The organism is Massilia sp. S19_KUP03_FR1 (assembly GCF_036688685.1).
Taxonomy (GTDB): Bacteria; Pseudomonadota; Gammaproteobacteria; order Burkholderiales; family Burkholderiaceae_D; genus JALYUM01.
Genome location: NZ_JAQQPS010000009.1, coordinates 112,513 through 169,350, shown reverse-complemented (window position 1 = coordinate 169,350; position 56,838 = coordinate 112,513). Strand labels below are relative to the sequence as shown.

The window sequence follows — 56,838 nt, the reverse complement described above, 5'->3', positions numbered from 1 at the left end:
GACCGCCGCCGCCATCTCGGGCGTGATGCCGGGCGCGGCGGCCTGCAGCGCGGCTTCGTCGGCCTCGTCCGACAGCAGCCAGTTGCGCAAATCGCCCACCGTTAAATGGCGCAGCGGCGCAAACGCGGCGGCGTCATGCGAGTCCATGATCAGGCGCGTGACTTCATCGTCTTCATACGGCACCAGCGCCTCGTTGAGGAAGACGGTCAGCGGCAGGCTGGCGAGCAGCATCTGGGCCGCCACGCGTTCCTCCGCGCTGCCGGCCGCCACGCCGGCCAGGTAATCGCCCGCCCGGGCCGGCGTGGCGCGCGCCATCACGTCCTTCAGGTCGCGGAAGGTGTAGGTGCGGGCGCCGACGATATGGGTGTAGTGGGGCATGGCTCAGATTACCATCGTTGCTTTGGCCCTGCTGGCGTGCTTGCCTGTTCCCCACCCCAAGCGATCAGGCGAGCGAGGTCGTCCGGGCGCTGGGGATGCCTAGCGGCCAGCGCCGCAACCAGCAAAGGACGGGCCGGCGCCAGCAAGCGCCGCGCGGTTGCCGCTTGCGTAGCCGGCGGCAGTTGAAAGACCAGAAAATGCAAGGCATGGACTGCGGCATCCCATTCCGCGGGCCGGGCATACCCGAGCCCTTGCTTCAGGGACGCGCCGAGGGCGTCGAGCGCCGCCGGGTCGGCGCTAAATTGCCCGGTCTGCAGCACGTGTGCCAGCCCCACCAGATTGCACGTTGGCGAGTGGTCATAAAAAAAACCCAGCTGGAATGCCCATTCGTCGGGCGTGACGGCGCGCAACGGCCCCCCGGGCATGGAAAACGCGCCAGCGATCTGCATGCCGCAGACGGCACGCAAGGCCGGCTCGAACGGGCGCTCTGCCAGCGTCGCTACCAGCGCTTCGAGCGGACTGCACACCCCGTCAACGTGCCGGCTCAAGTCGATGACCTGTTGCCGCACCGGGTGCACCTGGCTGTCCACTTCTGGAAACCGGACGACGCCGCGCAGCCGGATTAAGGGCACGCGCGCATTGCACGGCGCAACCACCGCATCGTTGTGGCGGTCGTACCAGGCGCCGGTGGGTTCGCCGGCCATCAGGGCGGAATACACCTGCGGCCCGGCTGTCCAAACGGGAAGCGCCGCGCCCATCGCCTCAATCGGCACGCGGTCGGCCCGGGCAGCGTAATCGAGGCCAGCAGCGTAAGGCACGAGCGCCGCTGGCACCGAGTACGTGAACTCCTGCACCGCCGCAGTCACCGTTTGCCTGCAGGCAGCACCGCCCGGGATCACGATCATGCGCCGCTTTGCGCGGGGCACCAGCACCAGTGCGTATTGCCCGGTGGTGGTGACGACGCGGTCGTCGATCGCGACCTGCATCGCATCGGGAAATTGCCAATTACCGTGGGCCGGCAGGTAGCGGAAGGTGTAGCGTACGCCGGGCTGAAAGCCCTGCACCGGCTCCAGGCGAACCTCGTGCGCAGGCAAGGCGCGCACGCGCACAGCCAGCGGGTGCGCGGCGCGATCCGAGGTCAACGCGAAATCGCCAGCCCGTACTGTCTTGCCGGGCGGCGCGGCAAACATCACGCCGCGCGCGTTTTTCGGCAGCGATCGGACGGCATCCCGGAAGAAACCGGCCGCATCGCGCTGCGGCGGGGGCGAACATGCCGCAGCCGGCGCAGCCGCCCCGCCGGTCAGCGCCAGGCACATGGTCGCGCGACGCCAGTTCAATGGTCCAGCTCCGGATAGTGCCGGAAAATCCCTTCTTCGCTGAACGGCAGCCTGCGCTCCGACGCCAAATACGCGGCAATCTTCGGCCGCTGCGCCACGCGGTCGTACAGGGCCGTCAACGGCGCATGCTGCTTCTCGCTGCGCGCCATCGCCTTCGGAAACGCGTAGCGCAAGCCCGCGATGACCTGGAACAGTGACAAATCGGCATACGATAGGTGCGCGCCGTTCAGATAATCCTTGTCACCCAGGGCCCTGGCAAAGTAATCCATGAATTTCGGAATGCGCGTCTTGACGAATTCGGCGGCGCGCTTTTTGGCTTCCGGCTTCTGGTCTTCATAATAACTGTCGCCGGACACCGGATGGTGGGTGTCATGTGCTTCTGCCACCAGGTCGGCGATGGTCAGCTGCAGCTGGTGGGTCCAGAGGCGCGCCGCTTCTCCGCGCGGCGCCAGGTGCAGGTGTTCGCCCAGGTACAGCAGGATGTTGGCCACCTGGCCGATCGTCAGCGCGCCAGCTTTCAGGAACGGCGGCGCGAACGAAGGGTGATCGGCCGTGTCCAGTTCCGCCATCAAGGCCTTCATGCCATCTTCGCCGCGCGCGACATCGACATACCCTGCACCCGCCTCTTCCAGCGCCAGCCGCACGAATTCGCCGCGGCCCTGGATCGTCGGCCAGTAATACAGTTGATAGACCATCGTTGCTCTCCGGTGATTGTGTCCCGCATTATCGCGAAAAGCGGCCGTAGGCGGCGCGCACACATGTTAATCTTGCAACCCGGAATGCAATCAAAGTAGGCCATGTTCAAGAAACTGCTGATCGGCTTGCTCGCCATCGTCGCCATCATCCTCTCCATCGCGGCGCGCCAGGGTACCAGCTTTACCGTGGAGCGATCGATCGACATCCGCGCCCCGCACGCAAAGATTGTCCCGCTGCTGGCCGACCTGAAGACGGACGTCGTGAAACCGGTCGCTGCGACCAGCCAGACCCGCTTCACCCTCACGCCCACGGCAGGCGGCACCCGCGTCACATGGCGCCTGCACGGACCGCTGACGTTCCGGGCCCGCCTGATCAGCGCCTTCATCGGCATCGATATGCTGCTGGGAAGTGAACTCGAAAAAGGACTGGCGCGACTCAAGACTGCCGCCGAGAAATAATCTGTTGCGCCGGGTCACCGCGCATTTTCAGGGCTGGGTCAAGATGGCCTGATTCGCCTTTTACGAGAGCGCATCATGATCGTCACCCACCTGCTGTGCCACTGGCGCACCTACCGCCGCCGCGACGCCTTCGCTGCCTCCCTGTTGCGCGCCGCGCGCATCCTGCGCGTGCTGTTCTACCGGCGCGACCACGCGGCACTGTGCCGGCTGGCCGTGGTGCGCGAGCATATCGCCCAGGTGGTGCCGCACGACGTGTTCCATCACCTGACCCAGCGCGGCTACCTGATGCGCGGGCTGTCGGCGCGCCGGCGCGTGCAGGCCGCGCTGTTTCACTACAGCTACGACGACGCCACCTTCGACCAGGCCTGGCAGCGCGCGGTGTATCGCCAGGGCGGCCTGCGCCTGTGGCAGCACGATGCGCATGGCTGCAGGTTTTTCATCCGCCTCGAGATGGCGGTGCGGCTCGATGCCGAGGGCGACCTGACGATTGCGCTGGTGGCAAATAACAAGGTATTGCACCGCCTGTCGTTCAGCTGGGTCGACGGCGCGCTGTTCAACGCGGCGCACCCGGTGCTTCCCTTCATCGCCCGCAACCAGGGTCGCTGGACCGATTCCAGCGACGCCTTCGCCGCGTTCGAAGCCGCCTTCCCGCACAATTCGGCCAGCTATTTCTGCTTTGCCGCGCTGCAGGGCGTGGCGCGCGCGCTCGGCATGACACAGGTACTGGCCGTCAACAGCGCCGCGCATATCGCCTGGCGCGTCGGCGCGGCGCCGCATTTCGTCAACGCCTACGACAAATTCTGGGCCGTGCTGGGGGGCGTGCCGCACGACGACTGCTGCCACGCAATCGCACTGCCGTTCCACACCAAGCCACTGGCGCAGATGCCGTCGCGCCACCGCAAGCGCGCCGCCCGGCGCCGCGCCAACTGGCAAGCCATCGACGCGAGTGCCCACACGGTCATGCTCGGCCACCTGCAGGCGGCGCCGCTGGCGCGCATCATGGAGACCGTCGACGCCTGATACACCGTGTGATAGACTCGCGGCTCGCTAGGGGTCCTGGAATGGTTTGTTCCGGGTGAGAGATACCCTCCGTACCTGATCTGGATAATGCCAGCGAAGGAAAGCGCAACGCAGTTCCGCCAGGGTGTTCATCCTGGTTCTTTGCCCCTTTCCCCGCGTTGGCTCCGGCTTTTATTTAAAGCAGCGTGCCGCAATGCGCGGCGCGCGAAAACGAGCAAACCATGAAACACACACTGCAATACACCGCCCTCGCCTGCGCCCTCGCGCAAGCGTTTTCCGCCCACGCGCAAAGCGCCGATACACCAATCGCCCAAGTGCTGGTCAGCGCCAGCAAAACCAGTCCTGAACGCGCCAGCGTGGCCGGCTTCGGCGACGCAGCGCTGTTCGACACACCCGCTTCCGTCGTCGCCTTCAGCCGCGCCCGGATGCAGGACCTGTCGATCCGCAGCAGCAGCGACGCGATGGCCTTCGATTCGTCCGTCAGCGACGCCTACAACGCGGTCGGTTACGCTGAACAGTTCTCGATCCGCGGCTTCAAGCTGGACAACAATTCGAGTTACCGTAAGGATGGCCTGATCATCCCGGCCGATACCCAGATCCCGCTGGAAAACAAGGAACGCATCGAAATCCTGAAAGGTTTATCGGGACTGCAGGCCGGCATTTCGTCGCCGGGTGGCGTGGTCAATTACGTCACCAAGCGCCCTACCGCCACGCCGCTGCTGTCGGCCAGCGCGGGCGTGAGCGAACGCGGCACCTTGTACGGTGCGGTCGATGCCGGCGGCCGCTTTACCGATACCCGCTTCGGCTACCGCATCAACGCGGCCGGCGAAAAACTGCGCTCGTACGTGCGTGGCGCCGATGGCGAACGCAGCTTTGTCTCGGGCGCCTTCGACTGGCAAATTTCGCCCGACGCGCTGCTGCAGCTGGACCTCGACTACCAGCACAAGTCGCAGCTGACGGCGCCCGGCTACCAGCTGCTGGCCAATGCAGTGCTGCCGCCGAACGTGTCGGCCAAAACCTTCCTGGGCGAGCAGCCGTGGGCGCGCCCGGTCGACACCGTCAGCAGCAACCTCGGCCTGCGCTTCGAATACAAACTGGCACCCGAATGGAACGCCAGCGTGGCGCTCAACAAGCACTGGTTCCGGCGCGACGATTTCACCGCCTTTCCTTACGGCTGCAGCAACGAGGGCGACGGCTACTATCCAGGTTTCTGCGCCAACGGCGACTACGACGTCTACGATTACCAGAGCACCGGCGAGCGCAAGACCCCGCTGGGCGCACAGGCGCAAATCCAGGGCAAGTTCAATACCGGCGCGCTGCGCCACCAGGCCACCTTCGGCCTGTCGTACTCGACCCGGCGCGACAGTGCCGGCAAGTATGTCTACGACTACGCCGGCTACAGCAATATCTACCAGAACCTGATTGTGGCGCCGGCGCCGGGCCAGCCGGTGACCGGGCCGGTCACGCTGCGCCACCTGGACCGCGAACGGGGCGCCTATGTGCAGGACATCGTGGCGCTGTCGAACCGCGTGGTGCTGCATACAGGCGTGCGCTACGAATCGGTGCGCAGCGACCGGTCCGACCATTTCCTGTTGCCGAATGTGGCGCTGGTGTGGCGCGCGCTTGACACGGTGAACCTGTACGCGTCCGTCGCGCACGGCATGGAGTACGGCGGCGCGGGCGGCATCGACACCCTCAACTACGCCATGCCGCTGGCGCCGAAACGCTCGAAGCAGGTCGAGATCGGCGCCAAGGCCAGCGTCAACACCACGCTGGAACTGGCCGCGGCGCTGTTTGAAATCAAGCGCGGGCACGAGTACACCGATCTGAACCGGAATCTGTTCGTGCGCGAAGGCGAAGAGCGCAACCGCGGCATCGAACTGTCGGCGCAGGGCAAGGCTACGCCGCAGCTGTCGTACATGCTGTCGGCCACCGCCCTGAACACGCTGGTGACCGGCACCACGGACGCCAGCATCAACGGCAAGCGCGTCGCCGACGTCCCGGCCTTGAAAACCAGCGCCTTCGTCGAATACGCGCTGTCCGCGCTGCCCGGCCTGAAAGTCAACGGCCAATGGCAGTACGCCGGCAAGAAGGCCTTCCAGGAAGACAACCGCACCTTCGTACCGGGCTACCACGTGTTCAACCTGGGGGCGCAATACGGTCTGAAGCTGGCCGGCGTGGCCACCACCGTGCGCGCGCGCGTGGAGAACGTGGCAGATCGGTTCTACTGGCGCGACGTGTCGCCGGACCTGGGTGGCTATCTGCTGCCGGGTGCGCCGCGCACGTTCGCGCTGTCGGCGCAGTTCGATTTCTAGAGATCGTCGATCAGGCTGGCGACCTGGCCCATCCGCTGGGCCGGGTCGCCCGCCACCACCGTGTGCGCGATCCCGCGCGCACGCAGATTCGCCAGCACCAGCGCGTGCACCGACTGGCGCACCGCTTCCGATTCGCGCTGCAGGCCGTCCGGTACCCACGGCCCGTCCGGCGCCGTGACCAGCGTCAGCGCGTAATCGTGCACGGCGTCGAGTTCGGCCAGTGGCGCCCCCACCCGTCCCCAATACACCTTGCTGTACAAGGCCGTCATCAAGGGCGTGGTGTCACAGAACAGGTAGCGCCTGGCGCGCAGCGCAGCGGCGTTCTCGCGCTCGATCTGGGTGCGCGCGATGCCGTACTGGTCGTCCTCGCGCGGCACGCGCTTGCAGGTGTCGACGAATTCGCGCAGGTACTCGGGCACCCACAGCGTGCCGTAATGTTCCGCCAAAGCGGCGGCCAGGGTCGACTTGCCGGACGACTCCGCGCCGAGGATGGCGATGCGGGCGACGCTCATGCCTGTGCCGCCTTGCGCCAGGCCACCAGGCCCGCCGCCGCCATCACGCAGAACAGCGCGTACAGTATCGCGGTCAGCGTCAAACCCTTGAACAGATACAGGCCGACGTACAGCACGTCGACCATGATCCAGACGTGCCAGTTCTGCACCTTTTTACGCGACAGCAGGACCTGCCCCACCAGGCTGCCGGCAGTCAGGAAGCCATCGATGTGGGGCACGTCGGTGTTGGTGAATTTGGCCAGAAAGGTCGACAGCAGTGCGAAGCCGAACAGCCACGCGGCGATGCAGATGGCCCAGCCGCGCCCGTCCAGCTGGGTCACTGCCAGCGCCTGCTTGCCGGTGCCGCCGTGCAGCCACTGGTACCAGCCCCAGAACGAGACCACGATGAACACCAGCTGCAAACCCATGTCGCCGTACAGGCGCGCGCCGTAGAACACCACGCCATACGCTGCCGACGAGATGATCGCGAACAGCCAGGCCCAGTGGTTCTGGCGAATGTTCAGCGCAACCGTGATCACGGCGAGCACAAAGGAGAGCAGTTCGAGCGGGGTGGTCGTGAGGCCGGCGATCGTGAGGATATCGTTCATGGTCGGAAGCCGGCCCCCGCAGCGGGCGGTGGGCAAACGTGGCGGAAAAGTGTCATGGGCGGCGATTATGCGGGGGGCCGCACGATTATGCAAACCGGCCGGCCACGCCGGGGACGCCATGGCATCCGGATCGAGTGATGCAAAATAGCAACACGTCTATTTTCAAATAGTTAATTGTTGGCATTTGGCTACTATACTCATCGCATGCCCTGCACCGCTGCCACATTGGGCCAGTCAATCAAAGGAGTGTGTTCATGGGTTTACGTTTTGTCCTCTTGTACCTGGTGCTTGCAGCGAGCCGGCCAGTGTTTGCCGCACCGGCTGTTCCACTGGCCGCCTTCGTGCATGAAGACCAGTTTTCCCACCCGCGCCTGTCCCCGGATGGCAAGCACCTGGCCGTCACCGCCAGGGTCTCGCTCAACGACCGCTTCGTGCCGGTGGTGGTGATGTACTCGCTGCCCGACATGAAGCAGATCGGCGCGCTGCGCTTGCCGGTGTTCGAAGTGCCGGTCGATTACCAGTGGATCAGCGCAACCCGGCTGGTGCTGTCCAAGGGCAAGGAACTCGGTTCGCGCGAAAAACCGCGCCAAACCGGCGAAATTCTCGCTTTCGACATGGATGGACGGCGCCAGGAATATTTGTTCGGCTACCAGATGCGCGACTTCGCCAGCCGCGGCGAACGCTATGGCGATGATCGGGCCTTCGGCTACGTCGAGGATGTCTCGAACAAGCGTGACGGCCACCTGTTCGTCACCGGCCGTGCATGGGAAGACAATTTCACCCATCTGTACGACATCGACGGCAAAACCTCGGCGCGCACGCTGTTGGCAAAAATTCCCGTGGGCGACCTGACCTACATCCTGCAGCGCGACGGCAAGCCGCGCTTTGCGCTGGGCGACGACGAAAAAACCGCGTATGCCGTCGTGTTTCGGCGCGACGATGCCAGCGGCGCGTGGAACAAGTTCGACACCAACACCGGCGTGCGCTACCAACCGTTCCAGTTCAGCCCGGACGACCGCGCCTTCCTCGTGCGTCACTCGGTGCATGGCGAACCGGATCAGTTGATCAGCGAAGAGCTGGCCAGCGGCAAGCGCAGCGTGTTGTTCGCCGATCCGGTGGGCGACTATGTTGCCATGCTCGACACGAACGCGATGCCGTTCGCCGCGTACTCCCAAGTGGGCGTGCCCAAGGTCCGCTACCTGGACCCGAACAGCCCCAGCGCCGTGCTGCACCAGCAACTGAGCGCCCAATTCCCCGGGCAGCACGTGGCCTTTCTCAATTTCAGTGACGACGGCAAGCTGTTGCTGTTCAGCGTGAAGAGCGACCGCGATCCAGGCTCCTACTACCTGTTCAACCGCACCTCGATGAAGGCCGACCTGCTCTTTTCCGGCATGGAAGCGATCGATCCGGCCAGCATGGCCGAGCGCAGTCCGATCAGCCTGACAACCCGCGACGGCCTCGCCCTGCACGGCTTTTTAACCATGCCCGCCCACGCCGCCGGCGAGAAGCCGCCGCTGGTGGTACTGCCGCACGGCGGCCCGCACGGCGTCGACGACGCCTGGTTCTTCGACGACGACGCGCAATTCCTGGCCAGTCGCGGCTATGCCGTCCTGCAAATCAATTTTCGTGGCTCGGACGGCCGCGGTGTGACCTTCCAGCAGGCCGGCTACCGCGAATGGGGCGGGAAAATCATCGATGACCTGATTGATGCCACGAAATGGACCATCGCCCAAGGGGAAGTTGACGGCAACCGGGTCTGTGCCTACGGCGCCAGCTTCGGCGCCTACGCATCGATGATGCTCGCCGCGCGCGACGCTGCGCTCTACAAGTGCGCGATCGGTTACGTCGGCGTGTATGACCTCAAGCTGCTGGCCAAGCCGGAGGGCAATCGCCGGGACGTCCTGATGGCGAATATCATGCGCAAATATGTCGGCGACGACCCCGCAATCCTGCACCGCAATTCGCCCGTCAACCTGGCCCAGCGCATCACCTCGCCGGTCATGCTGGTGCATGGCGGTGTCGACAAGATTGCGCCGGTGGCCCACGCCGAGGCGATGCGCAAGGCCTTGATCGCAGTCGGACGCGCGCCGGAATGGTTCCTGGCAGAGGAAGAAGGCCATGGTTTCTACAACACGTCCAACCGCACTGCGTTTTACCAGAAACTCGAAGCGTTCCTGGCTAAGCACATCGGCAACACGGCGCCAGCGGCCGCCCGGCCGTAAGCGTATAAACGATATAAAAAAAGCCGCGGACGTTTCGACGTGCGCGGCTTTTTTACGTGTTGCTCTTATTTCTTTGGATACTTGACCGTCATCTCAGCGATCAGATTATCCGCGTGATCGACTTCCTTCATCACCCAAAGCATGTAGCGGATATCGACGTGAATCGCGCGCGTGATGGCGGTATCGAAATACCAGTCCTTGGTAATCGATTCATAGGTCGAATCGAAATTCAGGCCGATCAATTCGCCGCGCTTGTTCATCACCGCCGACCCGGAGTTGCCGCCGGTGGTATCGGCACTGGACAGGAAATTGACCGGCACCGTTCCCAGCACCGCATCCTTGAACACGCCGAAGCGCTTCTCTTTGACCGCCTGCGTCAACGCCGCCGGCACCGTGAACGGCTCCTTGTTGCTGGCCTTTTCGAGGATGCCGTCGACTGTCGAAAACGGTCCCTTGACCAGGCCATCGCGCGGCGAATACGGCGCCACGGTGCCGAACGTCACGCGCAGCGTCGAGTTGGCGTCCGGGTAGACCGGCTTGCCCTGCGACTTCTTCCACGCGATGACCGCGGCCATGTATTGCGGGATCACGCGTTCCAGGTTGCCGTCGACTTCCTTGCGCTGGTTTTCCAGCGCCAGCGCGGCATCCTGCAGGCGCACGGCCAGCACAATGAAAGCGTCCTGCGATTTGCGGAACGCGTCTGCATCCTTGCCGATCCAGGCCAGGCGCCTGGCGGTGTCGCCCAGCTCACTGGCTTTATAGATGGCCGCCACATTCGCCGCCGCTGGCAAGGCCGCGTCCACGCCGGCCGGATGGTTCTTTGCATTCAGTTTGCTGTAACGCTGCAGCGCGGCCGACCAGCGCGCTTCATCGACGCTGGCCACGAACGATTGCTCCAGGCGGGTCAGGCGCGCCTTGATGAATGACAGGTCGCGTTCCTGGTAGCCGCCTTCGCGCTGGGCATCCGGCTTCTGGCGTTCCAGCGCCAGGCGATACAGGGTACGCGCGCTTTTCAGCAGGTCGCTGTGGGTGGCCTCGTTGTACGCGAACTCCTGCTGTGACAAGGCCATATCCGAAGCGATGACCGCATCGAGCTCGGTCAGCAAGGTTTTAGAATTGGCGGCGCTGCTGCCGTTGCCACCCCGGTACCAGGCGCGGAATTCGGCGTCCTGCGCATCCTTGATGGCAGCGACGTCCTTGCGCGCAAAGCCGTCCATCAGGCCCTGCGTCTTTTTCAGCACGTTGTTCAGGCTCTTGGCCACGCTGGCGTAGCGCACGTTGTAGTTCGGATTACCCATCGTCGCGGCAGCAATGACCGACAGGTCGGCCGTGATGCCGGCCGCCTTCAAGGGAAAATCGGTGTCGCGCGCGGCGCGAATTTCGGACGGCAGCTTGTAGCGGCTGGTGCGGCCCGGATAGCCGGCCAGCAGGATCGGGTCGCCATTTTTCAGGCCTTCGGCCGAAACAACGAGGAAGTCCTTCGATTTGTACGGCACGTTGTCCGGCGACGGGTCGGCCGGGCGGCCATCCTTGCCGACGTAGGCGCGCAGGAACGAGAAGTCGCCGGTCTGGCGCGGCCATTCGTAGTTGTCGATGTCGCCGCCGAAATTGCCGATCATGTCGGACGGCGCGTAAACCAGGCGCACGTCGCGGATCATCAGTTGCTTGATGCGGTAGTACTCGAGGCCGCGGTGGAACGCCGGCACCGAGCAGCGATACGCCTTGTCGCTCTCGCATTCGGCGACCAGCGCCTTGATGCGGCTTTCGACCAGCTCGTGGCGCTCGCGCCCGGTCAAGGTCGATGGCAAGCCTTTCAGTACGCGGTCGCTGACGTTCTCGACTTTTTCGGTCACGTACACCAGCGTGCTCGGGCCGCCCGGCAGTTCAGCGGCGCGGTTTTTCGCCAGGAAGCCATTCACGATGTAATTGTGTTCCGGGGTCGAATTGCGCTGGATCGCCGCGTAGCCGCAGTGGTGGTTGGTGACGATCAGGCCATCGGGCGAGACAAACGAGGCCGAACAGCCGCCCAGCGACACCATCGCGCTCATCGGATGCTTCGACAGGTCGGCCAGCTTTTCGGCCGGAATGGTGATGCCGATCCGTTTCAGTTCGGATTTCAGTTGTGGCAACTGGTGTGGCTGCCACTGGCCTTCGTCGGCACTGACAACGCTGGTGGCGCCCAGCAGGACGGCAGGCAAAACAAGATATTTAAACAAAATGGACCCCGGTGAATACGCTAAAACCAGCAAGCCGGCAGTATATCGCTCTTGCATAGGCGCGGAAACGGTTTTCGCACGCGCCAGGCAAAAGCCCGTACGCACCGGTCCAGGACAGCCGCGCCCCCCAGCAGCTAGAATAGGCGATTGCTCTTTCCCTCCCTCGCCATGCCTTCCAAGTTTGCCCTGCCCCCTGTCGTGCGGCGCCTGATGCCGGATGTATTTACCTTCGCCATCCTGTGCATGGTGGCGCTGGCCAGCGTGTTGCCCGTCACCGGCCAGGCAGCAGTCGTGTTCGGCGACATCACGGCACTCGCCATCGGCTTGCTGTTCTTCCTGCACGGCGCCAAGCTGTCGCGCGAAGCGCTGCTCGCCGGCCTGACCCACTGGCGCCTGCACCTGCTGGTGCTGGCCCTTACTTACGTCATGTTTCCACTGCTGGGCCTGGCCATCAAGCCGCTGGCCCTGCTGGTGCTGGCGCCCGACCTGTACCTCGGTATCCTGTTCCTGAGTGTGCTGCCGTCGACCGTGCAATCGTCGATCGCGTTCACGGCTGTGGCGCGCGGCAATGTGCCGGCCGCCATCTGCAGCGCCACCGCCTCGAATTTTCTCGGCATTTTCCTCACGCCCCTGCTGGTTGGCACGCTGGTGCTGCATGGCGCGGCCGCGTCGGGACACTCGGCACTCGATTCGGTGCTGTCCATCGTCGAACAACTGCTGCTGCCATTCATTGCGGGCCAGTTGCTGCGCCCGTGGATCGGCGCCTGGATCGACCGCAACAAGGGCATGCTGAAGTATGTCGACCAGGGTTCCATTTTGCTGGTGGTGTACACGGCGTTCAGCGCGTCGGTGGCCGAGGGGCTGTGGCACAGCATGTCGGCCGGCACGCTGCTGGCGCTGACCGGCGTGTGCTGCCTGCTGCTGGCCGTGGCGCTCGGCATCGCAATGGTCATCAGCCGCAAACTCGGGTTTTCCAAAGAGGACCAAATTGCCATCGTGTTCTGCGGCTCGAAAAAAAGCCTGGCCAGCGGCATTCCGATGGCCAAGGTGCTGTTCGCGCCGACCTCCCTCGGCCTGGTCATTTTGCCGCTGATGCTGTTTCACCAGATCCAGTTGATGGTGTGCGCGGTACTGGCGCAAAAATATGCGCAACGCGCAGAGCTTGCCGCGGCGGCGCCCGCAGCCACCACACCCTCCGTTTGAGCGCCGTCATGGTGTGACAGCGCGGCGCACTGCGCGCCGAACCGCCCGTTGTTCGCAAGGTCTGACATGGACTGACCACTGCGATGACGGAGGTGTAGCCATGAACACCGTGCTGCTGGAAACCGATACTGGCCGCAAGGAAGAACCGGGCTGGTGGCGCAAGGCGCTGCGCGGTATCGTCAAGCCCGCGCCCTGCCCTGGGTCCTCATTGTCCGGGCGTGGCGACAGCGGCGCGCAGCGGCTCGCTTCGCGCCTCGGCGCCCTGCTCGACGACAACTGGACCCTCATCTGCGGCCACTGCAACAGCGGCGGGCGGCTCGAACATGTGCTGGTCGGGCCGCGCGGCGTGCTGGCGCTCGCTTGCACCGGCCTGAATGGCCGCATGCACTGCGACGGCCAAAGCTGGCGGCGCGACAAGTTTGACCTGTATAACAACCTGGTCGAGCGCGATGCGCCGGTACGCTCCGACCCCACGGGCAGCCTGTACGGCGCGGCGGCACGGCTGCAACAGGTGCTGGCGGCGCAAACCTCCATCCGGCAGGTCGGTACCGCGCTGGTGTTCACGCATCCAGCGGCCACGCTGGGCAATATCCGGCATGCGGTGCTGAACATGGTGACGCTGTTGTCGGATTTGAAAAGTGCCACCTTGCTGCAGGCGATGTCGGGCCAGCCCGATCACCGCACCATCGACGGTGTGGTGGAGGTAGTACGGCACGAGCATGCGCGCTTCATTCGCAAGGCGGGAGAAAAACCAGGGAAGCGGCAGGACTTGTTGCTGAACCGGTGAAGCGCGCCAGCCGGGCCAGCTTACTGACTATGCCACCCGCCGCCGAGCGACTGGATCAGCGCCACTGCCGTGGCCTGCCGGTCGGCCTGCACCTGCACCAGCGAGCGGCGTGCCGACAAGGCGGTCGCCTGCGCCTGCACCACTTCGGTGTAGCTCACCTGCCCCGCCTTGTAGCGGTTCAGGAACTGCGCTTCGACCTGGTCGGCCGCATCCGACGCCTGCTTGCGCAACACCTGCTGTTGCACCAGCACGCGCGTGGCGGCCAGCTGGTTTTCGACGTCGGCAAACGCGGTCAGCACCGTCTGGCGATACTGCGCCACGGCCGCCTGTTGCGATGCCTCGGCGCCTTCGACGGCAGCGCGCGTGGCGCCGGCATTGAAGATGGTCTGCGCCGCCGACAGCCCGAACGACCACGCCGCCGTCGATGCCTTGAACAGGTCGCCTACCGCCGTGCCGCCGGTACCGTATGAGGCCGACAGGCCGATGTCCGGATAGTAGGCCGAGCGCGCGATACCGATTTGTTCGTTGGCCTGGGCCACGCGCCGTTCAGCGGCGGCGATGTCGGGACGGCGCTGCAGCAGGGTCGACGGGACCCCGGTCGGTACCTCTGGCACGGTCTGCGTCCATGGCGCGACAGCCAGCGCGAAGGTCGACGGCGCCTTGCCGACCAGGACCGCAATCGCGTGTTCAAGCTGGGCGCGCTGCAGGGCCAGGCCCAGGTCGTCGTTCTTCGCGCTGGCCAGCGTGGTCTCGGCTTGCAGCACGTCGGAGCGGGCGGCGATGCCTGCTTCGAAACGGTTGCTGGTGATCAGGCGCACCCGTTCGTAGCCGGCTATCGTGGTGGCCAGCAGGGCGCGCTCGGCGTCGAGTTCACGCAGCGAAAAATAGTTGGCGGCCAGTTCCCCCTGGATCGACAGGCGCGCTGCCGCCAGGTCGGCCAGGCTGGCGGCGGCGCTGGCCTGGGCGCCGGTCACGCCGGCGCGCAGGCGGCCCCAGATATCCGGCTCCCAGCTGCTGCCGATGTTCAGCCGGTAGGCATTGGCCGCATTGCCACTGCCACTGCCGTTCTCGCTGCGGCTGCCGCTCCTGTCGGCGCTGCCGGTCAGGTTCACGGTCGGGAACAGCGAGGCGCGTTGCTGCGCCACCAGCGCGCGCGCCTGGGTGTAGTTGGCCACGGCAACCGCGATGTTCTGGTTCGACACCTCGACACTTTCGGCCAGCTGGTTCAAGGTCGCGTCGCCGAACAGCTGCCACCACGGTCCCTTCTCGAGCGTGTCGGCCGGCGCAGCCACGACAAAGCCTTCTGCTTCCTTGTAGACAGGCGAATCGGCGCTGGTCGGGACTGCATATTTCGGGCCGACGGCGCAGCCGGCGACGCTGAACGCCAGGGCAGCCAGGACGGCCAGGTAGACTGGCGATAACGACAGGCGGGAGAGCGGCATCATGTGCATAAGTTCGGTATCAATCTAGTCTGGTTTCAGGTATGCGCCGCGACCGGCACGGGGTCCGGCTGGCGGCTCAGATCGTGTTCGCCCGGACCATGCGTGCGCAGGCGGTCCATCAGCACATACACCACCGGCGTGGTGAGCAGGGTCAGTATCTGGCTGGCGATCAGTCCGCCGATGATGGCGATGCCCAGCGGCTGGCGCAATTCCGAGCCTTCGCCGAAGCCGACCGCCAGCGGCAAGGCGCCCAGCGCGGCGGCCAGCGTCGTCATCAGGATCGGCCGGAAGCGCAGCATGCAGGCTTCACGCACAGCTTCCAGCGCCGTGATGCCGCGCGAGCGCTCCGCTTCCAGCGCAAAGTCGATGATCAGAATCGCGTTCTTCTTGACGATCCCGATCAGCAGGAACACGCCGATCAGCGCGATCACCGTAAACTCCATTTTAAAGAGCAGCAGCGCCAGCACCGCGCCCACGCCAGCCGACGGCAAGGTCGAGAGCACCGTGATCGGGTGGATCAGGCTTTCGTACAAAATCCCCAGCACGATGTAGATGACGACGACGGCGGCCAAAATCAGCAGCGGCTGCTCCTTGTTCGAATCCTGCGACGCCTTCGCCGTGCCCGCAAAGCTGCCGCGCACATTGTTTGGCATGCCGATGTCCGCTTCCGCCTGCGCCACCGCCGCCTGGCTCTGCGACAGACTCGTGCCCGGCGCCAGGTTGTAGGCAATGGTGGTGGCCAGTTCGCCGTCCTGGTGGTTGATCGAGGTGGCGGTCGCGCTTTCGGCGAACGTCGACATGGCCGACAGTGGCACCATCCGCGTCACCGACGACGCAATCGCCGACCCGCTCGACGGGTCGCGCGCGGCGGTGATGTTGGTCGCGGTGGTGGTGGTGGCACTGGCTGTCGTGGCGGTCGTCGCCACGGCACTGGCCGTGGTGCCCGCCACCACGCTGGCCGCCCCTTTGGCCGGCACATAGACATCCTTCAGCGCTTCCGGCGTCTGGGCGTAGCGCGGCGCCACGCCCATGATGACGTGGTACTGGTTCAGCTCATCGTAGATATTCGCCACCTGGCGCTGGCCGAACGCGTTGTACAGCGCATTGTTGACGTCGGCCGTCTTGATGCCGAGCCGCGCGATCGTGTCTTTGTCGATCGTGACGAAGGTCTCCACGCCATTTTCGGCCTGGTCGGTATCGACGTCGGTCAATCCCGGCTGCGCTTTCATTGCCTCGGCCAGCTTGCCGGCCCACAGTTTCAGGTCGGCGCTGTTGTCGCTTTTGAGTGTGTACTGGTAGGTCGAATTGGCCGAGCGGCCACCCATGCGCAAATCCTGCACCGGATTGAGGAACATCGACACGCCGGTGATGCGCGCCAGTTTCGGGCGCAGGCGCGCGATCACGGCCTGTCCCGATTCGCCCTTGGCGCGTTGCGCCACCGGTTTCAGATTGATGAACATGAAGCCGCCGCCGGCGCGACCGCCGCCGGTGAAGCCGACCACCGTGTCCACCGCCGGGTCGCTCTTGATGATGTTCACCAGCTGACGCAGCTTCTGCTGCATGGCCTGGAACGAGATCGACTGGTCGGCGCGGATGCCGCCCTGGATCTGGCCGGTGTCCTGCTGAGGAAAGAAGCCTTTCGGCGCGGCTGCGAACAGGTACACGTTCAGGCCGATCACGAACACCAGGATACCCACCACCAGCCACAAGCTGCCGAGCGCCCAGTCAAGCGCGTGCTCGTAACCCTTGAGCAGTTTGTCGAAACCGCGTTCAGCCCATTGCGCCAGGCGCCCTTCCTTTTTGTTCCTGTCGTGCGGTTTCAAGAGCCACGCGCACATCATCGGCGTGGTGGTCAGCGAAATGACCAGCGAGATCAGCACCGCGGCCGACAGCGTCACGGCAAATTCGCGGAACAGGCGTCCCACCTGGCCGCCCATGAACAGCAGCGGAATGAACACCGCCACCAGCGACAGGCTGATCGACAGAACCGTAAAACCGACTTCTTTCGCGCCTTGCAGCGCCGCCGTCATGCGGTCCACGCCCTCTTCGATATGGCGCGTGGTATTTTCCAGCACCACGATGGCGTCGTCGACGACGAAGCCGGTCGCCACCGTGATGGCCATCAGCGACAGGTTGTTCAGGCTGAAGCCCAGCATGTACATCACGCCGAAGGTGCCCAGCAGCGAGACAATCGTGGCGACCGCGGGAATGATGGTGGCGCGCAGATTTCTCAGGAAGACCGACACCACCAGCACCACCAGGATGATCGAGATGAGCAGGGTCAGCTCGATTTCGTGCAGCGACGAGCGGATCGAATTGGTGCTGTCGGACGCCACCTGCAGGCGGATGTCGGGCGGCAGCTGCGCCTGCAGCGTCGGCAGCAGCGCACGCACGCCGTCGACCGTTTCGATAATGTTGGCGCCTGGCTGGCGCGTGAGCAGCACGATGATGGCCGGTTCGCCATTGAACAGGCCCAGCGTGTTGATATTCTCGACGCTGTTGGTGACTTCCGCCACATCCTGCAGGCGCACGGCGGCGCCGTTGCGCCACGCCACCACCAGGGTCGCGTAGTCGGACGCCTGGCGCCCGCCGCTCGAGCCGGCCGGCTCCGAATAAATCTGCAGGCGCTGGCCATTGCCTTCGATCGCGCCCTTGGGGCGGTTGGCGTTGGTCGCCTGGATCGCGGCGCGCACGTCTTCAGCAGAGACGCCGTATTTATTCAGTGCGTACGGCAGCAGATCGACGCGCACGGCCGGCAGCGAGCCGCCGCCGATTTCAACGTCGCCCACACCTTTGACCTGGGCCATCTTTTGCTGCACCAGGTTCGAGACGGTGTCGTAGATCTGGCCCGGCGTGCGGGTTTTCGAGGTCAGCGCCAGGATGATCACGGGCGCGTCGGATGGATTGGCCTTGCGGTAGGTCGGGTTGCTGCGCAGTGTGGACGGCAGGTCGACGCGCGCGGCGTTGATCGCGGCCTGCACTTCGCGCGCGGCCGAATCGATCTTGCGGGTCAGTTCGAATTGCAGGTTGATGCGCGCCGAGCCGGTGCCGCTCGACGAGGTCATCTCGTTCACGCCGGCGATCACGCCAAGGCGCCGTTCCAGCGGCGTGGCCACGCTGGTGGCCATCGTTTCAGGGCTGGCGCCCGGCAGCGATGCACTGACCGAGATGGTCGGGTAATCGACCTGCGGCAGCGGCGACACCGGCAGCACAAAAAACGCGCCGATGCCGGCCAGCGCGATCCCGACCGTCAGGAGGACGGTGGCAATCGGGCGCTTGACGAAGGGGCCGGACAAATTCATGCGTTCGCCCCGGCTTTGTCGATCGCTTCGCGGTCGCCCCAGCGCTGCGCCAGGCGGTCGAACGCCAGGTAAATCACCGGCGTGGTGAACAGCGTCAGGATCTGGCTGACAATCAGGCCACCAAAAATGGCAAGTCCGAGCGGCCGGCGCAGTTCAGCGCCGTCGCCCCAGCCGAGCATCAGCGGCACGGCTGCGAACAACGCGGCCAGCGTCGTCATCATGATCGGGCGAAAGCGCAGCAGCGCGGCCTGGTGAATGGCTTCTTGCGGCGCCTTGCCCTGTTCGCGCTCGGCCTCGATGGCGAAGTCGATCATCATGATGGCGTTCTTCTTGACGATGCCGATCAGGAGGATGATGCCGATGATGCCGATCACGCCCAGCCCCTGGCCGCTGATTAGCAGCGCCAGCAGCGCGCCGACGCCGGCCGACGGCAAGGTCGACAAAATGGTCAGCGGGTGGATGTAGCTCTCGTACAGCACGCCCAGCACGATGTAGACACAGACCACCGCAGCCAGAATCAGCCAGAGCTGGTTCGACAGCGAATTTTCATACGCGCCCGAGGCGCCCAGGAAAGTCATCGTCACCGCCGGCGGCAAGGCGATGTCTTTCGCCGCCGCGCGCACCGCGTCGACCGCCTGCCCCAGCGAGGTGCCGTCGCTGGTGTCGAAGCCGATCGTGGTGGCCGGGTACTGCGCCACGTGGGTGATCTGCAGCGGCGCCGGTTTTTCGGTGATGGTGGCCACGCTTGATAACGGGGTCGCCTTGCCGGAACCTGTCTTCAGTTGCAGGTCGCCCAGGCGCGCCACCGACATGTCGGCATCACGCTGCGCTTCGAGAATCACGCGGTACTGGTTGGTCTCCGTGAAAATGGTCGAGACGATGCGCTGGCCGTAGGCGCTGTAGAGGGCGTCGTCGATCGACGCGGCTGTGATCGACAGACGCGACGCGGTGTCGCGGTCGATCGTCACGTACGCGGCGGCGCCGGTGGCGCCGGCGTCGGTCACAACGTTTTTAAGCTGATCCTTCTGCGCCATGCGCGCCACCAGTTTATTCGCCCACGTGGTGACGGTGGCGGTGTCGGCGCCTTCGAGCGAGACGCGGTACTGGGTTGGCCCGGTTTCGGCATCGATGGTCAGATCCTGGGTCGGCTGCAGGTACAGCGTCAACCCGGCCACCTGCGCCACCCGTTCCTTCAGGCGCACCATGATGTCGTTCTGGTTGCCCGAACGCTCGGGTTTCAGGTTGATCAGCATGGTGCCGGTGTGCAGCATCGCATTGTTGGCGCCGTCGACGCCGACGTTTGAACTGAGCGACAGCACGGCGGGATCCTGCAAAATTTCACGCGCGGCGCGCTGCTGGAGCTCGGCCATCCTGTCGTACGAAATCGCCTGGCGCGCTTCCACGCGCGCCTGCAACTGGCCCGTGTCCTGGGTCGGGAACAAGCCTTTTGGAATAACCAGGTACAGGATCACGGTGAGCACCATCGTGGCCAGCGCGACGAGCAGGGTCAGGCCCTGGCGCGCCAGCACCCAAGTCAGCGCACCATCATACCGGTGCACCACGCGGTCGAAGAACGCCTGGGTCTTCTCGGCAAATTTCGACTTCTTCTGTTCGGACTCGGGTTTCAGCCAGCGTGCCGACATCATCGGCACCAGCGTCAGCGACACCACGGCCGAGATCAGAATCGTGATGGAAAGCGTGACCGCAAATTCGCGGAACAGGCGGCCCACCACGTCGCCCATGAACAGCAGCGGGATCAGCACGGCAATCAGCGACACGGTCAGCGAGATGATGGTAAAACCGATCTGCTTGGCGCCCTTCAGTGCGGCCGCCATCGGCGTTTCGCCTTCTTCGATATAGCGCGCGATGTTCTCGATCATGACGATCGCATCGTCGACCACGAAGCCGGTGGCAATCGTCAGCGCCATCAGCGACAGGTTGTTCAGGCTGTAGCCCAGCATGTACATCGCACCAAACGTGCCGATCAGCGAGATCGGCACCGACAGGCTGGCGATCACGGTCGCGCGCATGCTGTGCAGGAAACAGAAGATCACCAGCACCACCAGCACCACCGACAGCACCAGCTCGATCTGCACGTGTTCGACCGAGGCGCGAATACCCGTGGTGCGGTCGGTCAGCACGTCCAGGTGCAGCGCGCCCGGCAAACTGGCCTGCAGCTCAGGGAGGCGCGCCTTGATGGCGTCGACGGTGCCGATCACGTTCGCGCCCGGCTGGCGCTGCACGTTCAAAATGATGGCCGGCTTCATGCTGGACCAGGCGCCCAGCTTGACGTTTTCAGCGCTGTCGACCACCGTCGCCACGTCGGACAGGCGCACCGGCGCGCCGTTGGCGTAGGCGACGATCAAATTTTTATAATCCGGCGTCGTGATCAGCTGGTCGTTGGCGTTGATGGTGTACGAGCGCGTCGGGCCGTCGAAACTACCCTTGGCGCTGTTCGCGTTGGCGCCGGTGATCGCGGTGCGCAGGTTATCGAGTCCCAGGCCGTAGGACGCGAGCGCCTGCGTATCGGCCTGGATGCGCACGGCCGGACGCTGGCCGCCCGACAGCGAGACCAGACCCACGCCACTGACCTGGCTGATTTTGAGCGCCAGGCGGGTGTTGACCAGATTTTGGACCTCAGTCAATGGCATCGTGTCGGAGGTGATCGCCAGCGTCAGCACCGGCGCATCGGCCGGGTTGACCTTCGCATACACCGGCGGCGCCGGCAAGTCGGTCGGCAACAGGGAACTGCCGGCGTTAATCGCCGCCTGCACTTCCTGCTCGGCCACGTCGAGCGTCTGGCCCAGGGCGAACTGGAGCGTGATGATCGACACGCCCGCGGCGCTGGTCGAACTCATGCGCGACAGACCTGCCATCTGGCCGAAATTACGTTCCAGCGGCGCCGTGACGGTGCGCGCCATCACTTCGGGGCTGCCGCCCGGGTACAGCGTCTGCACCTGGATGGTCGGAAAATCGACTTGCGGCAGCGCCGACAGCGGCAGGAATTTGTAGCCGACCAGGCCGGCCAGCACGATCGCCAGCATCAGCAATGCGGTGGCAACCGGCCGTTTGATAAAGGGTGCTGAAGGACTCATCGGTAAGCAGTCCCTTAGCGCGCCGGGGCGGCCGCTGGTGCGGCCGGTGCGGCAGCGCCGGCTTCACGCTGCTTGCGGCCGCCGCGTTCGCCCTTGGCGCCGGCTGCTGCCGGACGGTCGCCCGGCAAGGTCACCTTGGCGCCATCCTTGAGGCGGTCGGCGCCTTCGGTGATGACCTGCTCGCCCACTTTCAGGCCGCTGACGATCTGGATCTTGTCGACCGTGGCCTGGCCGCGCGTGACGACCCGCGTCGAAACGGTTTTATCGGACTTCAGGACGTAGACGAAATCGCCCGCGGTGCCATGGCGCAGCGCCGTCACCGGCACCATCACCGCGTTCTTGATCGTGCGTACTTCCAGGCGCAGGTTGACGAACTGGCTCGGGAACAGCTTGCCGTCGTTGTTGGCAAAGCGCGCCTTGGCACGCACGGTACCGGTCTGCACGTCGACCTGGTTGTCCAGCGCCTGGAAGCGGCCGGCGGCCAGCTTGTCAGTGCGGGTGCGGTCCAGCGCGATGGCCGGCAGGAAGTCGTCGTTGCTGCTTTCTTTTACGCCGATGCGGGCCTGCAGTTCCGGGACCCGGTCCTGCGGCACGGCGAATTCGACGTCGATCGGCGCCAGCTGGGTGATCACGGCGATGCCGGTGGCGTCGCCACTGGCGACCAGGTTGCCGATATCCACTGTGCGCAAACCCACGCGGCCCGAGATCGGCGCCTTCACTTGCGTGTAGCCGAGGTTAATCTTCGCCACACCTTCGGCCGCGCGGTCGGTCATGATCGTGCCTTCGAGCTGCTTCACCAGTGCGGCCTGGGTGTCGACGTCCTGGCGCGCAATCGAATCCTGGGTCAGCAAGGTCTGGTAGCGGGTCAGCATCACGCGCGCGCTTTCCACCTGGGCTTCATCGCGCTGGCGCGTGCCCTGCGCCTGCAGCAGCGCCATCTCGAACGGACGCGCATCGATCGTGGCCAGCAGCTGGCCCGCTTTCACCAGCTGTCCCTCGCTGAAATGGATCTTTTGCAGCACGCCAGAGACCTGCGCGCGCACCGTCGCGGTAGCTGCCGCCGTCACGGTGCCGAGCGCATCGATCACGACCGGAATATCGGCCTCGGTGGCGGTCGCCACGCCCACCGTGGTGGCCGGGCCGCCACGGCCGCCACCAGGACCGCCGCGCCCGCCGCCGGGCCCCTGTTGTGCGCCCGGCCCGCCAGCAGGCGCCTGGTGCGTCAGGTGCCAGGCCAGGTAGCCCAGTCCCGCCATGGCCGCCATGGCAATCACGCCGCCGATGACCTTCGAGCGCTTGCTTTTTTTAAGCGGCGCTGGTGGCGGGGTGATTTTTGGCGAGAGTAAAGTCGAATCCATGCTTGTCCTTGTGGCGGTGCGCGCGCGATTAATTATCGGCGTGACTTTAGCACGGGGGACGCTTGCAATATGTTTCACAACGTACACAAATTCGGACGTGAACCGGGCATCTGAAATGAAAAACGGGCGCGAAAACTGCTTCGCGCCCGCTTCCTGCCAGACCATACGATCAAACCCGCCTGTACATGGCGTTACATACTCGCTACAACTTTGTCATTACGGCAGTTCGCACATGCAATGCGTGACCGCCGCGAACGGTTTTTTGCCATCCGCGATGTTCGACAAAAACGCCATGTCCCTGGCCACGGTGGTGGCCGCGCCGGTTGGCAAACCGTCCAGCACGCCCAGTTTCACCTGGATATTAATGGCGGTGGCAGCCGACACGCCGAACGATTGCAGCAGCCGTTCGAACGGATTGCCCTGGCGCTCGATATAGGTCACGCGGTAGTCCTTGCCAAGCTTGCCGCGCGCAGCGGCCGAGGCCAGTGCATCGGTGTAGCTACCCAGGCGGTCGACCAGGCCGCGTTCCTTGGCCTGGGCGCCGGTCCAGACGCGACCCTGTCCCACGGCGTCGATGGCGGCCACCGGCATCTTGCGCGCAGCCGCGGCCTTGGTGGTGAACTCGCTGTAGACGTGGTTGATGCTGCTCTGGATCAGCTGGCCGAAGCGCGGGTCGAGCGGGCGCAGCGGATTGTAGGCGTCGGCCAGCCAGGTGGTGGTGGTGCCCACCGTGTGGATGCCCAGCTTGTCGGCCACTTTTTCGGCGGTCGGCAAAATGGCGAACACGCCGATCGAACCGGTGACAGTGGACGGGTCGGCGATGACTTCGTCGGATGCCATCGAAATCCAGTAGCCGCCGGACGCTGCCACGCCGCCCATCGACACCACCACCGGTTTGCCGGCGGCGCGCGTCAGTTCCAGCTCGCGCCGGATCAGTTCGGAACCGTAGGCGCTGCCGCCCGGCGAATCGACGCGCAGCACCAGTGCCTTGATCTGCTCGTCTTCGCGTGCGCGGCGGATCAGGTTGGCGGTGGAAACGCCACCGATCGAACCCGGGCCGGCGCTACCATCGCTGATGCTGCCTTCGGCCACGATCACGCCGACTGCGTCACCGAACATTTTTTGCGGGTGGCGCAGCAGGTAATCGTTGAACGAAACCTGGCGGAAGCTTTTGATGGACTGGTCGCGCGCGCCCCGTTTCATCAGCAGGTCGCGCACTTCGTCGCGGGTCTTGATACCGTCGACCAGCTTGGTGTCGAGTGCCACCTGGGCGGCGTTGCCGTTGGCGGCCGCCATGGTTTCAGGCAGCTTCGCGATGCTCTGGTCGATGGTGCCGGCGGGCAGTTTGCGGAACTTTTCCACTTCCGCCGTGTAATTGGCCCACAACGCGTTGTACAGGAAGGCATCGGCTTCGGCGGCGGCAGGCGACGGGCCGTTGTTGATGTACGGCTCGGCAAAACTTTTATAGGTGCCGACCTTGATCAGGTTGACCGTCACGCCCAGCTTGTCGAGCGCATCGCGGTAGTAATTGCGGTGGCGACCGAAACCTTCGAGCATGACCATGCCCATCGGGTGCACGTAGATTTCATTGGCGTGGGTGGCGATCAGGTAATTCTTCTGGTCATAGCTGCCACCCCAGGCGACGACCTTTTTGCCGGCGGCTTTGACACGCTCGAGCGCGGCGCCCATTTCGTGCAGATTGGCCATGCCGGACACACTGAATTCGTCGAGCAGCAAGACCACGGTGCTGATGTTGCTGTCCTTGCTGGCGGCGTCGAGCACGGTCAGCACGTCGCGCAGCTGGATGGTGCGGCGGGTCTCGCCGGCGCCGATGCCGGACATCAATGTTTCCTGCACCGAGGCGCTGCTTTGCTCGACCATCTCGCCTTTCAGCTCGAGCACCAGCGCGGTTTTATCCGACAGCGGTTTCACGCCGCCGCTGAACATGCCGACCAGGATCGCCACGACGATCGCGAGGAAAATGACATTGAAAATGGTGCGCCGGGTCGCGTCGAGCGCCCGCCAGAACATGCCAAAACCACGGCCGATTGCGGAAAAAGGTTTAAAGGACATCAGGACTCCGGGTGGTGGCGTAAGGGAGAGAGATTTTCTGCTTGGAAATTAAAAACAGTCCGGCGAACACAAGAATACCGTTCACCATCAACAGTTCAAGCCCCAGTCGGTAACTTCCCAACAGGTGCGCTTGATTAAACTCAATGATGGCACACAAGATCGGCGCGCCGATAGTCACAAATGGCACCAGCCTGTCGTTCAGGGTGCGGCTGGTCAGCATGCCGAACCCAAACAGGCCCAGCAATGGCCCATAGGTGTAGCTGGCCAGTTTCAGGATCACCACGATCATGCTCGGGCTGTCGGCAAGTTTGAACAGCATCACCAGCACCAGGAACAGCGCGGCGAAGCCCAGGTGCACGCGGCGGCGCAACTTGATTTTGCCTTGTTCGGACAGGTCGGTGCGGCGCTGGATGCCCAGCAAATCGATGCAGAAGGTCGACGTCAGCGCAGTGATGGCACCGTCGGCGCTGGGGAACAGCGCGGAAATCAAGGCGATCAGGAAAATGATCTGCACCGCAGCTGGCAGGTGGCCCATCACGACCGTGGAGAAAATCTTGTCGCCGGTGGCAGTCACGCCGGCCAGCGGCGCGTACAGGTACAGCAAGCCGCCCAGGAACATGAAGGCGGACAGCACGATGACCAGCACCAGCGTCAGGCTGAGCAAATTCTTTTGTGAGTCGCGCAGGGTTTTCACGGAGATCGTTTTCTGCATCATTTCCTGGTCCATGCCGGTCATGGTCATCACGATGAAGATGCCGGCGATGAATTGCTTCCAGAAGAAATTGGGGCTGTCGAAGTCGGTGGTGAAGATGCGCGCCAGGCCTTGCGCCTGCATCTGCGCCAGACTCTCGCCCAGCGACAGGTTCAGTTCGCTCAACAGGAAGCCGATGCAGGCGAACAGGCCGAACAGCATGCAGCTGGTTTGCAGCGTATCGGTCCAGACGATGGTTTTCACGCCGCCCTGGTAGGTGTAGAGCAGGATCATGCCGAGGATGACGACGGTGGTCAGCCAGAACGGCACACCCAGTCTGTCGAGGATGATCGCTTGCAGAATGTTTACGACCAGGTACAGGCGCGCGGTCGAGCCGACCAGGCGCGACAGGATAAAGAAGCCGGCGCCGCTCTGGTAGGCGCGCTTGCCGAGGCGCACTTCGAGGTAAGTGTAGATCGACGTCAGCTGGAGCCGGTAGTACAGCGGCAGCAGAATGTAGGCGACGGCAATGTAGCCGACCACATACCCGAGCAGGATCTGGCCATAGCCAAAGCCGTCGCGTCCGACCGCGCCGGGCACGCTGATGAAGGTGGCGCCGGACAGGGTCGTGCCGACCATGCCGAAGGCGACCAGCATCCAGTTCGAACTTTTATTGCCGATGAAAAAACTGTCGTTGGTGGCGTTGCGGGAGGTGGCCCAGGCGACGCCGAGGAGCAAGGCGAAATAGCCGATGAGGATGCAGAAAAGCAGTACAGGAGACATGAAGTATTCGGGGGTGATGATTCGCCCAGCAATATACACCACCGGCTCACGCCCCCGCCCCCACCACCCTGCGGAATGGCCCGATACAGCTCCCCATCGATTCCTGCAAACACATCAAAAACATATTCCCCGACGGATGGAAGCGCAAATAATTGCGCACCGCCGCCCCGACCTCGACCGTCCCGCCCGAGCAGTCAACCTTGCCATTGTTTTTCACGACCCGGTCGTCAAACACATAAAAGCCCTTGGCATCCGGCTGCGCCGGCACGCGGTATTCACTTTCGGAGACTTCGAGACGGCTGATGACGAGCGAGGTGCCGTCGGCGCGGAAGCGGTAGATTTCAGTGCAGGTGGAATGGGGAACGCGGAGTTGCCAGATACCGAGCAGGGGATGCCCGGCACGCGGCGCCTCGGGCGCCGCGTGGGCAGTACAGACAAGCAGCAAACACGACGCAAGCAAAGCACGCATGGCTTACTCCTGAACCAGTGTTACCAGGTCAGACCCGCGCCAGCCGGAAAGCTTGCGCGGGCGGTTTTACAGCACCAGCGCAGCGATTACGCCTGCCCGGCTTTCGGCTTGGCCGGACGGCGCGGTTTGGCTGCTGGCTTGACTGCCACAGGCGCTTCGACGATTGCAGCTTCGGCTGCAGGCGCCAGGGCAACTGGTTTCGCCACCGGCTTGCGGGCCGCCGCTTTGCGCGCTGGCTTGGCAACGACTGCCACTTCCGACACGGCATCCATGGTGGCTGGCTGGGCGGTCGCAATGTCTTCGGCAGTCGGTGCCGTGGCAGCCACTTCGGCAGCCTTCTGGGCCGCCGTCTTGCGCGGTGCGCGGCGACGTTCGCTGGCGGCTGGCTTGGCGTCAACGACGATCGCTGGCGCCGCCGGGGCCTCTGCCACCGTTACGGCAACCGGCGCTGGGGCCGGTGCAGGTGCAGGTGCAGGTGCAGACACGATCTCTTCAACGTGGCCGGCAGCAGCGGCAGCCGCTTCGAGTGCCTGTTGCTGCTTGTGGAAAGCCAGCTCATCGGAAAATTCCGGATAGGTCTTGCCGTTCTGGTTGCGTGCACCACCACCATTGCGACCACGGCCACGGCCGCGCAGCTCTGGCGGCAGGGCATTTTCGTGCGACTTTGGCTGCGCTTCCGACGGCACGCGTTCGCGGTTCGGCTGCGCGTCGGCCGGCAAGCGGTCACGGTTGCGACCACGGCCACGACCTTCCTGCTTCGCTTGACCCTGTTTCGGCTGGCCATCGGCGGCCGCCTGGCCATTGCGGTTGTTGCGGTTGCGGCCACGCGGTTCTTGCTGCTGCGGCTGCGGCTGCGGCTGGGCTTGATCGGCATCCGCATCCGCATCGGCATCCTGCGCCACAACGGGCTGGCGCTCGCGGTCACGATCACGGCCGCGGTTGCGGCCACGCGGATTTTGCTGCTGCGGCTGCACTTGCGGCGCCTCTTCTTCGTCGGCCTCGTCTTCCGCTTCGGCGGAGGCGACGATGGGCGTGCGGAAGCTGGTGCGGCTGCGTGGACGCTCCTGCTGCGCCGGACGGTTCATGCGCGCCGGCGCGGCGGCCTGCTCGGCTGGCTGCTCGATGGCTTGCTCATTGCCCTGCTCATCAACAGAGTCGACCTGCTCATCCGCGCCGCTATCGACTGCGTCCACGGCGTCCAGCGCGGCGACCGGCGCTGCGTTCTGGCTGCGGTACACATACGCGCCCGATTTTTCATCGCGGCCAAATTCCAGCAAGCCGCGGCTTTGCGCTTCTTCCAGCAATTTGCCGAAGGTCGAAAAGCCGAAATAGCTTTCGTTGAAATCGGGACGGCGGCGTTTCAAGGTGTCCTTCAGCAGCGAGGCCCAGATTTTGCCACTGTCGCCGCGCTCGGCCACCAGTGCATCGAAGGTCTCGACGACCATCTCGACGGCGAGTGCCTTGCGTGTATCGAGCTCTTCCTTGCGGCGGTTCGATTCGTCCGACTGCGGACGCTTTTCGGCGGCCGGACGCACCTTGCGCTCTTCGCGCTTGGCCGCCGTGCGTTTTACTTCACGCACCAGGTCGTCGTAAAAAATGAATTCGTCGCAGTTGGCAACCAGCAGGTCGGAGGTCGATTGCTTCACGCCCACGGCGATTACATGCTTGTTGTTTTCGCGCAGTTTTGACACCAGCGGCGAGAAGTCGGAGTCGCCGGAGATGATAACGAAGGTGTTCACGTGCGATTTCGTGTAGCACAGATCGAGTGCATCGACGACCAGGCGGATGTCGGCAGAGTTCTTGCCGGACTGGCGCACGTGCGGGATTTCGATCAGTTCGAAATTCGATTCGTGCATCGCGGCCTTGAAGCCTTTGTAACGCTCCCAGTCGCAGTACGCTTTCTTGACGACGATGCTGCCCTTGAGCAGCAGGCGCTCGAGGACCGGCTGGATATCGAACTTTTCGTAGTTGGCGTCACGCACGCCGAGTGCGACGTTTTCAAAGTCGCAAAACACCGCCATGCTGATATTGTCGGAGGATGAAGCCATAAATAATGATTTTCTATTGTTGGGTGGGCTGGCGACTGCTTACGCGCCTGGAAATCGACACAAATCGGGTAAGCAATCCTTCAATTATACGCAACAAGATTATTTTGTCGGATTACGCTAGATCTTCGCAAGCGTGGCGCTGTCCGACAGGCCCTCAAAAAAGCTGTCGAGGCAGGCCTGGAACACCGCTTCGTCCGGCGCGACATCGGCAAAAAGCGTCATCGACGAATGGAATTTGAGGTCGTCCGGCGCATGGAAAATCGCGCCGATCGGCAGGTCGGCATGCTTGGCCACCAGGCCCGCGCACTCGCGCAGGCGCGCGCCCAGCACCGGGTGCGCCAGGTAGGCGGCCGCTTCGTCGTCCGACGCAATGGCGTAGCGCTGCGCCATCTCGCTGTGGCCGAGGCCGGCGATTTGCGGGAAAATGAACCACATCCAGTGGCTGCGTTTGCGGCCGTGCCGCAATTCCTCGAGCACCGTTTGATAAACAGGATCCTGCGCGGTCACGAAGCGGTCAAGGTCGAATTCGGTTTGCATGGTTACTCCGTATTTCAGGCTTTCCAATGTCACCATGCTACCTCCCTTCCGCTTTTTGCTAAAGTAGCGCCACGATGAAACCTGAAGACCTTACCCGCCTGCTCACGCTCGATATGCCCTACGGAAAATACAAGGGCCGCAAAATAGCCGACCTGCCCGGCCACTACCTCGGCTGGTTCGCGCGCGAAGGCTTTCCCAAGGGCGAACTGGGCCAGTTGCTGAACCTGATGTACGAGCTCGACCACAACGATTTGCGCAGCCTGCTCGATCCGCTGCGCACCAGTCGGTCGCGCTGGCCGGCCTGAGCGCTCAGTCCTGGTTCTGGCAAAACCGCAGCCGGTTACCGAACGGGTCAGCCACTTCCATCGTCGTGCCCCAGTCCTGCTCGACCAGGCCGGGGCGCGCGTAGCCATATTGTTTGGCAGTCAGTTCCGCCTGCAGTTCGGCAATGCCGGCGATGCGTACGAACAGCGCCGAACCAGGGGTGGCATCGCCGTGATGCCCGCTCAGGTGCAACATCAGCTCGCCGCGCCGGATCTGCATGTACAGCGGCAGCGATGGCTCGAAGCGGTGTTCCCAGTCGATGGTGAACCCCAAAAAGTCGACATAGAATTCACGCGCTTTGGCTTCGTCAAAGATGCGCAGGATCGGTACGGCAGGGGATATTTTCATGATCGATTTTTTCGATGATATGGGCGAAAACAACTCGTTTTAAGATTCCGCTGGGCGCGTCTATACTCCATTTCATTCAAGGGGAAGTATGCAAGCCCCGCTTCGAAATGATTGCATATCACGCACAGAAAATGGAGCTTTATCATGCTGGAAATTCGTAAAAGTGAACATCGCGGCAATGCCAACCATGGCTGGCTGCAATCGAAACATACCTTCTCGTTCGGCAGCTACCACGATCCGGAACATGTCGGCTTCGGCCCGCTGCTGGTGATCAACGAAGACCGCGTGGCGGCAGGCCAGGGTTTCGGCACCCACGGCCACCGCGACATGGAAATCATTTCGTACGTGCTGGACGGCGCGCTGGAACACAAGGACAGCATGGGCACCGGTTCGGTGCTGCACTACGGCGACGTCCAGCGCATGAGCGCGGGCAGCGGCGTCCGGCACAGCGAGTTCAACGGTTCGACCAGCGCGCAGGTGCACTTCCTGCAAATCTGGATCCAGCCGAATGTGACCGGCATCGCGCCGAGCTACGAAGAAAAACGCTTCGCGCCCGAGGACAAGCAAGGCAAGCTGCGCGTGGTGGCGTCAAACGACGGTCGTGACGGTTCGGTGCTGATACACCAGGATGCAGCGATCTACGCCACCATTTTGAATGGCGCCGATAACGTGACGCATGCAATGGCGCCGGGTCGCCTTGGCTACGTGCACGTGATTCGCGGGCGGGTGACCGTGAATGGACAGGCGCTGGGCGGCGGCGACGCCTTGAAGCTGCGCGGTGAAACGGCGATCACGCTCAATGGCGCCGAGGCCGCCGAAGTGCTGGTCTTCGATCTGCCGGCCTGATAAGCGCCTGGTCAGGCGCCGACCTGCCCCGACTGGCACGGGGCAGGTCGAATTCGTTTACACTTGAGCCTAGTAAACATACCGAGAACACCGTCATGCCCGCTACACCAACATCTGTCACCGCCACCAATCCGATCGATCAACTGGTTGACTACGTCACCTCGTGCGCCCTGCCCACGCCGTGGGCGCAGTTCACCTTGCACGCCTTTGTCGAGCACGCGACCGGCAAGGAACACCTGGCGATGGTATTGGGCGACATTGGCGACGGTGAACCAGTACTGGCGCGCGTGCACTCGGAATGCCTGACCGGCGATGTGCTGTTTTCGCAGCGCTGCGATTGCGGCGCGCAGCTCGAAGGCGCCTTGAAACGCATCGCCACCGAAGGCCGCGGCGTGCTGCTCTACCTGCGCCAGGAAGGGCGCGGCATTGGCCTGGTCAATAAAATGCGCGCCTACCGTTTGCAGGAAGCCGGCGCCGACACCGTCGAAGCCAATTTGCAGCTGGGCTTCCACGCCGACGCGCGCAACTATGAACTGTGCAAACCGATGCTGGCGCAGTTCGGCGTCGACCAGTTGCGCCTGATGACCAACAACCCGCGCAAGATCGACGCCATGACGCGCCTGGGCATCAGCGTCACCGAACGGGTGCCGCTGCTGGTCAACCGGAATGCCTTCAATACCGACTACCTCGATACCAAGCAGGCCAAGCTGGGCCACTTGATGACCCCGCCTGCCCTGGTTGTGGCCGAAGACGGCGAGTTGTAACGATCAAACAAAAGTAAAAACCTACTTTTGTTTGGAACTGCTCGTGCTAAAAATGCCTGGCGAAGTCAGATCATTTTTAGAGGTAAGCGCGGCAAAACCGACGCTTGCATCCGAGTAGTGGCAAGATAGAGCGATCCACCTTTTGATCGTTTGCATGCAACGCTTACTGTCCGCCCTCTTCCTGTTTTGCCTGAGCACCAGCGCGTGGGCCGCCGCGGCACAAACCACGGCGCCTGCACGCGCCACCCCGCCGATGGTCACGCCACCCAGCGCGCCGCCCGCCACCACACCCGCCGCACCCGGCCCCGGCGAAACCGATGAGCAGGCCGCGCTGCCCCCACCCTCGTCCACCGCCCAGAAACTGTACGCATCGGCCAAGGGCGACCTGCTGCAGATCCGCATGCTGCTCAAAAACGGGCGCAGCCAGTCGAGCGTCGGCTCCGGCTTCCTGATCGGCACCGGCAACCTGGTGCTGACCAATTATCACGTGGTGTCGCAGATGGCGCTCGACCCGGCCATCTACGCGGGCGAATACATCGATACCGACGGCAAGACCGGCCCCATCACGCTGCTGGCGGTGGACGTGTTGCACGACCTGGCCGTGGTGCGGGTCGACCGCAACGGCACCGGCTTTTTCAAGTTGCCCGACAAGCCGACCAAACTCACGCAAGGCCAGTATCTCTACTCGCTGGGCAATCCGCTCGACCTCGGCTTCGCGATTTCGGAAGGCGCCTACAACGGCATCATCACGCGCAGTTTTTATGAGCAGTTGATGTTCACCGGCCCCATCAACTCCGGCATGAGCGGCGGCCCCAGCGTGACGATGGGCGGCATGGTGGCCGGCGTGAACGTGTCGAAACGGCGCGATGGCGAACTGGTCAGCTTCCTGATGCCGATCAAGTTCGGCCAGGAATTGCTGCGCCGGGTAGCGGCGCAGACCACGGTGCCGGCAGACTTCAATCCCTTGATCGCGCAGCAATTGCTGGCGCACCAGCGCGGCATGGTCGAGCGCCTGCTGGACAAGCCCTTGTCGCTCAAGAATATGGGGCCCTACCAGGTCCCGGTGCGCGACTCCGACCAGGTGCGATGCTGGGGCCGCTCGAACGTGAAGGCGGAGGTCAGCTTCATGATCGACGCCATCAGTTGCGCGATGGAGTCGGCCATTTACGTGTCGGACAACCAGCAGAGCGGCCATGTTTCGATGTCGCACCAATACCTGCGCGCGCCTGCGATGCCGCCACTAAGCTTCGCCACGCTGGCCAGCGGCATGTTCCGGGTCGACCGGATGGGCGGGCGGCGCGATGTGCGCCTGACCCGCCCCACCTGCACCGAGCAGTTCGTCCACACCGCCAGCCTGCCGGTACGCGCCGTGACCTGCGTGCGGGCCTTCCGCAAATTTCCCGGTCTCTACAATTTTACTTTGCTCACCGCCAGCACCGACGACGCGCACGCCAGCCTGCAAAGCCGCATCGATGTGTCCGGCGTGTCGTATGAAAACGGCGTGCGCGTGACGCGCGCGTTTCTGGCCTCGCTGGGCCGGCGAAGGGGGCCAAAATGAACGGCCCGTGGTTCATCGAAACGCTGGCCAGGAATGGCGACGTGCTGCATCGCCATCAACTGAACAGCTTGCCGATCCGGATCGGGCGCGCCTACGACAACGATTTTATTCTCGACGACGATTACGCCGCACCGCGCCATGCCCTGGTCGACCTCGACAGCCACAACAAACTGGTGCTGCACGACCTGGGCTCGAAAAATGGCGTCGTGAAAAACGGCAAGCGCCTGCCCAGCCTGGCGTTGAGCGGCGACACCGTGGTGCGCATCGGCCACACCAGCCTGCGCGTGCGCGCGGCTGACTTTCCGGTCTCGGCCGAACTGCTGGACCGCACCATGCACGGCTGGGAAGGCGCACTGCCCGGCATGGCTGGCATGCTGCTGGCGGCCATCGTCGCGCTGGTGGTCACCTGGCTGTTCGATACGCGCGCCTTCCAGCCGACCTTGTACCTGCAGGCGCTCGCAGCGGGCGTGGGCGGCGCGGTCGCCTGGGGCGGCGCGTGGGCGTTTGCCAACCGCCTGTTCGGGCGCCATGCGCGGCTGGGCCGCCACATCTTCATCATCGGCAGCGGCGCCGCCGCACTGGGGGTCTGGGAGGCGGCCTCGAATGTGCTCGCCTATGCCTTCGCGCTGGAAGCCCTGACCCGCTACGGTTCGCACGGCTTGATTGCCCTCGCCGCCGGCATCGTTTATTTTCACCTCGCCACCGTGAAACCGCAGCTGCGCGTGCGCTTCCGCTGGTTGTGCGTGCTGTTTGCGGTAGTGGCGTCCGGCCTGACGCTGATCGCCAACGTGCAGCGCAGCGGGCGCATGGCCGACGAGCTGTACATGGGCGTGGTGCTGCCGCCATCGATGCGCGCCAGCCCGGACCACGCGGTCGATGCCTACATCGACCAACTCGACGCAATGAAGGACAAGATCGATCAGGAACGCGGGCGCGACGACGACAAGCAGTAAAAAAGAGGCCGCTGACGCGGCCCCTGTTTGGCTAGCAATTATCGTGTATCAGGAAGGACGGCTTGGGCTGCTCGGGCGTGCTGCAGGCTGCGGTGACGCGGCGGTGTTCTGGCGGGCCGAATCGCTGGCGCTGGCCTGGCTGGAACCCGACGACCCGCTTTGCAGCGTGGCGCTGCCGGCGCTGCTGGCATTGCCGCGTGAGCCCATCTGGTTGTCCTGGCCACGGCTGCCACTGGTGCTGAATGGATCGGAAAACTGACGCATGGTTTCTTCCTGCTTGCGCATGCCACGTTCGGTTTCTTCGGAAGCGGCCCGGGCCACCTCGTCGGCCAGCGCACGTGCGGTCTGTGCGGTTTTTTGCACATGATCTTCGGTGACGCGGGTAATGTCTACCTGGGCATCTGCGGCCAGACGCGAAATATGCTGCTGATACGCGCGCAGCTTGTCGGTGGCAGGCTGGGCGCGCGAAGCGGCAGCGGCGATGGCGTCGGTCTGGCGTTCGGACGTGAGCATTTGCTGGCCAGCGTGCGAGGTTTCTTCGAGCATGGTCTGGGCCAACTGGATGTTCAGTTCACAAACTTGCTGGAATGAACGGAACAGCGACTTCGACACGTCGTTCATGAACGACGTCTGGGCTTCCAGGTGGTTGCGAACTGCAGGTGTGACAGCTTGGGAAAATGGATACATGGGCGTGCCTCGAAAAGTAGTCATGCATTTTGAATGGGTTCAATGCCCGGCCATCACAGAGGTGGCGCCACCGCCGCCTGGCCATTGCATCGCTGGAGGACCGGACACCTGCCACGCCGCCGGGGCTGGCCGGGCGTCCGGAACGAAGTAGTAGGCTAGAGCAGCACAACATAGTGAGTTTGATTTGCATCAAACGTGTACCCTTGCTATTCCTCAAACGATAATTGTGAACAAAATCAATTACTTAAATTCAACGCCGCAATCCTTGCAGAATTTCGCATCGGCATGATGGCCGGTGCTGGTGCAGGCCGGACAAGTGCGATCGCCCGCTTCCGCGGCGCGCAAGCGGCGCGCGAAATGCTGCGAAGTCATCTCGGCCGTCACGATTCCGGTCGGGACCGCCAGGATGCCCCAGCCCAGCAGCATCATGAAGGACGCCAGCATCTTGCCCAGGTTGGTACCCGGCGTGATGTCGCCGTAGCCGACGGTGGTCATCGTCACTACCGCCCAGTACATGGCCATCGGAATGCTGGTGTAGCCGTGCTCAGGTCCCTCGACGACATACATGGCGGTGCCCAGGATCAGCACCGCCATCAGCACCACCGACAAGAACACCAGGATCTTGCGGCCGCTGGCCTTGAGCGCTTCGCCCAGGCGCGTGTATTCCTCGATGTACAGGGCCAATTTGAAAATGCGGAACACGCGCAGCAGGCGCAGGATGCGGATATTCAGGAAGCCGGCGGCGCCGGGCACGAACAGCGACAAATACGTCGGCAGCACGGACAGCAGGTCGATGACGCCGAAAAAACCGGTGGCATAGCGCGCCGGCCGCGCCACGCAAATCAGGCGCGCCAGGTATTCCAGCGTGAACAGCACGGTGAACGCCCACTCGAGCACATGGGTGGTGGCTTCGTACTGGCCGCGGATGGACGGCACACTGTCGATAATGACCACGATGATGCTCATGACGATCAGGATCACCAGCAGGATATCGAAGCGGCGCCCGGCCGGCGTGTCGGCTTCGAACACGATGCGGTAAATGTGGCGGCGCAGTCCCGGCGGCGGCTCGCCGTAGGACGACGGCGCGCGCGGCGTGTAGGGGTGGGCTTCCGCCGTGCTGGCAGATGGCAGGGATCCCTGCGATGGGCGTTTTTGCATGGCGTGGAATGTAGCACAGCACGCTCACTGTTGGGGCGGGCCATGGACGGAAATGCACCGGTAGCGCCCATCCGGCGCCAATGCGGCATTGCGCCGGGGTGGCGCGGAATTTGCATGGTGGAAGGCTTGATCTACAAGCAGTGAAGCGAGGCCCTCTGATGCTGATTCGAAATGATGTTCTGCTGTACGCGGGACCGTCGTCGCGCGCCGTGCGCATCCTGTGGATCGATCCGGGCCAGACCATGACGTTCACGTTCGCGCTCGGCGTGGCCGGCGCGTGGCCGACACTCACCCCGCTGCGCCTGCTGGAGGCCGATGTCCAGAACCGGCGCGCGCGTCTGCTGCTGCTCGACCCGTACGCGGCCAAAGCGCCCACAGCGGCGCCCACGCTGGCGCAACTGGCCGCACGCCAGCGCGCCAGCGGCGTCATCGCGTCGCTGATGTCCAGCAGCACGGCCGTGTTCAATGCACAGGAACGGCGCCGGCTGGTGGCTGACGTGGCCGCTGCCAACGGCCTGTCGGGCGCGACGGTGCACCGTTATTTGCGGCGTTATTGGGAAGGTGGCCAGAGCGCCGATGCGCTATGGCCGGAAGATATTGCGGCGACTGGAACCAGGCGACCGCCAAGCCGCCGCAGCGCGCAGGCCGAACCGGATGTGCGCAGCACGTTTCGGATGGCAGTGACGCGCTATGCATCGACCCACGACGCCTTTTCACGACGCGCGGCCTACCGCCAGATGCTGGAGGATTTCTACCCGGAGCGCACCATCGATGCCCTGCCGACCTTCGGGCAATTCAACTACTGGATCGACAAGGACGCGGTGCTGCAGAGTGTTTAATCGGCGATGCGCTCGACCCAGCTGGCAAAGGTGTCGATGAACTGTTGCAGAAAGGCGCGGGTGTCGTCGTTGGTCAGGGTGTCGCCGTCGTACAGTTTGGCCACACCGCCGATGTACACCTCGGGTTGCGCCAGGCACGGCATGTTCAGGAACACCAGCGACTGGCGCAAGTGGTGATTCGCGCCGAACCCACCGCTGGCGCCGGGCGAGACGCTGATCACGGCGCACGGCAAGCCATTCCAGGCGCTGGCGCCGTACGGACGCGAGCCGACATCGAGGGCGTTTTTCAGTGCTCCCGGCACCGAGCGGTTGTACTCCGGCGTGGCAAACAGGACGCCATCGAATTCCTTGATCTTGTTGCGGAACTCGACGTAGTTAGCCGGTGGATTGTCGTCTTCGTCCTGGTTGTAGAGCGACAGCTGGCCGATCTCGACAAATTCCAGTTCCAGTGTTGGCGGCGCCAGCAGCATCAGGGTCTTGCAGACTTTGCGGTTGAACGATTCCTTGCGCAAGCTACCCACGATCACTGCGATTTTTCTTGTTGCCATGTCGGTTCCTTGGATGTTGTTCGAGTTCCAAGTGTAACCAGTTTATGCGGCTGCGGCCCGCACGCGACGGCATGGCTCAGATGCGGCCGCGCCGGAACGCGAGCAGGAAGCGCTTCGCCGCGGCCGCGCTGAGCACCTGCACCGGGTCGCCGTGCCAGGCATACAGGAAATGCGGCCCGCCGAGGCGGTCGGTCAGCTTCGCGTTCAGCAAAAACCGGGTGCCGGGCGGGTAGCTGTCACGCAGCAGGCGAGCGCACTGCACGGCCAGCGTGGGCGCGAACGCCTGCCCTGCCATCGGACGGATCCTGACCATCCCGCTGCGTGGATCGACAAACGATTCGACCGCCACTTCACGATAGGCCCAGGTGTCACGCGTCATGCCGGCACCGCCTGCGCCAGATGCGCTTCCCGGATCGGCAGGTTGATCAGCGCCGCGGCAAGCGCCAGCACGATGTCGGCGTACCACATCCAGTTGTAGTCGCCAAAGTGGACGATCGCCAGGCCGCCCAGCCAGGCACCGAAGAAGCCGCCGATCTGGTGCGACAGCAAGGTCAGGCCGAACAGCGTCGACAGGTAGCGCATGCCGAACAGTTTGCCAACCAGACCGGCCGTCGGCGGGACCGTCGCCAGCCAGGTCAGGCCGAGCGCGGCGGCAAAAATATAAAAGGTCAGCGCGGTTTTTGGCGCCAGCAAATACAGGCCGATGATCACGGCGCGGCTGGCGTACATCACGGTCAAAATCGATTTCATGCGGTAGCGCGTGCCGAGCGCGCCGGCCGACAGACTGCCCACGATATTGAACAGTCCGATCAGGCCCAGCGCCGTGCCGGATACGGCCGGCGCCAGGTTGCACAGGGCCACCTCGCCCGGCAAATGGGTGACCAGGAAGGCGATATGAAAGCCGCAGGTAAAAAAGCCGGCGTGCAGGCACAGGTAGCTGCGATTGCGCAGGGCCGCCTTGACCTGCGCGCCCATGCCCGCTTCGGGGGCCGCGTTGGCCACTGGCGGCGCCGGTTTCGGCGCACTGCCGCGCAGTTGCCAGGCCAGCGGGATGGTCAGCAAGGTGGTGGCCGCCAGGGTCAGCATCGCCACGATCCAGCCCGAGCTGGCGATCATGAACTGCATCAGCGGCGCGAACACGAACTGGCCGAACGAGCCGCCGGCATTGACGAAGCCGGCGGCGAAGGGACGGCGCGCGGCCGGCAGGCGCTGCGCGGTGGCGCCGATCAGGATCGAGAAGCTGCCCGCCCCCGCGCCTGCAGCCGACAGGATGCCCATGGTCGCGATCAGGCCCCACTGGGTCGAGACGAAAGGCGTCAGCGCCAGGCCGCCGGCCAGCAGCAGCGCGCCCAGCACGATCACGCGGCCGGCGCCGTACTTGTCGGCCACCGCGCCGAACACCGGCTGCGCGGCGCCCCAGGTGAACTGGCCGATTGCCAGCGCAAAGCTGATCGAGGCAATGCCCAGGCCGGTCGACGTATTGATCGGCGACATGAACAGGCCCGTGGTCAGGCGCGCGCCCATCGTGATCATCAGGATTGCGGCCGCCGCCAGGATCAGCAGCCAAGGCCCGCGCGCAGGCGCCGACCCATCGCACGATTGCGCGCTGACGTCGTTTTTATGCACGGTGTGCGTGCCGGTCTGCTCTGGAAGCAAGACTGGGCGCAACCGCGACACTACACATGGGACCCCGCCTTCGCGGGGGTCAGAATCAACATTGCCACCGACTCCGCCGCCATCCCCTCTTCCCGGCCCAGGTAGCCCAGTTTCTCGTTGGTTTTGGCCTTGATGTTCACCTGCTGCGGCGACACGCCCAGGTCTTCGGCGATGCGCGAAACCATGTGCGGAATGTGCGGCGCCATTTTCGGCTGCTGCGCGATGATGGTCGCATCGATATTGCCGATGGTGTAGCCGGTCGCCACGACCCGGTGCGCCACTTCGCGCAGCAAGGTGCGCGAGTCAGCGCCGGCGAACATGGGGTCGGTGTCGGGGAAATGCTTGCCGATGTCGCCCAGCGCCGCAGCACCGAGCAGCGAATCGATGATTGCGTGCAGCAGCACGTCCGCGTCCGAGTGGCCGAGCAGGCCCAGGCGATGCGGAATGGTCACGCCGCCGACGATCAGTTTGCGGCCCTCGACCAGGGCGTGGCAGTCATAGCCCATGCCGATGCGAAAGGGAGGAGCCGGGTTGTACGATGCAAGTGCCATGATGATATTTTAGATTCCGTGAAAAGGGTTGGCAAGATAAAGCTCGGCGATGCGCACATCGTCCGGCCGTGTCACTTTCAGATTGCAGGGATGGCCTTCGACCAGCAGTGGCGCCAGGCCCAGCGCTTCGACCGCGCTGGCGTCGTCGGTGATGGTGGCGGGATCGGTCACTGCGCCCAGCGCATTTTTCAGCAACTGATAGCGAAACATTTGCGGCGTCTGCGCCAGCCACAGCCCATCGCGCGCGATGGTGTCGACCTGCCCCGCCACCTCGCGCTTGACGGTGTCGACGACAGGCAAGGCGAGCAGGCTGCCCACCGCATGCGCGCCGGTGCGGGTGATCAGCCGTTCGATCAGCGCCGCCGTGAGGCCGGGCCGGGCCGCGTCGTGCACGAGGATCCAGTCATCTGCGCCGACGCTACCATGCAGTTGCGCGAGACCATTTCTCACTGACTCCATGCGGCTGCTGCCACCGCAACGCAGCACCGTCACACGCTCTTGCGCGGGCACGACCGTATCGATCAGCGGGTCGTCGGCGCTGACCACAATATACGTGTGGGCAATCAGCTTGCTGGCGACGAAGGCATCGACCGTATGGCGCAGCATCGGTTTGTCGCCCAGCGTCAGATACTGCTTCGGCCCGTTGGCCGCCATCCGCGCACCAACGCCGGCGGCGGGAATCAGGGCGATGTAACGATGAGATTGTGCATGCATGATAGACCGTTCTCAGGCACGCTTTTTACGCGCCGGACCAATAAGTGACTGTACCTCACCGCGGCAAACTTTGCCGAGACGCGCATATTCTTGCGGCGAGTCGATGCCCTGCTGCACCAGTTCAACCTGCGCCATTTCCGCTTTGATGTACGGCATCCACTGGGTATCGATTTCGCGTTGCAGCAGCCTGCGCGCCTGCCCGCCTGGCGCATACAACGGCGTGTTGCCAAAACGCTTGGCCAACGCGGCGCGCACCTTCGCTTCCACTTTCGGCAGATGCTCCTGATAGGCTTTGAGGTGGCGCAGTTCGTGCGCGAGAACTTCGCGGTAGGTACAGGAGTCAACCGGAATTTCGCTGCCGATGTAGATGATGATGGGCAGGTAATGGACGTCGACGTCGATGCGCGGCGCCACGCATTCATAGCCGCTGACTTTATCGACCAGCATCGGGCCGCCGACCGCAATCGAGACGCGCGACTCGGTGCGCGTCAGGCCCAGCACGGCGCTGCCGCGGCTACCCGCTTTCATTTGCGACAGGGTGCGCCAGGAACGGGTGGTATCGATGCGGTAGCCGTTTTGCTGGGACGACAACACCGAGACCGTCTTGCTGATCGTGTCTTCGCAGCGCACCTGGAACGGCGTGCGCGCCTGCGCGCTCGCGCACGCCAGCAGCAAGGCCAACGCCAGCCATGGTTTCATGCTTAGGCGGGCTTCCAGTCGCCGGCCAGGATTTTCTCGAGCCAGAAGGTACCGATGACGGTTTTCACATCGGTGATGGCGCCGCTTTTCACTTGCGCCAGCAGCTCGGGCACGGTGGCAGTGTAGGTGTCGAGGAATTCGCCGGCGTCGAGTTGCGCAGGACCGGCCGTCAAGTCGCGCGCCAGGTAGATGTCGAGGTGCTCGTCGGAATACGCGATCGCATTGTGGATCGTGCACAGGAAATGCCAGTCGGTGGCCGTGTAGCCGGTCTCCTCCTGCAGTTCGCGTTTGGCGCAGGCCAGGTGGTCTTCGCCGGCGTCGATCTTGCCGGCTGGGTATTCGATGAACACCCGGTCGAGCGGATAGCGGAACTGGCGTTCGAGCAGCACGGTGCCGTCCTCGAACAGCGGCAGGATGACCACCGCGCCCGGATGGCGGATGTACTCGCGGTTAGTCAGCTTGCCATCCGGCAGACTGACGCGGTCGCGCGTGACCTTGAGAAAGCCACCTTCGTAAACGGTCTCGCCGTCAATGCGCGTTTCTTTGAGGTGAGAGTCCATGAAAGTCCAAGGTTAAGGTTGACTACGGGCGTTGCTTGCGCAGATAGCGCACGACGAAACCCGGGAACGCCAGCACCAGAAACAGGCAGCCGGTGATGGCGTAAAACTCCCAGGTTTGCATGAAGACATTGCCGATGCGCGCCTCGAGCCCGTACGCGATGGCGCCAACGATGAAGTATAGAACGATCAGCTCGACGAAGCGCAGCGGAAACGGCTTGCGCCGCCCGCCCCGGTACGGCACGACGCCGAAGATGGCATCGTTGACAAACGGCAGGTTGGCAAAGGCCAGTGCGACGGCGATCACCAACCAGCTTGCGATGGAAACATCCACCCGATTACGAACCCAGCGTTTTGGTCATCGCGTTCATGCACGCGCCCAGCAGCGAACCCGGCATCAGGCCCAGCAGCACGATGGCGACGCCATTGATCGACAGGGCGACCTGCATGTCCAGCGGCGTGTTGATCGGGGTGGCGTCGACGGCTTCGTCGAACCACATCGTTTTTACGACGCGCAGGTAGTAGAAGGCACCGATCAGCGAGAACATGACGGCAACGACGGCGAGCCAGATCTGGCCCGACGACGCCACGGCCTGGAGTACCGACCATTTCGCCATGAAGCCCATCATTGGCGGCACGCCGGCCAGCGAGAACATCAACACCGTCATGACCACGGCGAACCATGGCGAACGGCGCGCCATGCCCTTGAAGTCGGCCAGTTGTTCGGCTTCGAAACCGGAACGCGCCAACATCATGATCAAACCGAAGCTGCCCAGCGTGGTCAACACGTAGGTGATCGAGTAATACATGGCGGCGCTGTAGGCGCCGGCGGCGCCGCTGGCGTTGCCGTTTTCAGGTCCACCGACCACGCCAGCCATCAGGCCCAGCAGGACAAAACCCATTTGCGCAATGGTCGAGTACGCCAGCATGCGCTTGATATTGGTTTGGGCGATTGCGGTCAAGTTGCCGATTGCCAGCGAGGCCACGGCCAGCACCATCAGCATCTGTTGCCAGTCATACGCCATCGGCAGCAAGCCTTCGACAAGAATACGCAACACCATCGCGAACGCGGCCAGCTTCGGCGCGCCGCCCAGCAGCAGCGTGACTGCCGTTGGCGAACCTTGGTAGACGTCAGGCACCCACATGTGGAATGGTACGGCGCCCAGTTTGAAGGCCAGACCGGCAACAATGAACACCAGACCGAACACCAGGATGGTCGGGTTCGCGCTGTGCGAGTTGGCGACTTTGTAGATTTGCGTCAGGTCCAGCGAACCAGTAGCACCGTAAATCATCGAAATACCGTACAGCAGGAAGCCGGATGCCAGCGCGCCGAGAATGAAGTATTTCATCGCAGCTTCGGTCGAGACAGCGTGATCACGGCGCAAGGCGACAAGCGCATACAGCGACAGCGACATCAGTTCCAGGCCCAGGTAAATCGACAGCATGTTGTTACCAGAGATCATGATCATCTGGCCCAGCAGCGAGAACAGCGCAAGGACGTAGAACTCGCCGCCCAGGTTACCGCTGGTCATGCCACGTTCGGTGGCGTACTGGCGCGAGTAGATCAGCGTGACGCCGACGGCCAGGTAGGTGAACAGTTTCAGCAGGTTGCCCATCGGGTCCGACACATACATATTGTAGAACGTGTAGGTGGTGGTGCCGGCGTTGTAGTCCATGAAGCTGAAGAATGCGCAGCCAACCAGGGTCAGCAGGGAGAGCACGTACGTCAGCGTGCGCTTCTCCCCTTTCAGGAACATGTCGATCAGCAGGATCGCGGAAGCCGCGATCAGCAGGAAGATCTCGGCGGACACCGGCGCAAGATTGGGTGCTTCAGTAATGATAGGGGTCATTGGATTCATACCGTTTTATTGAGGCAGCTTGCTGATCGAGACGTGTTGCAGCAGGTCGGAAACCGATACCTGCATCGTGTCCGTAAATGGCGCCGGGTACAGGCCCATCACCATCACGCCGATCGCCAGCAGCGCGAACATGAAGAATTCGCGCTTGTTGATGTCGGTCAGTTCGTCCACGTGGTGGTTGGCAACCTTGCCGAAGATGACGCGCTTGACCATCCACAGCGAGTACGCCGCGCCCAGGATCAGGGCGGTGGCAGCCAGCAGGCCAATCCAGAAATTGAACTGGACCGCGCCCATGATGACCATGAACTCGCCGACGAAACCGGAGGTGGCTGGCAAGCCGCAGTTGGCCATCGAGAACAGCACCACGAAGGCAGCGAACTTCGGCATGCGGTTGACCACGCCACCGTAGGCGGCGATTTCACGCGAATGAACGCGGTCATACAGCACGCCGATGCACAGGAACATGGCGCCGGAGATAAAGCCGTGCGAGATCATTTGCACGATGCCGCCCTGCATGCCGATTTCATTGAAGATGAAGAAACCGAGCGTGACGAAACCCATGTGCGCAATCGAGGAGTACGCTACCAGTTTTTTCATGTCCTTCTGGACCAGTGCCACCAGGCCGATGTAGATCACGGCGATCAGTGAGAGCGTGATCATGAAGCCGGCCAGGTAGTGCGACGCATCCGGGGCGATTGGCAAGGAGAACCGCAGGAAGCCGTACGCGCCCAGTTTCAGCATGATGGCCGCCAGCACGACGGAGCCGCCAGTTGGCGCTTCGACGTGGGCATCCGGCAGCCAGGTGTGGACTGGCCACATTGGTACCTTGACGGCAAACGCCATCAGGAAGGCCAGGAAAATCAGCACTTGCTCTTTCATCGTCAGCGGCAAATTGTGCCAGGCGAGGATGTCGAAGCTGCCGCCTGCCTTGTTGTACAGGTAGATGATGGCGATCAGCGTCAGCAGCGAACCGAAGAACGTGTACAGGAAGAATTTAAATGCCGCATACACGCGGTTCGGGCCGCCGAACACGCCGATGATGATGAACATCGGGATCAAGGTCGCTTCGAAGAAGAAGTAGAACAGCAGGCCGTCGAGCGCGCAGAACACGCCGATCATCAGGCCCGACAGCAACAGGAACGAGCCCATGTACTGCGCGATGCGCGTTTCGATCACTTGCCATGCCGAGATCACGACGATCACCGAAATGAACGCGGTCAGCGGCACGAACCACAGCGACAAACCGTCGACGCCGAGCGTGTAGAAAATATTGAAACGCTCGATCCATGGGCTCGACTCGACGAACTGCATGCCGTGGTGGGCATTGTCGAAGTTCGTGATCAGCGGGATCGTGACGGCCAGGCTGGCCAGCGCACCGACCAGGGCCAGCACGCGGGTGAAGCCGGGACGGCTGTCGCGCCCGACGGCCAGAATCAGCACGCCGAACACGATGGGGAGCCAGATCGACAGGCTCAGCAAATTAGAATTATTCAATGACTGCATCATTTTTTCTTAGCCTGAATTAAGCGTGCCAGAACGGGAAGAAGTACAGCAGCGTTGCCAGTACCCCTGCGACCATCACGAAAGCATAGTGATAGAGGTAGCCGGTCTGGAACGTACGCGCCATGCTTGAGAACCAGCCCACCAATTTTGCGCTGCCGTTGACCAGGAAGCCGTCGATGACCATGCGGTCGCCGAATTTCCACAGGCCCTCGCCAATGCGCAGTGCGCCATTGGCAAACACGGCCTGGTTGAACTTGTCCATGTAGTACTTGTTGTCCAGCAGCGTGAACAGCGGGTGCAGCTTGGCGAAGAACCAGGCCGGCACCTTGCGGTTGACCATGTAGCAATAGTAGGCAGCGGCCACACCGGCAAACGCCAGCCAGAACGGCGCGGTGGTAAAGGCATGCAAGCCCATCGCGGCGGCGCTGTGGAATTCGTGACGCAGCTCTTCCATGGCGTGGTGGTTTTCACCAACGAAAATCACGTCCTTGAAGAAGTTGCCGAACAACATAGGCTCGATCGCCAGAAAACCGATGATGACCGATGGAATGGCCAGCATGATCAGCGGGAAAGTGACCACAAATGGCGACTCGTGCGGCTTCTGGCCTGGGGCCAGGCCGTGGTGGCCGTGATCATCTTCCTCTTCTTCATCATGTGCATCCGAATCGTGCGCGTGATCGTCGTGCTTGGCATGGGCATCGTGACCGTGGTCAGCATGCGCTTTACCAAAACGCTCTTCCCCGTGGAACACCAGGAAATACAGGCGGAACGAGTAGAACGCGGTAACGAACACGCCGGCCAACACGGCAAAGTAGGCGAACTTCGCGCCCGGCAAATCGCTGGCGGCAACCGCTTCGATAATGCTGTCCTTCGAGTAAAAACCGGCGAAGAATGGCGTACCGATCAGTGCCAGCGAACCGAGCAGCGAGGTGATCCAGGTGATCTTCATGTACTTGCGCAGGCCACCCATGTTGCGGATGTCCTGGTCGTGGTGCATGCCGATGATGACGGAACCAGCCGCCAGGAACAGCAGCGCCTTGAAGAAGGCGTGGGTCATCAGGTGGAACACGGCGACACTGTATGCCGAGGCGCCCAGCGCGACGGTCATATAGCCCAGCTGCGACAGGGTCGAGTAAGCGACCACGCGCTTGATGTCGTTCTGGATGATGCCCAGGAAACCCATGAACAGCGCGGTGATGGCGCCGATGATCATCACGAACGACAGGGCCGTATCGGACAACTCGAACAGTGGCGACATGCGCGCCACCATGAAAATGCCGGCGGTAACCATCGTCGCGGCGTGGATCAGCGCGGAGATCGGGGTCGGGCCTTCCATCGAGTCCGGCAGCCAGACGTGCAGCGGGAACTGGGCCGATTTACCCATCGCGCCAATGAACAGGCAGATGCAGGAAGCGGTCAGCAGCGGCCACTCGGTGCCGAGCACCGTCATGTTCACGAGCTGGTCTTTTTGCGCGAAAATTTCCTGGTAATTCATCGAGTGACCCGCGGCCAGCAGCAGCCCGATACCGAGGATGAAACCGAAGTCGCCGACGCGGTTCACGAGGAACGCTTTCATGTTGGCAAAAATGGCGGTCGGACGGGTGTACCAGAAACCGATCAACAGATACGACACCAGGCCCACTGCTTCCCAGCCAAAGAACAGCTGCAGCATATTGTTCGACATGACCAGCATCAGCATCGAGAACGTGAACAGCGAGATGTACGAGAAGAAGCGGTTGTAGCCTTCGTCCTCGGCCATGTAGCCGATCGTGTAGACGTGCACCATCAGCGACACGAAGGTCACCACGCACATCATCATGCTTGATAACGCATCGATGTGGAAACCGACATCCATCGACAAGGTACCGACCGTCATCCAGTGGTAAATGTTGCCGCTGAAACTGGCGCCATCGAGCACCGCCATCAATGTGTGCACCGACAAGATCAGTGCGACCAGGACTCCCATGATGGTAGCGACAGTCGACACCTTGCGGCCGACCACGTTACCGAGGAACTTGGTACCTAGCAAGCCGGCAATCGCGGCGCCGACGAGCGGCGCCAGCGGTACGGCCAGAAGGAGGTTAGGGTTAAGAATTTGCCCCGCCATGTTGAACCTTAATCGTTATGTATTCGAAATGAAAATCATGCAAACCGTTGTGTCGATTAACCCTTGAGGCTATCGAGGTCTTCCACGTTGATCGTGTCCACATTACGGAACAGGACCACCAGGATCGCCAGGCCGATCGCCGATTCGGCGGCAGCCACGGTGAGGATGAAGAACACGAAAATCTGTCCGGCCGCGTCACCCAGGTAATGGGAAAACGCGATGAAGTTCAGGTTCACGGCCAGCAGCATCAGTTCGATGGCCATCAGCAGGACAATGATGTTCTTCCGGTTCAGGAAGATACCCACGATCGAGATTGCGAACAGCATCGCGCCCAGGATCAGGTAGTGAGCAAGGGATAAGGTCATTTGGCATCCTTTTTAGCGGGCGCCGCTGCTGCAGCGGAGACAGCTTTATCCAGCGTCGGCGCCGATGGTTCAGTGGCGGCACGTTCAGCTTCCAGCGCGGCAACGCGCGCGGCTTCTTCATCGATGGCCGGCTGATTCACTGAGGCCATTTTGACGATGCGCAGACGGTCGTTGCGCTTGACGCGGACAGCGTCGCCCGGATCGATAGCCTTGCTGTCCTTGCGGGTACGCAGGGTCAGTGCCACGGCGGCGATGATCGCCACGAGCAAGATCGCTGCGGCAATTTCAAAGCCGTAAATATATTTCGTGTAGATCAGCATGCCCAGTTCCTTGGTACCGCCGATGTTCAGCGCGGCAGCCGCCGGGGTCTGCTCGAAGGTCATGTATCCGCGCCACAGAACGGCTGCCATTTCCAGCACGATCAGCGCGCCAATCGCGGACGCCAGTGGCAGGTAACCCCAGAAGCCCTCACGCATCTTGTCGATATTAATGTCGAGCATCATCACGACGAAGAGGAACAGCACCATCACCGCGCCGACGTACACCAGCACCAGGACGATGGCGAGGAATTCGGCTTTCAGCAGCAGCCAGATGCCTGCGGCGTTGAAGAACGCCAGCACCAGGAACAGGGCGGCGTGCACCGGGTTCTTGGCGGTAATAACACGGGTTGCCGCTGCGAGCATGATCAGCGAGAACGCGTAGAACAGAAAAGTTTTGAAATCCATGACGGCCGGGACCTTATTCTTGTTGTGAGCGGTTAGCGGTACGGTGCGTCGACAGCGCGGGCAGCGGCGATATCGTTCTCGTAGCGGTCGCCGACAGCCAGCAACATTTCTTTGGTGTAGTACAGGTCGCCACGTTTTTCGCCGTGGTATTCCAGTACGTGGGTCTCGACGATCGAATCGACCGGGCAAGACTCTTCGCAGAAACCGCAGAAGATGCACTTGGTCAGATCGATGTCGTAGCGGGTGGTACGGCGGCTGCCGTCTTCACGCTGCTCGGATTCGATTGTGATCGCCATCGCCGGGCAGACTGCTTCGCACAGTTTGCAGGCGATGCAGCGCTCTTCCCCGTTCGGGTAGCGGCGCAGCGCGTGCAGACCACGGAAGCGCGGCGACATCGGCGTCTTCTCTTCCGGGTACTGCACCGTGATCTTGCGCGAAAACATGTACTTGCCCGTCAGGGCCATGCCCTTGAGCAGCTCGGTCAGCAACAGGCTGCCGAAAAAATCTTTGACTCGTTCCATTTTGTTCGCTCTCTTTTGCTTCCTGATTACTTCCAGATATTCCACGAGGTCTGCATCACGCCAGCAACCAGCACCAGCCATACCAGCGTCAGCGGAATGAATACTTTCCAGCCGAGACGCATGATCTGGTCGAAGCGATAGCGTGGGAAGGTACCGCGCACCCAGACCATCAACGAGACGATGAAGAAGGTTTTTGCAAACAGCCAGAAGAAGCCGCCGAAACCGCCGCCAAACTCCAGGAAACCGAATGGTGCAGCCCAGCCGCCCAGGAACATGATCGAAGCGACCACGCCGATCAGGATCATGTTGGCGTACTCGGCCAGCATGAACATCGCATACGACATGCCCGAGTACTCGACCATGTGACCGGCCACGATTTCCGATTCGCCTTCGACGACGTCGAACGGGTGACGGTTGCATTCAGCCAGGCCGGAGGTCAGGTAGATGACGAACAGCGGCAGCAGTGGCAGCCAGTTCCACGACAGCAAGTTCACGCCGTGCGAGACAAAGTAGCCAAATTCCTGCTTGGCGACGATGTCCGAGAAATTCAGGCTGCCGGACACCATCAGGATCACGACAAACACGAAGCCCATCGGGATTTCATACGAAATCATCTGTGCCGAGGCGCGCATGGCGCCCAGGAAGGAGTACTTCGAGTTCGACGCCCAACCGGCGATGATGATGCCGTACACCTCGATCGACGTAATCGCCATCAGCACCAGCAAACCTGCGTTGACGTTGGCCAGCGCGAACTGCGGACCGAACGGCACGACCGACCAGGCGGCCAGCGCCGGCATGATGGTCATGATCGGGCCGAGAATAAACAGCTTGCCGTTGGCCTTGCTTGGAACGACGATCTCTTTCAACAAGAGTTTCAAAGCATCGGCAATCGGCTGCAGCAAGCCAGCCGGACCGACGCGGTTCGGGCCGACGCGGATCTGGATCCAGCCGATCAGTTTGCGTTCCCACAGCGTTGCGTAGGCAACCAGGCCCATCAGCGGCAGCAGGACGCACAGGATTTTGACCAGGGTCCAGACCGGGGTCCAGGCCACGCCCAGCAGGGCCGAACCGTTGGTGGTGATCGTTTCAATGATTGCCATTACGCAGCCTCCCCTGCTTTTTGCACAGCGATCGGACCGAACATGGCGCCCAGCGTGGCGGTCAGTGGGTGACCGGCAGCGACGCGGATCGCGTTCACTGGCAGGCGCGCATCGATGTCGGCTACCAGGATCGCGCTGCCCGTGCCTTGCGTTACTTGCACGCGGTCGCCAGCGACCACGTTCAGTTCGGCAGCCAGGGCGCGTGGCAAGGTGACCAGCGCAATATTCGCGTCAGCCGTGCGTTGCAGCGGCTCGGAGCGGCGCGCGATGGCGTCGGTGAAGTAGATCGGCACGTCGGTGACGCGCTCAAGCGCGCCAGCGTTACCGTAGGCTGCGGCCTGAAGCGTTGCCTTGCCGATGTTGTTCAGCTTGCCCGACAGGTCGGTCACGCCCTTGCCCAGCGCTTCATCACGCACGCCTTCGGAGGTGTCGTAGTCGAAACCGGCCACGCCCAGCAAATTGCCCAGGACGCGCAGCACTTTCCAGGCTGGACGGGCTTCGCCCATCGGCTTGACGGTGCCATTGAAACTTTGTGCACGGCCTTCGCAGTTCACGAAGGTGCCGGCGGTTTCGCTGAATGGCGCGATTGGCAGCAGCACATCGGCGTACTCGAAACCGTGCTTGAACGCGGACATGACAACCACCATCTCGGCGCCATCCAAGGCGGCGCGCGCTTGCTGTGGATTCGCAGCGTCGAGCTCAGGCTCGGCGTTGAGCAGCACATACGCTTTTTTCGGCGTCGCGAACAAATCCTTGTTCGCCGTGGCGTTGACCAGATAACCGCCGACGGTGTTCGCCGCTTCGACCAGGTAGCCGAATTTGGCGCCGGTCGTATCAGCGATCCACTGGGCCGCTGCGTGGATGGCAGCGCCTTGCGGGTGATGCGAGACCGCATTGCCCAGCAGGACGACAGCGCCCTCTTTCGCGAAGGTTTTAGCGATGGCTTTGGCGTTATCGGTGACAGTGATGTTATTGAAGCCGGCCGGTGCGTCGATTTCTTTCGCAGCGGCGACAGCGGCCACCACGTCGGACAAGGCAGCCAACCAGTCGCTTGGCGCGGCCACGATTTTCGCAGCCGTGGTCATCAACAGATCATCGTCGGTGCCGCCCAGAACAGCCAGCTTGGCGCCATTCTTGATGGCGTTACGCAGACGGGTGGCGACCAGCGGATGATCCTTGCGCAGGTTCGAGCCGATCACAAACGCGCTGGCGACATTCGACAGCTCGGCGATTGGCATGCCCAGCCATGGGGTGACCGCGCCGTCCAGCGCGAAGTCGCCCTGGCGCAGGCGGAAGTCGATGTTCTCGGTACCGAGGCCACGCATGGCTTTTTGCAGCAAATACAGTTCTTCGACGGTCGAGTGGGCGGTGGCGGCAGCAGCGATGCTGTCGGCGCCGTGTTCGTGCTTGATGTTACGCAGGCCGTGGGCCACGTATTCGAGCGCGGTTTGCCAGTCGGTTTCGGCCCACTGGCCGCCCTGCTTGATCATCGGCACCGTCAAACGGTCGGTATGGTCCAGCGCATCGTAGGAGAAACGGTCTTTGTCGGACAGCCAGCATTCGTTGATCGCTTCGTTTTCCAGCGGCAGCACGCGCATCACTTTGCCGTTTTTCACTTGCACAATGAGATTAGACCCGAGTGAGTCGTGCGGCGAAACCGATTTGCGGCGCGACAGTTCCCATGGACGTGCGGAGTAGCGGAACGGTTTCGAGGTCAGTGCGCCAACCGGGCACAGGTCGATCATGTTGCCGGACACTTCCGAGTCGATGGTTTTACCGACGAACGTCGTGATTTCCGAGTGCTCGCCGCGGCCAACCATGCCCAGCTCCATCACGCCAGCCACTTCCTGGCCAAAACGGACGCAACGGGTGCACTGGATGCAGCGCGCCATCTCTTCCATCGACACCAGCGGACCGGCTTCTTTCGGCACAACCACGCGTTTTTCTTCTTCGTAGCGCGACTTGCCGCTGCCGTAGCCGACGGCCAGATCCTGCAACTGGCATTCGCCGCCCTGGTCGCAGATCGGGCAATCGAGCGGGTGGTTAATCAGCAAGAATTCCATGACGGATTTCTGTGCCTGCACCGCTTTTTCGCTGTTCGAACGCACGATCATGCCCGCCGACACTGGCGTGGCGCAGGCTGGCAAAGGCTTCGGCGCCTTTTCCACTTCGACCAGGCACATGCGGCAGTTCGCAGCGATCGACAATTTCTTGTGATAGCAGAAGTGCGGGATATAGGTGCCAATTTTGTTGGCAGCTTCCAGCAACATGGTACCCGGCGCGACTTCTACCTTCTTGCCGTCAATTTCAATTTCAACCATGAGAGTTCTCTGGCCTTAAAGATAAGCGGGCACGAGGCAATGCTTGTGCTCGATGTGATATTCAAATTCTTCGCGGAAGTTCTTGATCATGGCGCGTACCGGCATCGCGGCGGCATCACCCAGGGCGCAAATGGTGCGACCCTGAATGTTGTCGGCGATCGAGTTCAGCATGTCCAGGTCGCTTGCGCGCCCTTCCCCGTGCTCAATCCTATGCACCATGCGGTACATCCAGCCCGTGCCTTCGCGGCATGGGGTGCACTGGCCGCACGATTCTTCGTAATAGAAGTACGACAGGCGCAGCAGCGATTTCACCATGCAGCGCGTCTCGTCCATGACGATGACGGCGCCCGAACCAAGCATTGAACCTGCTTTCGCGATCGCGTCGTAGTCGAGGTCGGTATCCATCATGACCTCGCCGCGCACAACCGGCGCCGACGAACCGCCAGGAATCACGGCCTTGATTTTCCGACCGCCGCGCATGCCGCCGGCCAATTCCATCAGCGTGGCAAACGGGGTGCCGAGCGGCACTTCGTAATTGCCTGGACGATTGACGTCGCCGGAGATCGAAAAGATTTTCGAACCGCCATTGTTCGGCTTGCCCATGGCCAGATAATTCTCTGCGCCCATGTTCAGGATGAACGGCACCGCAGCAAAGGTCTCGGTGTTGTTGATCGTGGTTGGCTTGCCGTACAGGCCGAACGAGGCCGGGAAAGGCGGCTTGAAGCGTGGCTGGCCTTTCTTGCCTTCGAGCGACTCCAGCAGCGCCGTTTCTTCGCCGCAGATGTAGGCGCCATAACCATGCGCCGCATGCAACTGGAAATTGAAGGTGCTGCCCATGATGTTGTCGCCCAGGAAGCCGGCGGCACGCGCCTCTTCCAGCGCTTCTTCAAACAACTCGTACTCGGCAAAAATTTCGCCGTGGATGTAGTTGTAGCCGACCGTGATGCCCATGGCGAACGCGCCGATGGCCATGCCTTCGATCAGGCTGTGCGGGTTGTAGCGAATGATGTCGCGGTCTTTGAACGTACCCGGCTCGCCTTCGTCGGTATTGCAGACGAGGTATTTCTGGCCCGGGAACTGGCGTGGCATGAAGCTCCACTTCAGGCCGGTCGGGAAACCCGCACCGCCGCGGCCGCGCAAGCCCGAGGCCTTCAGGTCGGCGATGATCTGTTCCGGCGTGATGTTGTTTTCGAGGATGCGGCGCAACGCGCTGTAGCCTCCGCGCGCGACATAGTCGGCCAGGTGCCAGTTTTTGCCGTCCAGACCCGCGAGGATCACTGGCTTGATGTGACGATCGTGCAGACTGGTCATTTGTTCAATTCCTCAACGAGTGCATCGATTTTTTCGTCCGTCATGAACGAGCACATGCGATGGTTATTCACGATCATGACCGGTGCATCGCCACAGGCGCCCATGCACTCGCCTTCAATCAGCGTGAACTTGCCGTCGGCGGTGGTTTCGCGGTAGCCGATGCCCAGCATTTCCTGCAGGCGCTTGCCGGCGCGGTCGCCGCCCGACAACTGGCATGGCAGGTTGGTGCAGACGGTGATCTTGTGCTTGCCCACCGGCTTGGTGTTGTACATATTGTAGAAAGTCGCAACTTCCTGGACGGCAATCGCCGGCATGCCGATGTAGTCGGCAACGTCCTGCAGGACTTCCGGTGGCAGCCAGCCGGTTTCCACTTGCGCGTGGGCCAGCGCGGCCATCACGGCCGACTGGCGCTGGTCGGCCGGGTACTTGGCCAGTTCGCGATCAATTTTTTTGTAGCACTGTTCAGATAACAACATGGTTTGCCTCAAATGTACACGCCAAGCCAGCGGCTTAGCGGTCGATACTGCCGAATACGATGTCCTGCGTGCCGATGATGGTCACGGCGTCCGCGATCATGTGGCCACGCGCCATTTCGTCCAGGCTCTGCAAGTGCGCATAGTCCGGGGCACGGATCTTCAAGCGATACGGTTTGTTGGCGCCGTCCGAGACGATATAGATGCCGAACTCGCCTTTTGGATGCTCCACCGATGCAAACGCTTCGCCCGGCGGCACGTGCATGCCTTCGGTGAACAGTTTGAAGTGGTGAATCAGCGATTCCATATTCGTCTTCATGTCCACGCGGTTGGGCGGGGCGACCTTGTGGTTGCTGGTCATCACCGGACCCGGGTTGGCGCGCAGCCAGGCCGACGCCTGCTTGATGATGCGGTTCGACTGGCGCATCTCTTCCACGCGGACCAGGTAGCGGTCGTAGCAATCGCCGTTGGTGCCAACCGGCACGTCGAATTCCATCTTGTCGTACACGGCGTAGGGCTGCTTCTTGCGCAGATCCCACTCGATGCCCGAACCGCGCAGCATGGCGCCGGTGAAGCCCATGGCCAGCGCATCTTCCGGCGTCACCACGCCGATGCCGACGGTGCGCTGTTTCCAGATGCGGTTGTCGGTCAGCAGGGTTTCATATTCGTCGACATAGGTCACGAAACGCTTCGAGAAATCGTCGATGAAGTCGAGCAGCGAACCCTGGCGGCTTTCGTTGAGGGCGTCGATTTTCTTGGCGCTGCGGATGATCGATGGCTTGTGTTGCGGCATCGCGTCCGGCAGATCGCGGTAGACGCCGCCCGGGCGATAGTATGCTGCGTGCATGCGCGCGCCGGAGACGGCTTCGTACACGTCGAACAGATCTTCACGGTCGCGGAAGGCGTACAGGAACGGGCCCATGGCGCCGACGTCGAGCGCGTGTGCGCCAAGCCACATCAGGTGGTTCAGCAAACGCGTGATTTCGTCGAACATGACGCGGATGTACTGGGCGCGCACCGGCACTTCGACGCCGATCAGCTTTTCGATGGCCATCACGTAGGCGTGCTCGTTGCACATCATCGAGACGTAATCGAGGCGGTCCATGTACGGCACCGATTGCAGGTAGGTGCGGGTTTCCGCCAGCTTCTCGGTTGCGCGGTGCAACAGGCCGATGTGCGGGTCGGCACGCTGGATGACTTCGCCATCAAGCTCCAACACCAGGCGCAGCACGCCGTGGGCTGCAGGGTGCTGCGGACCGAAGTTCAGGGTGTAATTTTTAAGTTCAGCCATTATTTCAGCCCGTAGCTTTCTTCGCGGATCACGCGCGGAATGATTTCACGCGGCTCGATGGTCACGGGTTGGTAAATCACCCGCTTCTGTTCGGGGTCGTAGCGCATCTCGACGTAGCCCGTCACCGGGAAATCCTTGCGGAATGGGTGACCGATGAAGCCGTAGTCGGTCAGGATGCGGCGCAAGTCGTTGTGACCGTCGAACAGGATGCCGTACAGGTCGAACGCTTCACGCTCGTACCAGTTGGCAGAACGCCAGACCGGCACCACGGAAGCGACCAGCGGCATCTCGTCGTCGGGCGCGAACACGCGCACGCGCACGCGCCAGTTGTGCTTGACCGACAGCAGGTGCGAGGTGGCCGCGAAACGCAGGCCATCCCACGTACCTTCGCCGTAGGTGGAATAGTCAACGCCGCACAAGTCGAGCAATTGCTCGAAGTGCAGCGACGGCTCATCGCGCAGGATGAACATCGATTTCAGGTAGTCGGCGGCCTTGACCTGCACCGTCACTTCGCCCAGCGCGGTGCTGATCACAGCACCCTCGCCCAGGGCGGTGCGCAGGGCCCGTTCGAGGGCGGCAATTTTTGTCGTCATGATAGGGATCCTGGCTTAGCGCGCGATGGTATTGGTGCGCTTGATTTTATTTTGCAGCTGCAGGATGCCGTACAGGAGCGCCTCCGCGGTCGGCGGGCAGCCCGGGACGTAGACGTCGACCGGGACAATGCGGTCACAGCCGCGCACCACCGAATACGAGTAGTGATAGTAGCCGCCACCGTTGGCACAGGAGCCCATCGAAATGACCCAGCGCGGTTCCGGCATCTGGTCGTAGACCTTGCGCAGCGCCGGCGCCATCTTGTTGCACAGCGTCCCGGCCACGATCATCACGTCAGACTGACGTGGCGATGGACGAAACACAACGCCGAAGCGGTCCATATCGTAACGGGCCGCGCCGGCGTGCATCATTTCGACTGCGCAGCAAGCCAGGCCGAACGTCATCGGGAACATCGACCCGGTACGTGCCCAGTTGATCAGCGAGTCGGCTGTCGTGGTAATGAAACCTTCGTTTAATACGCCTTCAATTGACATGGCTTACTCCCAATCAAGGGCACCTTTCTTCCAGATGTACCAGAAACCAACGACGAATTCAGCGATGAACACCATCATCGTGATGAAGCCGCCGATGCCCAGTTCACGCATGGAGACACCCCATGGGAAGAAAAACGCCGTTTCCAGATCAAACAAAATAAAGAGGATCGCGACCAGGTAGTACCGGACGTCGAATTTCATGCGCGCATCTTCGAAGGCTTCGAAGCCGCACTCATACGGGGACAGCTTGGCTGCGTCGGGACGGTTCGGTCCGAGCAGGTAGCCGAGCAACTGGGGCGCGACACCTACGCCGATACCGACCAGGATGAATAGTAAAACGGGGAAATAATTTTCGAGGTTCACGAAAAGATGCCTTTGTACGAACGGTTAATTACCACTGCATGTTGCAGCGCCGCATCGCGCATACCTGGCTGAGGATGCCGCCA

At 62.7% G+C, this 56,838-nt stretch carries 52 protein-coding genes and 1 riboswitch (1 of these 53 only partly in view); of the genes, 12 read left to right on the top strand and 40 right to left on the bottom strand.

The window, feature by feature from the left end; all coding sequences use genetic code 11:
- The 3 genes in view from V6M87_RS12120 to V6M87_RS12110 are tightly spaced (at most 8 nt apart) and all read right to left on the bottom strand, a layout consistent with a single transcriptional unit that may run on beyond the window.
- Window positions 1–378: the 5' portion of an ethanolamine ammonia-lyase subunit EutB gene (locus V6M87_RS12120; protein WP_332876885.1), read on the bottom strand. It extends 1,008 nt beyond the left edge of the window; only the first 378 of its 1,386 coding nucleotides appear in the window; its start codon is at window positions 376–378; its stop codon lies off the left edge, out of view.
- 8 nt (window positions 379–386) lie between these two features.
- The gene (locus V6M87_RS12115) at window positions 387–1,715 is read right to left on the bottom strand and encodes a hypothetical protein (RefSeq protein WP_332876884.1); all 1,329 of its coding nucleotides are present in this window, start codon (window positions 1,713–1,715) and stop codon (window positions 387–389) included.
- Window positions 1,712–2,410, bottom strand: coding sequence for a glutathione S-transferase (locus tag V6M87_RS12110; protein ID WP_332876883.1), 699 nt, complete (start codon window positions 2,408–2,410; stop codon window positions 1,712–1,714). Before V6M87_RS12110 ends, V6M87_RS12115 begins: the two co-directional genes overlap by 4 nt.
- A gap of 102 nt (window positions 2,411–2,512) precedes the next feature.
- Here V6M87_RS12110 and V6M87_RS12105 point away from each other — a divergent pair, with 102 nt between their 5' ends.
- From V6M87_RS12105 to V6M87_RS12095, 3 genes are all read left to right on the top strand, one after another.
- On the top strand, window positions 2,513–2,869 hold the full coding sequence (locus V6M87_RS12105; protein WP_332876882.1) for a hypothetical protein: 357 nt from the start codon (window positions 2,513–2,515) through the stop codon (window positions 2,867–2,869).
- 75 nt (window positions 2,870–2,944) lie between these two features.
- Window positions 2,945–3,889: a DUF535 family protein gene (locus V6M87_RS12100; protein WP_332876881.1), complete on the top strand. Its 945-nt coding sequence runs from the start codon at window positions 2,945–2,947 to the stop codon at window positions 3,887–3,889.
- Between the two features lie 19 nt (window positions 3,890–3,908).
- A riboswitch (TPP riboswitch) is annotated at window positions 3,909–4,008 on the top strand.
- Between the two features lie 102 nt (window positions 4,009–4,110).
- The gene (locus V6M87_RS12095) at window positions 4,111–6,204 is read left to right on the top strand and encodes a TonB-dependent siderophore receptor (RefSeq protein WP_332876880.1); all 2,094 of its coding nucleotides are present in this window, start codon (window positions 4,111–4,113) and stop codon (window positions 6,202–6,204) included.
- On the opposite strand, the gene V6M87_RS12090 is transcribed toward V6M87_RS12095, so the two are convergent.
- Window positions 6,201–6,716: an ATP-binding protein gene (locus V6M87_RS12090; protein WP_332876879.1), complete on the bottom strand. Its 516-nt coding sequence runs from the start codon at window positions 6,714–6,716 to the stop codon at window positions 6,201–6,203. The genes V6M87_RS12095 and V6M87_RS12090 overlap by 4 nt on opposite strands.
- Window positions 6,713–7,303, bottom strand: a complete 591-nt coding sequence (pnuC, locus tag V6M87_RS12085; protein ID WP_332876878.1) for a nicotinamide riboside transporter PnuC — start codon at window positions 7,301–7,303, stop codon at window positions 6,713–6,715. The genes V6M87_RS12090 and pnuC overlap by 4 nt, the downstream gene beginning before the upstream one ends.
- Window positions 7,304–7,557: 254 nt before the next feature.
- Here pnuC and V6M87_RS12080 point away from each other — a divergent pair, with 254 nt between their 5' ends.
- Window positions 7,558–9,525: an alpha/beta hydrolase family protein gene (locus V6M87_RS12080; RefSeq protein WP_332876877.1), complete on the top strand. Its 1,968-nt coding sequence runs from the start codon at window positions 7,558–7,560 to the stop codon at window positions 9,523–9,525.
- A gap of 65 nt (window positions 9,526–9,590) precedes the next feature.
- On the opposite strand, the gene V6M87_RS12075 is transcribed toward V6M87_RS12080, so the two are convergent.
- Complete coding sequence (locus V6M87_RS12075) at window positions 9,591–11,741, bottom strand: S46 family peptidase (RefSeq protein WP_442920582.1); 2,151 nt, start codon at window positions 11,739–11,741, stop codon at window positions 9,591–9,593.
- A 168-nt stretch (window positions 11,742–11,909) separates the two neighbouring features.
- Between V6M87_RS12075 and V6M87_RS12070 the strand changes: the two genes are divergently transcribed.
- Both V6M87_RS12070 and V6M87_RS12065 read left to right on the top strand, forming a co-directional pair.
- Window positions 11,910–12,944 (top strand): bile acid:sodium symporter family protein, encoded by a 1,035-nt coding sequence (locus V6M87_RS12070; RefSeq protein WP_332876942.1) that lies wholly within the window; start codon window positions 11,910–11,912, stop codon window positions 12,942–12,944.
- A 100-nt stretch (window positions 12,945–13,044) separates the two neighbouring features.
- Entirely contained in the window at window positions 13,045–13,731 is a 687-nt protein-coding gene (locus V6M87_RS12065) for an NERD domain-containing protein (RefSeq protein ID WP_332876875.1), read from the top strand.
- 20 nt (window positions 13,732–13,751) lie between these two features.
- Here V6M87_RS12065 and V6M87_RS12060 read toward each other — a convergent pair whose 3' ends face one another.
- The 9 genes from V6M87_RS12060 to V6M87_RS12020 form a co-directional block, all read right to left on the bottom strand.
- Window positions 13,752–15,182 carry an efflux transporter outer membrane subunit gene (locus V6M87_RS12060; protein ID WP_442920581.1) on the bottom strand — a complete coding sequence of 477 codons (1,431 nt, stop codon included), beginning with the start codon at window positions 15,180–15,182 and terminating at the stop codon, window positions 13,752–13,754.
- A 26-nt stretch (window positions 15,183–15,208) separates the two neighbouring features.
- A complete protein-coding gene (locus tag V6M87_RS12055) occupies window positions 15,209–18,475 on the bottom strand; it encodes an efflux RND transporter permease subunit (protein WP_332876873.1) in 3,267 nt (1,088 codons plus the stop codon).
- The gene (locus V6M87_RS12050) at window positions 18,472–21,570 is read right to left on the bottom strand and encodes an efflux RND transporter permease subunit (protein WP_332876872.1); all 3,099 of its coding nucleotides are present in this window, start codon (window positions 21,568–21,570) and stop codon (window positions 18,472–18,474) included. The genes V6M87_RS12055 and V6M87_RS12050 overlap by 4 nt, the downstream gene beginning before the upstream one ends.
- A gap of 14 nt (window positions 21,571–21,584) precedes the next feature.
- Entirely contained in the window at window positions 21,585–22,928 is a 1,344-nt protein-coding gene (locus V6M87_RS12045) for an efflux RND transporter periplasmic adaptor subunit (protein WP_332876871.1), read from the bottom strand.
- A gap of 216 nt (window positions 22,929–23,144) precedes the next feature.
- A complete protein-coding gene (sppA, locus tag V6M87_RS12040; RefSeq protein ID WP_332876870.1) occupies window positions 23,145–25,001 on the bottom strand; it encodes a signal peptide peptidase SppA in 1,857 nt (618 codons plus the stop codon).
- Entirely contained in the window at window positions 24,991–26,475 is a 1,485-nt protein-coding gene (locus V6M87_RS12035) for a sodium:solute symporter (protein WP_332876869.1), read from the bottom strand. Before V6M87_RS12035 ends, sppA begins: the two co-directional genes overlap by 11 nt.
- A gap of 46 nt (window positions 26,476–26,521) precedes the next feature.
- A complete protein-coding gene (locus V6M87_RS12030) occupies window positions 26,522–26,944 on the bottom strand; it encodes a hypothetical protein (protein WP_332876868.1) in 423 nt (140 codons plus the stop codon).
- Between the two features lie 86 nt (window positions 26,945–27,030).
- Window positions 27,031–28,992, bottom strand: a complete 1,962-nt coding sequence (locus V6M87_RS12025) for an NYN domain-containing protein (RefSeq protein WP_332876867.1) — start codon at window positions 28,990–28,992, stop codon at window positions 27,031–27,033.
- A gap of 117 nt (window positions 28,993–29,109) precedes the next feature.
- Window positions 29,110–29,529, bottom strand: a complete 420-nt coding sequence (locus V6M87_RS12020; protein WP_332876866.1) for a DUF1810 domain-containing protein — start codon at window positions 29,527–29,529, stop codon at window positions 29,110–29,112.
- 74 nt (window positions 29,530–29,603) lie between these two features.
- Here V6M87_RS12020 and V6M87_RS12015 point away from each other — a divergent pair, with 74 nt between their 5' ends.
- Entirely contained in the window at window positions 29,604–29,834 is a 231-nt protein-coding gene (locus V6M87_RS12015; RefSeq protein WP_332876865.1) for a DUF3820 family protein, read from the top strand.
- Between the two features lie 4 nt (window positions 29,835–29,838).
- Here the strand turns inward: V6M87_RS12015 and V6M87_RS12010 are convergent, their stop codons facing one another.
- Window positions 29,839–30,201, bottom strand: a complete 363-nt coding sequence (locus tag V6M87_RS12010) for a glyoxalase superfamily protein (protein WP_332876864.1) — start codon at window positions 30,199–30,201, stop codon at window positions 29,839–29,841.
- 144 nt (window positions 30,202–30,345) lie between these two features.
- Between V6M87_RS12010 and V6M87_RS12005 the strand changes: the two genes are divergently transcribed.
- The 4 genes from V6M87_RS12005 to V6M87_RS11990 all read left to right on the top strand — a co-directional run bounded on the left by V6M87_RS12005 (window position 30,346) and on the right by V6M87_RS11990 (window position 34,322).
- Complete coding sequence (locus V6M87_RS12005; protein WP_332876863.1) at window positions 30,346–31,047, top strand: pirin family protein; 702 nt, start codon at window positions 30,346–30,348, stop codon at window positions 31,045–31,047.
- 95 nt (window positions 31,048–31,142) lie between these two features.
- Window positions 31,143–31,811 (top strand): GTP cyclohydrolase II, encoded by a 669-nt coding sequence (ribA, locus tag V6M87_RS12000; protein WP_332876862.1) that lies wholly within the window; start codon window positions 31,143–31,145, stop codon window positions 31,809–31,811.
- A 154-nt stretch (window positions 31,812–31,965) separates the two neighbouring features.
- The gene (locus V6M87_RS11995) at window positions 31,966–33,369 is read left to right on the top strand and encodes a S1 family peptidase (RefSeq protein WP_332876861.1); all 1,404 of its coding nucleotides are present in this window, start codon (window positions 31,966–31,968) and stop codon (window positions 33,367–33,369) included.
- Window positions 33,366–34,322, top strand: coding sequence for an FHA domain-containing protein (locus V6M87_RS11990; RefSeq protein WP_332876860.1), 957 nt, complete (start codon window positions 33,366–33,368; stop codon window positions 34,320–34,322). Before V6M87_RS11995 ends, V6M87_RS11990 begins: the two co-directional genes overlap by 4 nt.
- Window positions 34,323–34,370: 48 nt before the next feature.
- Here V6M87_RS11990 and V6M87_RS11985 read toward each other — a convergent pair whose 3' ends face one another.
- Window positions 34,371–35,009, bottom strand: a complete 639-nt coding sequence (locus V6M87_RS11985) for a phasin family protein (protein WP_332876859.1) — start codon at window positions 35,007–35,009, stop codon at window positions 34,371–34,373.
- A 240-nt stretch (window positions 35,010–35,249) separates the two neighbouring features.
- Window positions 35,250–36,167, bottom strand: a complete 918-nt coding sequence (locus tag V6M87_RS11980) for an ion transporter (protein ID WP_332876858.1) — start codon at window positions 36,165–36,167, stop codon at window positions 35,250–35,252.
- 158 nt (window positions 36,168–36,325) lie between these two features.
- Here V6M87_RS11980 and V6M87_RS11975 point away from each other — a divergent pair, with 158 nt between their 5' ends.
- Window positions 36,326–37,006, top strand: a complete 681-nt coding sequence (locus V6M87_RS11975) for a hypothetical protein (RefSeq protein WP_332876857.1) — start codon at window positions 36,326–36,328, stop codon at window positions 37,004–37,006.
- On the opposite strand, the gene V6M87_RS11970 is transcribed toward V6M87_RS11975, so the two are convergent.
- From V6M87_RS11970 to V6M87_RS11865, 22 genes are all read right to left on the bottom strand, one after another.
- Window positions 37,003–37,554 carry an NADPH-dependent FMN reductase gene (locus V6M87_RS11970; protein WP_332876856.1) on the bottom strand — a complete coding sequence of 184 codons (552 nt, stop codon included), beginning with the start codon at window positions 37,552–37,554 and terminating at the stop codon, window positions 37,003–37,005. The genes V6M87_RS11975 and V6M87_RS11970 overlap by 4 nt on opposite strands.
- A 76-nt stretch (window positions 37,555–37,630) precedes the next feature.
- On the bottom strand, window positions 37,631–37,933 hold the full coding sequence (locus V6M87_RS11965) for a hypothetical protein (protein WP_332876855.1): 303 nt from the start codon (window positions 37,931–37,933) through the stop codon (window positions 37,631–37,633).
- Window positions 37,930–39,087 (bottom strand): MFS transporter, encoded by a 1,158-nt coding sequence (locus V6M87_RS11960; RefSeq protein WP_332876941.1) that lies wholly within the window; start codon window positions 39,085–39,087, stop codon window positions 37,930–37,932. The genes V6M87_RS11965 and V6M87_RS11960 overlap by 4 nt, the downstream gene beginning before the upstream one ends.
- A gap of 143 nt (window positions 39,088–39,230) precedes the next feature.
- A complete protein-coding gene (gene ispF / locus V6M87_RS11955; RefSeq protein ID WP_332876854.1) occupies window positions 39,231–39,761 on the bottom strand; it encodes a 2-C-methyl-D-erythritol 2,4-cyclodiphosphate synthase in 531 nt (176 codons plus the stop codon).
- Window positions 39,762–39,770: 9 nt separating this feature from the next.
- Window positions 39,771–40,475, bottom strand: coding sequence for a 2-C-methyl-D-erythritol 4-phosphate cytidylyltransferase (gene ispD / locus V6M87_RS11950; protein WP_332876853.1), 705 nt, complete (start codon window positions 40,473–40,475; stop codon window positions 39,771–39,773).
- A gap of 12 nt (window positions 40,476–40,487) precedes the next feature.
- Window positions 40,488–41,174: a hypothetical protein gene (locus tag V6M87_RS11945; protein WP_332876852.1), complete on the bottom strand. Its 687-nt coding sequence runs from the start codon at window positions 41,172–41,174 to the stop codon at window positions 40,488–40,490.
- 2 nt (window positions 41,175–41,176) lie between these two features.
- Window positions 41,177–41,734: an NUDIX hydrolase gene (locus tag V6M87_RS11940; protein WP_332876851.1), complete on the bottom strand. Its 558-nt coding sequence runs from the start codon at window positions 41,732–41,734 to the stop codon at window positions 41,177–41,179.
- A 22-nt stretch (window positions 41,735–41,756) separates the two neighbouring features.
- Window positions 41,757–42,065 carry a DUF2818 family protein gene (locus V6M87_RS11935; protein WP_332876850.1) on the bottom strand — a complete coding sequence of 103 codons (309 nt, stop codon included), beginning with the start codon at window positions 42,063–42,065 and terminating at the stop codon, window positions 41,757–41,759.
- A 4-nt stretch (window positions 42,066–42,069) separates the two neighbouring features.
- The gene (gene nuoN, locus V6M87_RS11930; protein ID WP_442920580.1) at window positions 42,070–43,581 is read right to left on the bottom strand and encodes an NADH-quinone oxidoreductase subunit NuoN; all 1,512 of its coding nucleotides are present in this window, start codon (window positions 43,579–43,581) and stop codon (window positions 42,070–42,072) included.
- 15 nt (window positions 43,582–43,596) lie between these two features.
- The gene (locus V6M87_RS11925) at window positions 43,597–45,096 is read right to left on the bottom strand and encodes an NADH-quinone oxidoreductase subunit M (RefSeq protein ID WP_332876848.1); all 1,500 of its coding nucleotides are present in this window, start codon (window positions 45,094–45,096) and stop codon (window positions 43,597–43,599) included.
- 16 nt (window positions 45,097–45,112) lie between these two features.
- On the bottom strand, window positions 45,113–47,200 hold the full coding sequence (gene nuoL, locus V6M87_RS11920) for an NADH-quinone oxidoreductase subunit L (RefSeq protein ID WP_332876847.1): 2,088 nt from the start codon (window positions 47,198–47,200) through the stop codon (window positions 45,113–45,115).
- Between the two features lie 56 nt (window positions 47,201–47,256).
- Window positions 47,257–47,565: an NADH-quinone oxidoreductase subunit NuoK gene (gene nuoK, locus V6M87_RS11915; protein WP_332876846.1), complete on the bottom strand. Its 309-nt coding sequence runs from the start codon at window positions 47,563–47,565 to the stop codon at window positions 47,257–47,259.
- Complete coding sequence (locus tag V6M87_RS11910) at window positions 47,562–48,290, bottom strand: NADH-quinone oxidoreductase subunit J (protein ID WP_332876845.1); 729 nt, start codon at window positions 48,288–48,290, stop codon at window positions 47,562–47,564. Before V6M87_RS11910 ends, nuoK begins: the two co-directional genes overlap by 4 nt.
- 32 nt (window positions 48,291–48,322) lie before the next feature.
- Window positions 48,323–48,811: an NADH-quinone oxidoreductase subunit NuoI gene (gene nuoI, locus V6M87_RS11905; protein WP_332876844.1), complete on the bottom strand. Its 489-nt coding sequence runs from the start codon at window positions 48,809–48,811 to the stop codon at window positions 48,323–48,325.
- 26 nt (window positions 48,812–48,837) lie between these two features.
- Window positions 48,838–49,911, bottom strand: coding sequence for an NADH-quinone oxidoreductase subunit NuoH (nuoH, locus tag V6M87_RS11900; RefSeq protein WP_332876843.1), 1,074 nt, complete (start codon window positions 49,909–49,911; stop codon window positions 48,838–48,840).
- A complete protein-coding gene (gene nuoG, locus V6M87_RS11895; RefSeq protein WP_332876842.1) occupies window positions 49,911–52,232 on the bottom strand; it encodes an NADH-quinone oxidoreductase subunit NuoG in 2,322 nt (773 codons plus the stop codon). Before nuoG ends, nuoH begins: the two co-directional genes overlap by 1 nt.
- Before the next feature lie 15 nt (window positions 52,233–52,247).
- Complete coding sequence (gene nuoF, locus V6M87_RS11890; protein ID WP_332876841.1) at window positions 52,248–53,543, bottom strand: NADH-quinone oxidoreductase subunit NuoF; 1,296 nt, start codon at window positions 53,541–53,543, stop codon at window positions 52,248–52,250.
- Entirely contained in the window at window positions 53,540–54,019 is a 480-nt protein-coding gene (gene nuoE / locus V6M87_RS11885) for an NADH-quinone oxidoreductase subunit NuoE (RefSeq protein WP_332876840.1), read from the bottom strand. The genes nuoF and nuoE overlap by 4 nt, the downstream gene beginning before the upstream one ends.
- A 34-nt stretch (window positions 54,020–54,053) precedes the next feature.
- Window positions 54,054–55,307, bottom strand: a complete 1,254-nt coding sequence (locus V6M87_RS11880) for an NADH-quinone oxidoreductase subunit D (RefSeq protein ID WP_332876839.1) — start codon at window positions 55,305–55,307, stop codon at window positions 54,054–54,056.
- Window positions 55,307–55,900, bottom strand: a complete 594-nt coding sequence (locus V6M87_RS11875) for an NADH-quinone oxidoreductase subunit C (RefSeq protein ID WP_332876838.1) — start codon at window positions 55,898–55,900, stop codon at window positions 55,307–55,309. The genes V6M87_RS11880 and V6M87_RS11875 overlap by 1 nt, the downstream gene beginning before the upstream one ends.
- Window positions 55,901–55,915: 15 nt before the next feature.
- Window positions 55,916–56,392, bottom strand: coding sequence for a NuoB/complex I 20 kDa subunit family protein (locus V6M87_RS11870; RefSeq protein WP_332876837.1), 477 nt, complete (start codon window positions 56,390–56,392; stop codon window positions 55,916–55,918).
- Window positions 56,393–56,395: 3 nt separating this feature from the next.
- The gene (locus V6M87_RS11865) at window positions 56,396–56,755 is read right to left on the bottom strand and encodes an NADH-quinone oxidoreductase subunit A (RefSeq protein ID WP_332876836.1); all 360 of its coding nucleotides are present in this window, start codon (window positions 56,753–56,755) and stop codon (window positions 56,396–56,398) included.
- Between the last annotated feature and the right edge of the window lie 83 nt (window positions 56,756–56,838).

What these genes read in the sequence shown, in the direction of transcription:
- V6M87_RS12110 (WP_332876883.1), bottom strand. Translation starts at nt 2,410, where the DNA reads ATGGTCTATCAACTGTATTACTGGCCGACGATCCAGGGCCGCGGCGAA.
- V6M87_RS12105 (WP_332876882.1), top strand. Translation starts at nt 2,513, where the DNA reads ATGTTCAAGAAACTGCTGATCGGCTTGCTCGCCATCGTCGCCATCATC.
- V6M87_RS12100 (WP_332876881.1), top strand. Translation starts at nt 2,945, where the DNA reads ATGATCGTCACCCACCTGCTGTGCCACTGGCGCACCTACCGCCGCCGC.
- V6M87_RS12095 (WP_332876880.1), top strand. Translation starts at nt 4,111, where the DNA reads ATGAAACACACACTGCAATACACCGCCCTCGCCTGCGCCCTCGCGCAA.
- V6M87_RS12090 (WP_332876879.1), bottom strand. Translation starts at nt 6,716, where the DNA reads ATGAGCGTCGCCCGCATCGCCATCCTCGGCGCGGAGTCGTCCGGCAAG.
- pnuC (WP_332876878.1), bottom strand. Translation starts at nt 7,303, where the DNA reads ATGAACGATATCCTCACGATCGCCGGCCTCACGACCACCCCGCTCGAA.
- V6M87_RS12080 (WP_332876877.1), top strand. Translation starts at nt 7,558, where the DNA reads ATGGGTTTACGTTTTGTCCTCTTGTACCTGGTGCTTGCAGCGAGCCGG.
- V6M87_RS12070 (WP_332876942.1), top strand. Translation starts at nt 11,910, where the DNA reads ATGCCTTCCAAGTTTGCCCTGCCCCCTGTCGTGCGGCGCCTGATGCCG.
- V6M87_RS12065 (WP_332876875.1), top strand. Translation starts at nt 13,045, where the DNA reads ATGAACACCGTGCTGCTGGAAACCGATACTGGCCGCAAGGAAGAACCG.
- V6M87_RS12060 (WP_442920581.1), bottom strand. Translation starts at nt 15,182, where the DNA reads ATGCACATGATGCCGCTCTCCCGCCTGTCGTTATCGCCAGTCTACCTG.
- V6M87_RS12055 (WP_332876873.1), bottom strand. Translation starts at nt 18,475, where the DNA reads ATGAATTTGTCCGGCCCCTTCGTCAAGCGCCCGATTGCCACCGTCCTC.
- V6M87_RS12050 (WP_332876872.1), bottom strand. Translation starts at nt 21,570, where the DNA reads ATGAGTCCTTCAGCACCCTTTATCAAACGGCCGGTTGCCACCGCATTG.
- V6M87_RS12045 (WP_332876871.1), bottom strand. Translation starts at nt 22,928, where the DNA reads ATGGATTCGACTTTACTCTCGCCAAAAATCACCCCGCCACCAGCGCCG.
- sppA (WP_332876870.1), bottom strand. Translation starts at nt 25,001, where the DNA reads ATGTCCTTTAAACCTTTTTCCGCAATCGGCCGTGGTTTTGGCATGTTC.
- V6M87_RS12035 (WP_332876869.1), bottom strand. Translation starts at nt 26,475, where the DNA reads ATGTCTCCTGTACTGCTTTTCTGCATCCTCATCGGCTATTTCGCCTTG.
- V6M87_RS12030 (WP_332876868.1), bottom strand. Translation starts at nt 26,944, where the DNA reads ATGCGTGCTTTGCTTGCGTCGTGTTTGCTGCTTGTCTGTACTGCCCAC.
- V6M87_RS12025 (WP_332876867.1), bottom strand. Translation starts at nt 28,992, where the DNA reads ATGGCTTCATCCTCCGACAATATCAGCATGGCGGTGTTTTGCGACTTT.
- V6M87_RS12020 (WP_332876866.1), bottom strand. Translation starts at nt 29,529, where the DNA reads ATGCAAACCGAATTCGACCTTGACCGCTTCGTGACCGCGCAGGATCCT.
- V6M87_RS12015 (WP_332876865.1), top strand. Translation starts at nt 29,604, where the DNA reads ATGAAACCTGAAGACCTTACCCGCCTGCTCACGCTCGATATGCCCTAC.
- V6M87_RS12010 (WP_332876864.1), bottom strand. Translation starts at nt 30,201, where the DNA reads ATGAAAATATCCCCTGCCGTACCGATCCTGCGCATCTTTGACGAAGCC.
- V6M87_RS12005 (WP_332876863.1), top strand. Translation starts at nt 30,346, where the DNA reads ATGCTGGAAATTCGTAAAAGTGAACATCGCGGCAATGCCAACCATGGC.
- ribA (WP_332876862.1), top strand. Translation starts at nt 31,143, where the DNA reads ATGCCCGCTACACCAACATCTGTCACCGCCACCAATCCGATCGATCAA.
- V6M87_RS11995 (WP_332876861.1), top strand. Translation starts at nt 31,966, where the DNA reads ATGCAACGCTTACTGTCCGCCCTCTTCCTGTTTTGCCTGAGCACCAGC.
- V6M87_RS11990 (WP_332876860.1), top strand. Translation starts at nt 33,366, where the DNA reads ATGAACGGCCCGTGGTTCATCGAAACGCTGGCCAGGAATGGCGACGTG.
- V6M87_RS11985 (WP_332876859.1), bottom strand. Translation starts at nt 35,009, where the DNA reads ATGTATCCATTTTCCCAAGCTGTCACACCTGCAGTTCGCAACCACCTG.
- V6M87_RS11980 (WP_332876858.1), bottom strand. Translation starts at nt 36,167, where the DNA reads ATGCAAAAACGCCCATCGCAGGGATCCCTGCCATCTGCCAGCACGGCG.
- V6M87_RS11975 (WP_332876857.1), top strand. Translation starts at nt 36,326, where the DNA reads ATGCTGATTCGAAATGATGTTCTGCTGTACGCGGGACCGTCGTCGCGC.
- V6M87_RS11970 (WP_332876856.1), bottom strand. Translation starts at nt 37,554, where the DNA reads ATGGCAACAAGAAAAATCGCAGTGATCGTGGGTAGCTTGCGCAAGGAA.
- V6M87_RS11965 (WP_332876855.1), bottom strand. Translation starts at nt 37,933, where the DNA reads ATGACGCGTGACACCTGGGCCTATCGTGAAGTGGCGGTCGAATCGTTT.
- V6M87_RS11960 (WP_332876941.1), bottom strand. Translation starts at nt 39,087, where the DNA reads ATGATCACGATGGGCGCGCGCCTGACCACGGGCCTGTTCATGTCGCCG.
- ispF (WP_332876854.1), bottom strand. Translation starts at nt 39,761, where the DNA reads ATGGCACTTGCATCGTACAACCCGGCTCCTCCCTTTCGCATCGGCATG.
- ispD (WP_332876853.1), bottom strand. Translation starts at nt 40,475, where the DNA reads ATGCATGCACAATCTCATCGTTACATCGCCCTGATTCCCGCCGCCGGC.
- V6M87_RS11945 (WP_332876852.1), bottom strand. Translation starts at nt 41,174, where the DNA reads ATGAAACCATGGCTGGCGTTGGCCTTGCTGCTGGCGTGCGCGAGCGCG.
- V6M87_RS11940 (WP_332876851.1), bottom strand. Translation starts at nt 41,734, where the DNA reads ATGGACTCTCACCTCAAAGAAACGCGCATTGACGGCGAGACCGTTTAC.
- nuoN (WP_442920580.1), bottom strand. Translation starts at nt 43,581, where the DNA reads ATGACCCCTATCATTACTGAAGCACCCAATCTTGCGCCGGTGTCCGCC.
- V6M87_RS11925 (WP_332876848.1), bottom strand. Translation starts at nt 45,096, where the DNA reads ATGATGCAGTCATTGAATAATTCTAATTTGCTGAGCCTGTCGATCTGG.
- nuoL (WP_332876847.1), bottom strand. Translation starts at nt 47,200, where the DNA reads ATGGCGGGGCAAATTCTTAACCCTAACCTCCTTCTGGCCGTACCGCTG.
- nuoK (WP_332876846.1), bottom strand. Translation starts at nt 47,565, where the DNA reads ATGACCTTATCCCTTGCTCACTACCTGATCCTGGGCGCGATGCTGTTC.
- V6M87_RS11910 (WP_332876845.1), bottom strand. Translation starts at nt 48,290, where the DNA reads ATGGATTTCAAAACTTTTCTGTTCTACGCGTTCTCGCTGATCATGCTC.
- nuoI (WP_332876844.1), bottom strand. Translation starts at nt 48,811, where the DNA reads ATGGAACGAGTCAAAGATTTTTTCGGCAGCCTGTTGCTGACCGAGCTG.
- nuoH (WP_332876843.1), bottom strand. Translation starts at nt 49,911, where the DNA reads ATGGCAATCATTGAAACGATCACCACCAACGGTTCGGCCCTGCTGGGC.
- nuoG (WP_332876842.1), bottom strand. Translation starts at nt 52,232, where the DNA reads ATGGTTGAAATTGAAATTGACGGCAAGAAGGTAGAAGTCGCGCCGGGT.
- nuoF (WP_332876841.1), bottom strand. Translation starts at nt 53,543, where the DNA reads ATGACCAGTCTGCACGATCGTCACATCAAGCCAGTGATCCTCGCGGGT.
- nuoE (WP_332876840.1), bottom strand. Translation starts at nt 54,019, where the DNA reads ATGTTGTTATCTGAACAGTGCTACAAAAAAATTGATCGCGAACTGGCC.
- V6M87_RS11880 (WP_332876839.1), bottom strand. Translation starts at nt 55,307, where the DNA reads ATGGCTGAACTTAAAAATTACACCCTGAACTTCGGTCCGCAGCACCCT.
- V6M87_RS11875 (WP_332876838.1), bottom strand. Translation starts at nt 55,900, where the DNA reads ATGACGACAAAAATTGCCGCCCTCGAACGGGCCCTGCGCACCGCCCTG.
- V6M87_RS11870 (WP_332876837.1), bottom strand. Translation starts at nt 56,392, where the DNA reads ATGTCAATTGAAGGCGTATTAAACGAAGGTTTCATTACCACGACAGCC.